Origin of the sequence: Streptomyces sp. JJ66 (genome assembly GCF_019303495.1) — a bacterium.
In the GTDB taxonomy this organism is placed as follows: Bacteria; Actinomycetota; Actinomycetes; order Streptomycetales; family Streptomycetaceae; genus Streptomyces.
The window spans coordinates 1-45,160 of record NZ_JAEVFI010000029.1 but is presented as its reverse complement, the minus strand read 5'-3'; the positions used below and the strand labels follow the sequence as shown (position 1 = coordinate 45,160).

42 protein-coding genes and 1 pseudogene are annotated in these 45,160 nt (G+C 73.8%); 9 read left to right on the top strand and 34 right to left on the bottom strand.

Features of this window, described 5'->3' with window-relative positions:
• Window positions 1-581, top strand: a pseudogene (locus tag JJV70_RS18720) (hypothetical protein); the annotation flags it as partial.
• Here JJV70_RS18720 and JJV70_RS18715 read toward each other — a convergent pair.
• The 8 genes from JJV70_RS18715 to JJV70_RS18680 form a co-directional block, all read right to left on the bottom strand.
• Window positions 545-1,366, bottom strand: a complete 822-nt coding sequence (locus tag JJV70_RS18715) for an RNA methyltransferase (protein ID WP_219049175.1) — start codon at window positions 1,364-1,366, stop codon at window positions 545-547. The pseudogene JJV70_RS18720 and the gene JJV70_RS18715 overlap by 37 nt on opposite strands.
• The gene (gene cobA, locus JJV70_RS18710; RefSeq protein ID WP_219049174.1) at window positions 1,359-2,576 is read right to left on the bottom strand and encodes a uroporphyrinogen-III C-methyltransferase; all 1,218 of its coding nucleotides are present in this window, start codon (window positions 2,574-2,576) and stop codon (window positions 1,359-1,361) included. Before cobA ends, JJV70_RS18715 begins: the two co-directional genes overlap by 8 nt.
• A 125-nt stretch (window positions 2,577-2,701) precedes the next feature.
• The gene (gene cobT / locus JJV70_RS18705; protein WP_219049173.1) at window positions 2,702-6,079 is read right to left on the bottom strand and encodes a nicotinate-nucleotide--dimethylbenzimidazole phosphoribosyltransferase; all 3,378 of its coding nucleotides are present in this window, start codon (window positions 6,077-6,079) and stop codon (window positions 2,702-2,704) included.
• Between the two features lie 247 nt (window positions 6,080-6,326).
• Window positions 6,327-7,556 (bottom strand): precorrin-6y C5,15-methyltransferase (decarboxylating) subunit CbiE, encoded by a 1,230-nt coding sequence (gene cbiE, locus JJV70_RS18700; RefSeq protein ID WP_219049172.1) that lies wholly within the window; start codon window positions 7,554-7,556, stop codon window positions 6,327-6,329.
• Window positions 7,557-7,606: 50 nt separating this feature from the next.
• Window positions 7,607-8,281, bottom strand: coding sequence for a GNAT family N-acetyltransferase (locus JJV70_RS18695; protein ID WP_219049171.1), 675 nt, complete (start codon window positions 8,279-8,281; stop codon window positions 7,607-7,609).
• A gap of 110 nt (window positions 8,282-8,391) precedes the next feature.
• Window positions 8,392-9,255, bottom strand: a complete 864-nt coding sequence (locus JJV70_RS18690; RefSeq protein WP_219049170.1) for a MetQ/NlpA family ABC transporter substrate-binding protein — start codon at window positions 9,253-9,255, stop codon at window positions 8,392-8,394.
• Between the two features lie 91 nt (window positions 9,256-9,346).
• Window positions 9,347-10,015, bottom strand: a complete 669-nt coding sequence (locus JJV70_RS18685; RefSeq protein WP_219049169.1) for a methionine ABC transporter permease — start codon at window positions 10,013-10,015, stop codon at window positions 9,347-9,349.
• The gene (locus JJV70_RS18680; RefSeq protein WP_219049168.1) at window positions 10,012-11,094 is read right to left on the bottom strand and encodes a methionine ABC transporter ATP-binding protein; all 1,083 of its coding nucleotides are present in this window, start codon (window positions 11,092-11,094) and stop codon (window positions 10,012-10,014) included. The genes JJV70_RS18685 and JJV70_RS18680 overlap by 4 nt, the downstream gene beginning before the upstream one ends.
• 573 nt (window positions 11,095-11,667) lie before the next feature.
• On the opposite strand from JJV70_RS18680, the gene JJV70_RS18675 reads away from it, so the two are divergent.
• Together JJV70_RS18675 and JJV70_RS18670 are read left to right on the top strand one after the other, a co-directional pair.
• Window positions 11,668-12,036 (top strand): hypothetical protein, encoded by a 369-nt coding sequence (locus JJV70_RS18675; RefSeq protein ID WP_219049167.1) that lies wholly within the window; start codon window positions 11,668-11,670, stop codon window positions 12,034-12,036.
• The gene (locus tag JJV70_RS18670; RefSeq protein WP_374227315.1) at window positions 12,029-12,496 is read left to right on the top strand and encodes a hypothetical protein; all 468 of its coding nucleotides are present in this window, start codon (window positions 12,029-12,031) and stop codon (window positions 12,494-12,496) included. The genes JJV70_RS18675 and JJV70_RS18670 overlap by 8 nt, the downstream gene beginning before the upstream one ends.
• An 85-nt stretch (window positions 12,497-12,581) precedes the next feature.
• On the opposite strand, the gene JJV70_RS18665 is transcribed toward JJV70_RS18670, so the two are convergent.
• Both JJV70_RS18665 and JJV70_RS18660 read right to left on the bottom strand, forming a co-directional pair.
• Window positions 12,582-13,085, bottom strand: a complete 504-nt coding sequence (locus JJV70_RS18665) for a GNAT family N-acetyltransferase (protein ID WP_219049166.1) — start codon at window positions 13,083-13,085, stop codon at window positions 12,582-12,584.
• A gap of 309 nt (window positions 13,086-13,394) precedes the next feature.
• The gene (locus tag JJV70_RS18660; RefSeq protein ID WP_219049165.1) at window positions 13,395-14,555 is read right to left on the bottom strand and encodes a glycerophosphodiester phosphodiesterase; all 1,161 of its coding nucleotides are present in this window, start codon (window positions 14,553-14,555) and stop codon (window positions 13,395-13,397) included.
• Window positions 14,556-14,801: 246 nt separating this feature from the next.
• On the opposite strand from JJV70_RS18660, the gene JJV70_RS18655 reads away from it, so the two are divergent.
• Window positions 14,802-15,488 (top strand): 1-acyl-sn-glycerol-3-phosphate acyltransferase, encoded by a 687-nt coding sequence (locus JJV70_RS18655; RefSeq protein WP_219049164.1) that lies wholly within the window; start codon window positions 14,802-14,804, stop codon window positions 15,486-15,488.
• 135 nt (window positions 15,489-15,623) lie between these two features.
• On the opposite strand, the gene JJV70_RS18650 is transcribed toward JJV70_RS18655, so the two are convergent.
• The 5 genes from JJV70_RS18650 to JJV70_RS18630 form a co-directional block, all read right to left on the bottom strand.
• Window positions 15,624-17,135 (bottom strand): MFS transporter, encoded by a 1,512-nt coding sequence (locus JJV70_RS18650; protein ID WP_219049163.1) that lies wholly within the window; start codon window positions 17,133-17,135, stop codon window positions 15,624-15,626.
• Entirely contained in the window at window positions 17,132-17,728 is a 597-nt protein-coding gene (locus JJV70_RS18645; RefSeq protein WP_219049162.1) for a TetR/AcrR family transcriptional regulator, read from the bottom strand. Before JJV70_RS18645 ends, JJV70_RS18650 begins: the two co-directional genes overlap by 4 nt.
• A gap of 124 nt (window positions 17,729-17,852) precedes the next feature.
• The gene (locus tag JJV70_RS18640) at window positions 17,853-18,824 is read right to left on the bottom strand and encodes an aldo/keto reductase (RefSeq protein WP_219049161.1); all 972 of its coding nucleotides are present in this window, start codon (window positions 18,822-18,824) and stop codon (window positions 17,853-17,855) included.
• 78 nt (window positions 18,825-18,902) lie between these two features.
• A complete protein-coding gene (gene argH / locus JJV70_RS18635) occupies window positions 18,903-20,345 on the bottom strand; it encodes an argininosuccinate lyase (protein ID WP_219049160.1) in 1,443 nt (480 codons plus the stop codon).
• 151 nt (window positions 20,346-20,496) lie between these two features.
• Window positions 20,497-21,693 carry an argininosuccinate synthase gene (locus JJV70_RS18630; protein ID WP_219049159.1) on the bottom strand — a complete coding sequence of 399 codons (1,197 nt, stop codon included), beginning with the start codon at window positions 21,691-21,693 and terminating at the stop codon, window positions 20,497-20,499.
• A 121-nt stretch (window positions 21,694-21,814) separates the two neighbouring features.
• Between JJV70_RS18630 and JJV70_RS18625 the strand changes: the two genes are divergently transcribed.
• Entirely contained in the window at window positions 21,815-22,399 is a 585-nt protein-coding gene (locus tag JJV70_RS18625) for a pyridoxamine 5'-phosphate oxidase family protein (protein ID WP_219049158.1), read from the top strand.
• A 100-nt stretch (window positions 22,400-22,499) separates the two neighbouring features.
• On the opposite strand, the gene JJV70_RS18620 is transcribed toward JJV70_RS18625, so the two are convergent.
• The 8 genes from JJV70_RS18620 to JJV70_RS18585 form a co-directional block, all read right to left on the bottom strand.
• On the bottom strand, window positions 22,500-23,027 hold the full coding sequence (locus tag JJV70_RS18620; RefSeq protein ID WP_219049157.1) for an arginine repressor: 528 nt from the start codon (window positions 23,025-23,027) through the stop codon (window positions 22,500-22,502).
• Between the two features lie 2 nt (window positions 23,028-23,029).
• Window positions 23,030-24,229 (bottom strand): acetylornithine transaminase, encoded by a 1,200-nt coding sequence (locus JJV70_RS18615; protein ID WP_219049156.1) that lies wholly within the window; start codon window positions 24,227-24,229, stop codon window positions 23,030-23,032.
• Entirely contained in the window at window positions 24,226-25,146 is a 921-nt protein-coding gene (argB, locus tag JJV70_RS18610) for an acetylglutamate kinase (RefSeq protein WP_219049155.1), read from the bottom strand. The genes JJV70_RS18615 and argB overlap by 4 nt, the downstream gene beginning before the upstream one ends.
• 22 nt (window positions 25,147-25,168) lie before the next feature.
• Window positions 25,169-26,320 (bottom strand): bifunctional glutamate N-acetyltransferase/amino-acid acetyltransferase ArgJ, encoded by a 1,152-nt coding sequence (gene argJ / locus JJV70_RS18605; RefSeq protein ID WP_219049154.1) that lies wholly within the window; start codon window positions 26,318-26,320, stop codon window positions 25,169-25,171.
• 210 nt (window positions 26,321-26,530) lie between these two features.
• Window positions 26,531-27,559 (bottom strand): N-acetyl-gamma-glutamyl-phosphate reductase, encoded by a 1,029-nt coding sequence (gene argC, locus JJV70_RS18600; protein ID WP_219049153.1) that lies wholly within the window; start codon window positions 27,557-27,559, stop codon window positions 26,531-26,533.
• Between the two features lie 172 nt (window positions 27,560-27,731).
• Window positions 27,732-27,884, bottom strand: coding sequence for a hypothetical protein (locus JJV70_RS18595; RefSeq protein ID WP_219049152.1), 153 nt, complete (start codon window positions 27,882-27,884; stop codon window positions 27,732-27,734).
• A gap of 73 nt (window positions 27,885-27,957) precedes the next feature.
• On the bottom strand, window positions 27,958-28,524 hold the full coding sequence (locus tag JJV70_RS18590) for a histidine phosphatase family protein (protein WP_219049151.1): 567 nt from the start codon (window positions 28,522-28,524) through the stop codon (window positions 27,958-27,960).
• 124 nt (window positions 28,525-28,648) lie between these two features.
• Window positions 28,649-30,100: a PLP-dependent aminotransferase family protein gene (locus JJV70_RS18585; protein ID WP_219049150.1), complete on the bottom strand. Its 1,452-nt coding sequence runs from the start codon at window positions 30,098-30,100 to the stop codon at window positions 28,649-28,651.
• On the opposite strand from JJV70_RS18585, the gene JJV70_RS18580 reads away from it, so the two are divergent.
• Complete coding sequence (locus JJV70_RS18580; protein WP_219049149.1) at window positions 30,099-31,250, top strand: DMT family transporter; 1,152 nt, start codon at window positions 30,099-30,101, stop codon at window positions 31,248-31,250. The genes JJV70_RS18585 and JJV70_RS18580 overlap by 2 nt on opposite strands.
• Window positions 31,251-31,299: 49 nt before the next feature.
• On the top strand, window positions 31,300-31,491 hold the full coding sequence (locus JJV70_RS18575; protein ID WP_219049148.1) for a DUF1918 domain-containing protein: 192 nt from the start codon (window positions 31,300-31,302) through the stop codon (window positions 31,489-31,491).
• Between the two features lie 53 nt (window positions 31,492-31,544).
• Here JJV70_RS18575 and JJV70_RS18570 read toward each other — a convergent pair whose 3' ends face one another.
• The gene (locus JJV70_RS18570; protein WP_219049147.1) at window positions 31,545-32,759 is read right to left on the bottom strand and encodes a glycoside hydrolase family 10 protein; all 1,215 of its coding nucleotides are present in this window, start codon (window positions 32,757-32,759) and stop codon (window positions 31,545-31,547) included.
• A gap of 240 nt (window positions 32,760-32,999) precedes the next feature.
• Between JJV70_RS18570 and JJV70_RS18565 the strand changes: the two genes are divergently transcribed.
• Window positions 33,000-33,860, top strand: a complete 861-nt coding sequence (locus JJV70_RS18565; RefSeq protein ID WP_219049146.1) for a 3-hydroxybutyryl-CoA dehydrogenase — start codon at window positions 33,000-33,002, stop codon at window positions 33,858-33,860.
• A gap of 58 nt (window positions 33,861-33,918) precedes the next feature.
• On the opposite strand, the gene pheT is transcribed toward JJV70_RS18565, so the two are convergent.
• The 7 genes from pheT to infC all read right to left on the bottom strand — a co-directional run bounded on the left by pheT (window position 33,919) and on the right by infC (window position 41,663).
• Complete coding sequence (gene pheT, locus JJV70_RS18560; protein ID WP_219049145.1) at window positions 33,919-36,435, bottom strand: phenylalanine--tRNA ligase subunit beta; 2,517 nt, start codon at window positions 36,433-36,435, stop codon at window positions 33,919-33,921.
• Window positions 36,435-37,592 carry a phenylalanine--tRNA ligase subunit alpha gene (pheS, locus tag JJV70_RS18555; RefSeq protein WP_219049144.1) on the bottom strand — a complete coding sequence of 386 codons (1,158 nt, stop codon included), beginning with the start codon at window positions 37,590-37,592 and terminating at the stop codon, window positions 36,435-36,437. The genes pheT and pheS overlap by 1 nt, the downstream gene beginning before the upstream one ends.
• A 268-nt stretch (window positions 37,593-37,860) precedes the next feature.
• Window positions 37,861-38,934 (bottom strand): ATP-binding protein, encoded by a 1,074-nt coding sequence (locus tag JJV70_RS18550; protein WP_219049143.1) that lies wholly within the window; start codon window positions 38,932-38,934, stop codon window positions 37,861-37,863.
• A 191-nt stretch (window positions 38,935-39,125) separates the two neighbouring features.
• On the bottom strand, window positions 39,126-39,953 hold the full coding sequence (locus JJV70_RS18545) for an RNA methyltransferase (RefSeq protein ID WP_219049142.1): 828 nt from the start codon (window positions 39,951-39,953) through the stop codon (window positions 39,126-39,128).
• 187 nt (window positions 39,954-40,140) lie between these two features.
• Window positions 40,141-40,524: a 50S ribosomal protein L20 gene (gene rplT / locus JJV70_RS18540; RefSeq protein WP_219049141.1), complete on the bottom strand. Its 384-nt coding sequence runs from the start codon at window positions 40,522-40,524 to the stop codon at window positions 40,141-40,143.
• A gap of 112 nt (window positions 40,525-40,636) precedes the next feature.
• Window positions 40,637-40,831, bottom strand: a complete 195-nt coding sequence (rpmI, locus tag JJV70_RS18535; RefSeq protein ID WP_093850868.1) for a 50S ribosomal protein L35 — start codon at window positions 40,829-40,831, stop codon at window positions 40,637-40,639.
• 121 nt (window positions 40,832-40,952) lie between these two features.
• Window positions 40,953-41,663, bottom strand: a complete 711-nt coding sequence (gene infC / locus JJV70_RS18530) for a translation initiation factor IF-3 (RefSeq protein ID WP_219049140.1) — start codon at window positions 41,661-41,663, stop codon at window positions 40,953-40,955.
• Window positions 41,664-41,996: 333 nt separating this feature from the next.
• On the opposite strand from infC, the gene JJV70_RS18525 reads away from it, so the two are divergent.
• Window positions 41,997-42,398 (top strand): DUF1844 domain-containing protein, encoded by a 402-nt coding sequence (locus JJV70_RS18525; RefSeq protein WP_219049139.1) that lies wholly within the window; start codon window positions 41,997-41,999, stop codon window positions 42,396-42,398.
• Here JJV70_RS18525 and JJV70_RS18520 read toward each other — a convergent pair.
• Genes JJV70_RS18520 through JJV70_RS18510 form a run of 3 tightly spaced genes read right to left on the bottom strand, consistent with a single transcriptional unit; the run spans window position 42,376 to window position 45,154 of the window.
• A complete protein-coding gene (locus JJV70_RS18520; protein ID WP_219049138.1) occupies window positions 42,376-43,125 on the bottom strand; it encodes an SseB family protein in 750 nt (249 codons plus the stop codon). The two genes, JJV70_RS18525 and JJV70_RS18520, sit on opposite strands and share 23 nt — an antisense overlap.
• Before the next feature lie 23 nt (window positions 43,126-43,148).
• Entirely contained in the window at window positions 43,149-44,354 is a 1,206-nt protein-coding gene (gene mycP / locus JJV70_RS18515; protein ID WP_219049137.1) for a type VII secretion-associated serine protease mycosin, read from the bottom strand.
• Entirely contained in the window at window positions 44,351-45,154 is an 804-nt protein-coding gene (locus JJV70_RS18510) for a hypothetical protein (RefSeq protein WP_257574197.1), read from the bottom strand. The genes mycP and JJV70_RS18510 overlap by 4 nt, the downstream gene beginning before the upstream one ends.
• Window positions 45,155-45,160 lie beyond the last annotated feature (6 nt).

The following is a 45,160-nucleotide window of genomic DNA, read 5'->3' as shown; positions in this document are numbered from 1 at the left end:
CCCGGGCGGCGCCGGGCCCGGTGCCCCGGCCCACGCCGCGCCCCGGCCCCGCGACGCCACGGCCCGCGTCCACCGCCTCCCGGCCGGGCGGTCCGGGTGCCACCCGCGGGCGGGCCGACGCCGAGCGGCGGGGCGCGGAACCTCTGCGGGGCCGGGCACGGCCCGCCCAGTCCCGCCCCTCGCTGCCGCGTCCAGCGGCGGGCGGTGCCCGGCCGGTGGCCCGCACGGGCGCGGGGCGGACGGATACCGGCCGGACGGGCGCAGGCCGCGCGGGGAGCGGTTCGCCGCCGCGCCCGGGTGCCCGCCGCCCGGGTGTGCCGCGCCACAACCGGCGGCTGCTGCGGCAGCGGCTGGTGGTGTTCGTGACGGTCACACTGCTGGTGGCCCTGGGCATCGCGGCGGCGCAGGGCTGCGAGGGCGGCGACAACGACGCGCTGGGCGGCGTCCCGGCGGGGGCGGCGCGGTCCGCGGCGGTCCCCGGGTCAGGCGGGGACCGGCCCGGGGGCTCAGCCCCGGCGGGGCCTGCGCCGCCTCGCCCGCCGTCTCACGTTCCGGCGGCCGGGTCCGCGCTCACCGCGTAGAAGGCGACGGCCGCGGCGGCGCCCACGTTGAGGGAGTCCACACCGTGGGCCATCGGGATGCGGGTGCGGACGTCGGCCGCTGCCAGCGCGCGCGGGGTCAGGCCGGAGCCCTCGGCGCCGAGCATCAGCGCGGCCCGGTCAAGGCGCCCGGCCACTACCTCGCCCAGGGGCACGGCGGCCGGGTCCGGGGTGAGGGCGAGCAGGGTGAATCCGGCGTCGCGCAGGGTGTGCAGGCCGTCGGGCCAGGCGTCCAGCCGGGCGTAGGGGACGGCGAAGACGGCGCCCATGGAGACCTTCACCGAGCGCCGGTAGAGCGGGTCGGCGCAGTCCGGTGAGAGCAGCACCGCGTCCATACCCAGCGCGGCGGCGCTGCGGAAGATGGCACCGATGTTGGTGTGGTCGTTGACCGACTCCAGCACCACGACGCGGTGCGCGCCCGCCAGGAGCCGGGCGGGCGCGGGCAGCGGGAGACGCCGCATCGCGGCGAGCGCGCCCCGGTGCACGTGGTACCCGGTGACCTGCTCGGCCACCCTTGGGGGGACGACGTAGACGGGGGTGGAGGTGTGCGCGATGACGTCGGCCATCGCCTCCGTCCACTTGGCGGACAGCAGCATGGACCGCATGGGGTAACCGGCGGCGAGCGCCCGGCGGATGACCTTGTCGCCCTCGGCGATGAACAGGCCCTCGGCCGGTTCCCGGCGGCGGCGCAGGGCGACGTCGGTGAGGCCGCTGTAATCCCGCAGGCGGGGGTCGTCCGGGTCCTCGACGAGGACGGGGTCAGCCACGGGCGCTGCCGACGGCAACGACGTCGCCGATGACGATGACGGCGGGCGGGCGCACACCCTCGGCCCGCACGGTGTCGGCGACGGTGGCGAGCGTGGCGTCCACCCGGCGCTGGGTGGCCATCGTGCCCTCCTGCACCACGGCGACCGGCGTGTCGGCGGCGCGGCCGTGGGCCATGAGGGCGTCAGCGATGGCGCCGACGCGTTCGACGGCCATGAGCAGCACCAGGGTGCCGCGCAGCGCGGCCAGCGCCCCCCAGTCCACCAGCGAGCGCTCATCGTCGGGCGCCACGTGCCCGCTGACCACGGTGAACTCGTGCGCCACGCCCCGGTGGGTGACGGGGATACCGGCGGCACCGGGGACGCTGATGGAGCTGGAGATGCCGGGGACGACGGTGACCGGGATGCCCGCCTCGGTCAGCGCGATGGCTTCCTCCATGCCCCGGCCGAAGACGAACGGGTCGCCGCCTTTGAGCCGGACGACGGACTTCCCGGCCTTGGCGTACTCGATCAGCGCGTGGTGGATCGCCTCCTGCGCCATGAACCGCCCGTAGGGGATCTTGGCGGCGTCGATGACCTCGACGTGCGGCGGCAACTCGTCCAGCAGGTCGCGCGGGCCGAGCCGGTCGGCGATGACGACGTCGGCCTCGGCCAGCAGGCGGCGCCCGCGCACGGTGATGAGGTCCGGGTCGCCGGGGCCGCCGCCGACGAGCGCCACCCCGGCAGCGCGGGCCCGGTGCTGGGGCGCGACCAGCGTCCCGTCGCGCAGGCCCTCGACGACGGCGTCCCGCACCGCGGCCGAGCGGCGCGGATCGCGCCCGGTGAGGACGGCGACGGTCACGCCCTCGCTGCGCCCGGTCGCCGGCGTCCAGGCGGTGGCCGCCTCGGCGTCGTCGCTGCGCACGCACCAGATACGGCGGGCCTCGGCCTCGGCGGACGCGGCGGCGTTGGCGGCGGCGTCACTGGTGGCGATGAGCACGTACCAGGCGCCCTCCAGATCGCCGTCGCGGTAGCCGCGCGACCGCCAGCGCAGTTCCCCGGCCTCGGCCATGGCCTCCACCGACGGCGTGGCGCTCGGCGCGATCAGCTCGATGTCCGCGCCCGCGGCGAGGAGTGCGGGCAGGCGGCGCTGGGCGACGGTGCCGCCGCCGAGCACGACGACGCGCCGTCCGGCGAGCCGCAGTCCGACGGGGTAGGCGGCGGTCTCGGGCATGGCGGTGCGGCTCCTCGTGCGGTGGGGCGGGGGCCGCTGCGACGGTGGAGCGGCAGGTCGCGGGGTCGGTTCGGGGCACTGCGGGGACAGAGGCATCGTAGACGCCGCCGTGCGGGCGGCGCGGGTCACGCCTTCTCGGTGACCCCCGCCGCGTCGAACGTGGCGACCTCGTGCATCGCCTTGGCCGCGCTCTGCACGATCGGCAGCGCCAGCAGGGCACCGGTGCCCTCGCCGAGCCGCAGATCGAGATCGACCAGCGGGCGCAGGCCCAGCTTGGTGAGCGCGGCGACGTGGCCGGGCTCGGCGCTGCGGTGCCCGGCGATACAGGCCGCCAGCGCCTCCGGCGTGATGGCGCGCGCCACCAGGGCGGCCGCTCCGGCGCTGACGCCGTCCAGGATCACCGGCGTGCGCAGCGAGGCGCCGCCGAGGATCAGGCCGACCATCGCCGCGTGCTCCAGACCGCCGAGGGCGGCGAGAACACCGATCGGGTCGGCCGGGTCGGGCTGGTGCAGCTCCAGCGCGCGCCGCACGACGTCCACCTTGCGGGCGTGCGTCTCGTCGTTGATGCCGGTGCCGCGCCCGGTGACCTCGGCCGGGTCGGCGCCGGTGAAGACGGCGATCAGCGCGGCCGACGCGGTGGTGTTGGCGATGCCCATCTCACCGGTCAGCAGCGCGCGGTTGCCCGCCGTCACCAGGTCGCGGGCGGTCTCGATGCCGACCTCGATCGCGCGCAGCGCCTCAGCGCGCTCCATGGCGGGGCCGGTGGTGAAGTCGGCGGTGCCGGGGCGCACCTTGCGCGGCAGCAGACCGGGCGTGCTGGGCAGTTCGGCGGCCACGCCGACGTCCACCACGCACACCTCGGCGCCCACCTGGTTCGCGAACGCGTTGCACACCGCGCCACCGGCCAGGAAGTTCGCGACCATCTGGCCCGTCACCTCCTGGGGCCAGGCGGTGACGCCCTGGGCGTGCACCCCGTGGTCCCCGGCGAAGACGGCCACGGCCGCCGGTTCCGGGACGGGCGGCGGGCACTGCCGGGCCAGGCCGCTGAGCTGGGCGGAGATGATCTCCAGCATGCCCAGCGCGCCGGAGGGCTTGGTCATGCGCTTCTGCCGCTCCCACGCCTCACCGAGCGCCTTGGCGTCCAGCGGGCGGATGTTCACCAGCGCCTCGGCGAGCAGGTCGCTGGGCTCGGCGCCGGGCAGAGCGCGGCGTCCGTAGGACTCCTCGTGCACCACCCACGCCAGCGGACGCCGCTTGGACCAGCCGGAGCGGGCCAGCTCCGGCTCCTCCGGAAAGGCGTCCACGTAGCCGACGCACAGGTAGGCGACGACTTCCACGTGCTCGGGCAGGTCGAGTTCGGCGACCATCTCGCGCTCGTCGAAGAAGCTGACCCAGCCGACGCCCAGGCCCTCGGCGCGGGCGGCCAGCCACAGGTTCTCCACCGCCAGCGCGGAGGAGTACGGCGCCATCTGCGGCTGGCTGTGCCGCCCCAGGGTGTGGCGCCCGCCGCGCGTCGGATCGGCGGTGACGACGATGTTGACCGGGGTGTCGAGGATGGCCTCGACCTTCAGCTCCTTGAACTGCTTGGCGCGGGCGCGCGGGAGCGACCTGGCGTACACCTCGCGCTGGCGCACGGCCAGTTCGTGCATCTTCTGCCGCGTCTCGGGCGAGCGGATGATGACGAAGTCCCAGGGCTGGGAGTGGCCGACGCTGGGGGCGGTGTGCGCGGCCTCCAGCACGCGCAGCAGCACCTCGTGCGGGATCGGGTCGGGACGGAAGCCGTTGCGGATGTCCCGGCGCTCGCGCATCACCCGGTGCAGGGCCGCACGCTCAGCCTCGGGGTAACCGGGCGCGGGTGGGCCGAGCGGAACCGGGGCGGGCTCGGGCGGGGCGGGGCGGGTGTCGGTCGTGGGATCAGCGTCCGGGGCGGGAGCGGCGTTCGCGGCGGGCTCAGCGTCCGGGGCGGGAGCGGCGTCCGGGGCAGGCTCGGCGTCCGGGGCAGGCTCGGCGTCCGGGGCGGGAGCGGGCTGGGCGGCTGGGACAGGTGCGGACGGCTCGGCCGGATCGGGCTGCGGGGCAGCGTCGGCGGCCGGGTGCGACCGCGGCGCCGGGTGCGGGTGCGGCACCGGGTCGGCGGCCAGCTCGGGCTGCGGCTGGACGTGCGGTTCCTGGGCCTCGGGCTTCGGCACAGGCTGGGTGTGGGCGGCTGCGGGCTTGGACTCCGGCTCGGCCGCTACGGGCTCCGGCTGGTGGGCCGTGGGCTCCGGCTGGGGCTCGGGCTGCGGCTGGTGTTCCGGTTGTACCGACGCGGGCTCGGGCCGGTGCTCTGGCTGGGGGTCGGGCTCCGGCTGGTTCGGCAGGGCCTCCGGCTGCGGCTCGGATTCCGGCTGCACCGCCGCAGGCTCCCGCTGGGGCTCCGGCTGCACCGGGGCAGGCTCAGGGAGAGCGCCAGACTCAGCCGGGCCGGTTGCATGGGGAACGCTTGCTTCCGGCTCGGTTGCCGCAGGCTCGGACGTGGCGGGCTCGGACGGGACGGGCTCGGACGTGGCGGGCTCCGGGGTGAGGGGTTCGGCGGTGGCCTCGGGCTCCTGGGGCTGCGCGGCCACGGGCTGGTGCTCCGCCGACTCGGGCGTCGGCCCCTGCGGCGGTGCGGCGCTGTCGTCCGGCGTGACGGGCTGCGGCAACGCTTCCGGGAGCGACTGTGGCGGGTCGGACGGGGGCGGGGTGTCCGCCTCCGGCTGCTGCGGTCCGGCCTCCGGCTGCTGAGGCTGGTCGGCGGCCACGGGCTGCTGGGCGGGAGGGGCCGCGTCGTCCCCGGCGGGCGATGCCGGGTCGGCCTGTGGCACCTCCACCGCCGTCTGCTCCGGTGAGAGGGGCTGCGGCGCCTCCGCCACGCCGGGGTCGGCGGAGTCGGCGTACGGCTGTGGCTCGGCCGGTCCGGGCTGCGGCTGTTCGGCGGCGAGGTGGCCGACCGTTTCTGCGACCGGCTGCGGCGCGGAGTGCCAGGCATCCGGCTGCGCAACCGGGGGCGTCTGCTCGACGGCGTATGGGTCGCCCGGGGCACTGGCCCGGGCAGCGGTGTCCTGGTACTCCACCCCGGCCTGCTGGCCTGCGGCGTGGTGCCCGGCGGGCGCGGCCTCGGCCGGAGCCTGCGAGGCGACGCCCACGGGTGCGGTGGGGGGCGTGCTGGGGCCGCGGTCGGCAAGGGAGCGCACGGCACCGGACTGGGCGGGCACCGGCGGGCCGAGGTGCAGCGGACGGCGTGGTGCGGCGCCGGGCTGCGCCGTACCGGGGTGACGCGGCGGGGCGGCCGGAGCGGGCTCGCTCCACGCGCCCTGGGCGCCAGGCATGAGCAGCATGTCGTCCTCCTCGCCGCCCGCCGGGACCTCAGTGGCCGGGTCCGCGAAGGTGTACGTGCCGGAGACCGGGGTGCCCGGCGCTTCCGGCTGCGCGCCTGCGTTCTCCGGCTGTCCCTCGCCCGGGACCTGGCCGGTGTCAGTCATGCGTACCCCTCGCCATCCTTAAGTCTTCTTCGAGCCCCGGGTGGGACTCCCCCGCCAGGGAGAACGAGCATGCGCCGTGCGCGGCACGTCTCCCCGCCGCCGTCAGCCGTACACAGCACGGACAAGCCGAACAACGCGTCACCCCTGGGTGACGGCACAACAGTCGTTCAGCCTACCGGGCTCGGAACCGCCGAAGGGACCGGTGTGTACCACCGCACCCGGTTGGCCGGGCTTGTTCCGGTGCAGATCACATTCGGTGGCCGGACAACAGGAAGACGACCGTCCGGTCGCGTTCCGACCAGTGGACGGTGTCGAGTTCGAGGGTCTGCAGCAGCGCACACTCCACCGCGTAACCGGCACCGCCGAGCACGCGTCCGACGGCTTCGGCCTCGTCGCGCGTCGCGGCGTGGGTGACGAGGCGTTCGGGGCGCCGGTCGGCGCAGGCGGTGACCGTGCGCAGTCCGCCGCCGCCCACGCGGACGACGTCGGGTTCGGGCAGATCTTCGAGCACCTGCGGTGCTCCGCCGTGCACGACGTGGAGTTGGGCTCCGGCCTGGCGGGCGGCGGCCGTGGCCCGGGCGCAGGCTTCGGCGTTGCGGTCGATGGCGATGACGGCGGCGCCGAAACGGGCGGCCTCGACGGCGAGGCTGCCGCTGCCGGTGCCGATGTCCCACACCAGGTCGCCGGGGCGCGGGCCGAGGCGGGCCAGCTGGGCGGCGCGCAGCTGGGCGGACTCCCCGGTGGTGGCGGTGGCGTGTTCCTCGCCGTAGGGCAGGGGCGGCAGCGCCCAGCCGCGCGGCCCCTCGGGGTAGCCCGGTGGCCGGCCGGCGAGCCAGCCGGTGCCCTGGACGGTGCCGGTGCCCATGCCCGTGCCGTGGCCGCCGACGGCGATGACGACGCACGGGTCGCGCCACACGTGGTCAGCGGCCTTGTCGGAGGTCAGCACCGTGGTCCGCTCGTGCGGGGTGCCCATGTCCTCACAGATGACGAATGTGCGGTGCACCTCGCCGAGGAGGAGGGCGAGTTCGGCGGGGCCCGCGCCGGGCGAGGTGAGGACGGCGACCTTGGGGTGGGCGCGGCAGACGTTGACGGCGCGGCGCAGCGTGCGGCTGCCCGCGACGACGACCTGGGCGTCGTCCCAGGGCATGCCCGCGCGGGCGAAAGCGGCGGCGACGGCGGAGATGGCCGGGACGACCTCGACCTCCAGCCCGTGCTCGGGGGCGCGCAGGGCGCGGACGACACCGAAGAAGCCGGGGTCGCCGTTGGCGAGGACGACGGCGGTGCCGCGGTGTTGGGCGATACGGCGCGCGGCCAGGGTGATGCTGCCCAGGCGGACGCGTTCGGCGGAGTGCGGCACCTCGGGCAGCGCGAGGTGGTGTCCCGCCCCGGCGACCAGGGTGGCGGCGCTGAGGGCGGCGCGGGCCGCGCCTTCCAGCGGTGAACCGTCCCAGCCGATCACGGTGACACGGTCGGCCATCGGCGGGACTCTCCTGGGGTGGGGGGAGGGAGTGCGGGGCCCCAGTGAGATTACCGGAGCGGACGGCGGCTGTCGGCGGGGGTGCGCTCGACGATGGTGAGCGGTTCCTCACCGGCGTCGTCGAGGTCTTCCGGCAGCAGGCCCCACACGATGAGGTCGGTGCGGATCTCGCTCCACTCCGCTTCCGCCGGGCCCTGCCCGGTGGTCCAGTCGTCGCTGCGGGTGCGCATGAGCCCGGCGCCCCGCAGCACGCCCTCGCTGATGCAGCCGACCTTCTGCGCCACCTGCTGGGAGGCGGTGTTGCCTGCCGCGGTGCGCAGTTCCAGGCGCTCGAAGCCCTGGTCGGTGAACAGCCAGCGGGCGACGGCGTGCAGGGCCTCGGCGGCGTATCCCTCACCACGGGCCCAGGGGGCGACGACGTATCCGGCCTCGGTGGCGCGCACCCGCCAGTCGGTGTGCTGGAGGTGCATGACGCCCACCAGGCGCTGGGTGAGCAGTTCGTGGACGGCGAAGACGATGCCGCGTCCGCTGGTGCGCTCCTCGGGGGCCGACCCGCGCACCCACTGCTCGGCGTCCGACCCGGTGTAGGGGTGGGGCACGCTGCTCCAGGTGGTGACCATCTCGTCGTTCATCATGTCGGCCAGTGCGGGGATGTCGGTTTCCCCGAACGGGCGCAGCACCAAACGTTCCGTGCTGAGGGAGATGTCCGGGAAACAGGGTGTCATGCGCCGCTCCGTGACGATGGGTTCACGTGCCCAGCATGCAGCATGGCCGCTCACGCACGCGGCGCCGGGCCCTAGCCGGGCGGCCGGCGCCGCGTGGTGCGTGGCCGGGGTCAGACGGTGGTGCCGCCGGACGCCGGGAGGACGGAGCCGTCGTACTCGTCCTTGATGAACGACCTGACCTGCTCGGAGTTCAGCAGCCGGGCGAGGGTGGCGACACGCGGGTCGTCCTCGTCGCCCTCCTTGACGGCCAGGAAGTTGGCGTAGGGGTTGCCGTCGGCCTCTTCCAGGGCGAGGGCGTCTTCGGCGGGCTTGAGGTCGGCCTCAATGGCGTAGTTGCCGTTGATCACGGCGGCGTCCACCTCGCCGAGGGCGCGCGGCAGGGTGGCGGCCTCCAGCTCCTGGAACTTCAGGCCCCTCGGGTCCGCGATGTCGGCCAGGGTGGCGTCCTGTCCGGCGCCGTCCTTCAGCTCGATGACGCCGTTCGCGTCGAGCAGTCGCAGGGCGCGGCCGCCGTTGGTGGTGTCGTTGGGCAGCGCGATGGTCTGGCCGGGGGTGAGGTCGTCCAGGCTGCGCGCGTCCTTGGCGTACAGGCCGAGCGGTTCGAGGTGGACGGTGGTGACGGGCACGATGTGGGTGCCGTTCTTGGCGTTGAAGTCGTCCAGGTAGGGCTGGTGCTGGAAGTAGTTGGCGTCCACGTCGCCGCTCTCGGTGGCGGTATTGGGCAGCACGTAGTCGTTGAAGACCTTGACGTTCAGCTCCAGGCCCTCTTCCTCCGCGAGGTGGTCGCGGACGTATTCGAGGATTTCGGCGTGCGGCGTCGCGGAGGCGGCGACGGTCAGCGGGCCGTCCTGGGTACCGGAGCCGGCGGATTGCGGGTCGGAGGCGGTGCCGCAGGCGGTGAGGCCCACGGCGAGTGCGGCGGTGGCGGCGGTGGCGGTGAGCCTGGCCTTGGTGTTCTTGCTGGGGGTGCGCACGATGAGTGCTGCCTTTCGGTGTGGTTCTGCCCGACGAAGAGTTCGGGCCTTTCGGGTGGTGCGGCGGGCGGCCGGGGAGGCCGTCTGCCGCTCAGGCGCCGCGTTCGCGGCGGGCCAGCAGCCGCACGGCGGTGTCGCCGAGCAGTTGCACGAGGGTGACCAGGGCGATGAGCACCGCGACGGTGACGAGCATCAGCGAGGTCTCGAAGCGCTGGTAGCCGTAGGTGTGGGCCAGGTCGCCCAGGCCGCCCGCGCCGACGACACCGGCCATCGCGGAGTAGCCGATGAGCACGATGACAGTGGTGGTGAGCCCGGCGACGAGAGAGGGCAGCGCCTGCGGCAGCAGTACCTTGAACACCACGGTGCCGGTGCCGCCGCCCATGGCCTGCGCGGCTTCCACCAGTCCGCGGTCCACCTCGCGGACCGCGGTCTCCACCAGGCGGGCGAAGAACGGGATGGCGCCCACCGCCAGCGGCACGATCGCCGCCGTCGGCCCGATGAAGGTGCCCACGACGAGGCTGGTGAACGGGATCAGCGCGACGAGCAGGATGACGAACGGCAGCGAGCGGCCGACGTTGACGATCGCGCCGAGGACGCGGCTCACCGGCAGGTTGCGCAGCATGCCGCCCCGGTCGGTGAGGACGAGCAGGACGCCCAGCGGCAGCCCGCCGAGCGCGGCGACGAGCGTGGACCAGCCGACCATGTACAGGGTGTCCACACCCGCCTGGAGCAGCAGTGGCTGCATCTGGGACCAGGTCATCGGGCCGTCACCTCCTCCTGCTCGCGCGCGAAACCGGGCCGCCCGGCGCCGGGCGCGGTGACGACGTCCACGGTCAGCCCCTGGGCACGCAGGAAGCCGATCGGGCCGCCGTGAGGTGGGTCGGCGGCGCGGTCTCCGGGCTCCTCGGGCAGTTCGATGCGCAGGCGCCCGGTCTGGCGTCCGCCGACGGTATCCATGGCGGCGCCGAGGATCGATATGTCGATGTCGTAGGTGCGGGCGAGCTGGGAGATGACCGGCTGTCCGGTGGCCTCGCCCTGGAAGGTGACGTCCACGACGGTGCCGTGGGTGGCGGCCGGAAGCTGCTCGCCGCCCACCGGGAAGAGGGCCGCGGCCAGCTCGGAGCCGGGCGTGGCCAGCAGCTCGGGCAGGGTGCCGGACTCCACGAGGCGTCCGCCCCGCATCAGCGACGCGGAGTCGCAGACGGACTTGACGACGTCCATCTCGTGGGTGATGAGCAGCACGGTCAGGCCCAGCTGCTGGCTCAGGTCACGCAGCAGCTGGAGCACCGAGCGGGTGGTTTCCGGGTCGAGCGCGGAGGTGGCCTCGTCCGACAGCAGCACCGTGGGGTCACCGGCCAGCGCGCGGGCGATGCCGACGCGCTGCTTCTGGCCGCCGGACAGCTGCGCCGGGTAAGCACGGGCGCGGTCGGCGAGGCCGACGACGTCGAGCAGGTCACGTGCCTTGCGCCGCCGCTCAGCCCGGGTGACGCCGAGGATCTCCAGCGGCAGTTCGACGTTCGCCTGCACGGTGCGCGAGGACAGCAGGTTGAAGTGCTGGAAGATCATGCCGATGCGGCTGCGTGCGGCGCGCAGTGCCCGGGACGGCCGGGGGCTTGACTGGGCGAGCGCGGTGAGGTCCTGGCCCGCGACGGTCACCGTGCCGGAGGTGGGCTTCTCCAGCAGGTTGACGCAGCGGATGAGGGAGGACTTCCCGGCGCCGGACTGGCCGATGACGCCGTGGATCTCGCCCTCGCGGACGTGCAGGTTGACGCCGTCCAGCGCGGTGACCTCGCGGTCCTTGGTGCGGTAGACCTTCGTCAGGTCCGTGGTGGTGATCACTGGGGTGTTCCGTCACTGTCGAGTGCGCGCGCCCGGGCGGGGCGGCACGCACGGGTGTGCTGCGGATGCGGTGCGGGGGTGGGCCGCGCCGTGGTGGGGCGGCCGGTGCGGTGAGCGGGGCCAGGCGGCAGCGTGCGTCCCCACCACAGGGGGAGCAGCTGGGCCGCGACGCCGCTACGGGGCCTCGCTTCGGGGCGCGAGGCGGCTCAGGCGGGGGCCCTCAGCGGTCACACATTCGACGCATGCAGCAGCCACCGGGCAGGGAGATCGCCTCGGTGACGTGGAACAAGCTGCGCGTCGCACTCATGGAGAACAGTGAAGCAGACGGCACTCCCCGCATCCCACCAGCAGAGACAAACGTCCGGATACTGGACGCGGTGCTCTGGTGTCGCGGTGCGCCCGCGTGGACGGGCTCTGACCTGGACTTTCGCGCCACGCGACCGCGCATGGGGCCAGGTGCGGAGGGGCGGTGCGGGAGCGCCGCTGTGGGCAAGGCCACGGCGCGCGGCCTGGTCGGCGGTGGGCGCGGACCCGAAACGGGACGAGCCGGGGCAGGGCAGTAAAGTCGCGGGCATGTTCACCCCCCTGACGGTCGCCGTCGGTGTGGCCGCGCTCGCGCTGGCCGCCTGGTGCGGTTACGCGGCGTACCGCGACCAGCCCACCAAGGACTGGCACTTCATCGGCATGGCCTCGGTCACCGTGCTCGCGCTCGTCCAGCTGGTGGTCGGCGTCGTGGCGCTCGCGGGGGGCGGGGAGCCGGACGAGGGCACGGTCGTCTTCGTCTCCTATCTGCTCGGCTGCGCGGCGGCCATCCCGGCGGTCGCCTTCCTGTCGCTGGCCGAGCGCACCCGCTGGGGCTCGGCCACCGTCGCCGCTGGCGCGTTCGTGCTCGCGGTGCTCCAGGTCCGGCTCCACGACGTCTGGAGCGGCACCGGTGCCTGAGCGAACCGACAGCGACGGAGCACCGGGCGCCCGGCCCGCCCCGGTCCGCGACGCCGGCGGCGGCACCCGCACCAGCCTGCGCACCGGCCCGGGACGGCTGCTGGTGACGCTCTACACCGTGTTCGTCATCGGTGCCACCTCCCGCTCGGCGTACCAGATCGCCACCCGGTTCGATCAGGCTCCACTGCCCTACACCCTCTCGGCGGTGGCCGCCGTGGTGTATGTGTGCATCACCGTCGCCTTGGTGCGCGGCGGCGAGGCAGCCCGGCGCACCGCGCTGGCCGGCTGCGTCGCCGAACTGCTGGGGGTGCTGGTCGTCGGCACCTGGTCGGTGCTCGACCCGGCGGCCTTCCCCGACACCACGGTGTGGTCCGCCTACGGCATGGGCTACCTGTTCATTCCACTGCTGCTGCCGGTCCTCGGCCTGTGGTGGCTGCGGTCCCGCCCGTCCGGGCGCTGACCCGGCGGGAGCCGGGCGCGCGGACCCGGGCCACAGTGTCCGCCGTCGGACGGGCTCGGCGTGGAGTGAACGGCGCGGCGTGCCCTCACGCGCTCTGGGCGTACTCCTCGGCGACGGCCGCCTTCTCCAGCGTGATGACGCTCAGCTTGGACGAGACGCGCTCGGTGCCGGCGGCGACGTAGCCGCACCGCCGGTACAGCCGCAGGTTGCCCTCGCTGCGGTGGCCGGTCAGCAGCCGGAACCGCTCGGCGCCCTGTTCCCGCGCGAGGCGCGTCTCCAGCGCGGCGAGCAGGCGTCCGCCCAGGCCGTGCCGCTGCAGGCGCGGGTGGACGATGAGCTTGTCGATGTGTCCCGTCCCGGACGCGTCCACCGTGCCGCGTACGGAGCCGACGATCTCGTCGCCGAGCCGGGCCACGAGCACGCAGCCGCCGTCGAGTTCGGCGCGCAGGGCGTCCAGCGTCTGCGTCAGCGGCTCGATGCTCCAGTCGCGGTACAGCTCCGCCTCGCTCTGGTAGCACAGGTACTGGAGCTTGAGGATCTGCTCCGTGTCCGGCCCGGTCGCCGCAGAGATGGTCACGCTCATGCCCATGTGCGCACGCCTCTTTCTGGTGTCTTATGCCCGGCGCGCCAGGGGATGAGGGACGCGCGGCCGGGCTGCCTGCCCTGGTGACGCCGGTTGTCCTTCCCCATCCTTCCCGTCCGGGCCGGGGACCAACCTCCGCCGGAAGCATTCTGCGCAGAGATCGCAGGCTACGGGAACGCGGCAGCCCCGAACTGTGCTGTGAGATTCCCAACCCGCCTGCGATTTCTCGGTGCGGGAGGGAGTCTCGCCAGCAGGTCCGGGGCTGTGCCACGGGCGGCGCGGGCCGGGCCGGGAAACCAGGCGCCGGGCCGGGGCTCAGCGGCGGCGGCGGTGGTCGGCGGCCGCGAGCAGGGCGGTGTCGGGCTGGTCGGCGAAGATCCCGTCGATGCCGGTGGCGAAGTAGGCGCGCAGCGCGCCGAAGGCGTCGCCGTAGGCGTTCGGGTCCTCGCCGCGCCGGAACCCGGCGGGCAGGAAGCTGTTCTCGTTGCGCAGGGTGTAGGGGTGCACCACCAGGTCACGGGCGTGTGCGTCGCGCACCAGGGAGGTCGGCTCGCCCAGGGTGCCGTCGGCGCGCTGGGGGATGACCAGCTCCAGCGTCGGGCCGATGCCGTGGGCGAAGGAGGCGATCCAGTCCAGCCCCTCGGGGGTGATCAGGTCGGCCACGGTGCGCGGGTCGCCGGATTCCTCGAAGTCCCACGGACGCCAGTCGGCCGTCCACAGCAGCACCACACCCGGGGTGTCCACCAGGCGGGCCATGCGCTGGATGCTGCTCGGCTCGAAGGACTGCACGAACACCGGGGCATCGCGCCGGTGCAGGCGGTGGCGGCGCAGCTGCCGGGCCAGCCGCTCTTCCAGACCCAGCCCCAGGGCGCGGAAGTAGCTGGGGTGCTTGGTCTCGACGTGCAGCCACACCGGGCGCCCGCGCCTGCGGCCCTGCTCGCGGGCCCAGTCCAGCACCTCCGCGAAAGTCGGCACGTCCCAGCGGCCGTTGTAGAGGGTGTTGTGCTGCCGCTGGCGCGGGATGCGCTCGACGGCGCGCAGCGTCTTCAGCTCCGCGAGCGTGAAGTCCTCGGTGAACCACCCGGTGACGGCCTGGCCGTCGATGGTCTTGGTGGTGCGGCGGTCGGCGAACTCGGCGTGCTCGGCGACGTCGGTGGTGCCGCCGATCTCGTTCTCGTGCCGGCACACCAGGTGGCCGTCCTTGGTCGGCACCAGGTCCTGCTCGATGACGTCGGCTCCCAGGTCCAGGGCCAGTTCGTAGGCGCCCATGGTGTGTTCGGGACGGTAGCCGCTGGCCCCCCGGTGGGCGATGACCGCCGGTACCGGCAGCCGCCCCGGCCTGCCCGGCCACCGTCCGTACCCCTCCCCCGCTGCCGCCTGCGCGGTGCCCGGCGCGCCGAGCGTCACCGCGCCCGCCGCGCCCAGCGCCGTCGCACCGAGAACCGCTCTGCGCCCGGGCCGTTGCTGATGTGCCATGGACCTCTCCCTTTCCGCCGGACGTCGCACGGGCGTCCGGTGCCTGACGGACTGACGGCCCGAAGCGTAGACGTGACCGGCTGTCCGACGGGAGACGCGGGGCGGAACACGGCGGAAACACGAGTCCGCTACGGTAGCCCACGGCCGCACGTGGTTACCCGCGCGTATCAGGGGTACCCGGGCACGGGTATCGTCGTTGGTCCGGCGCGGGCCGCGCCATTCACACACCACGGAGGCTGAATCCCAGTGAGGGGCCGTTTCCTTCTGATCAAGGCGGTTCTCGGTCCGCTGCTGCGCCTGCTGTTCCGGCCGCGGATCGAGGGCGCCGGGCGCATCCCGGCTGAAGGGCCGGTGATTCTGGCCGGGAACCACCTCACGTTCATCGACTCGATGATCCTGCCCCTGGTCACCGACCGGCAGGTGTTCTTCATCGGCAAGGACGAGTACGTCACCGGCACCAGCCTCAAAGGGCGCCTGATGGCCTGGTTCTTCACCGGCGTCGGCATGGTCCCCGTCGCCCGGGACGGTGGGCGGGGCGGGGTGGCCGCGCTGATGACCGGGCGCCGGGTGCTGGAGGAGGGGCAGGTCTTCGGCATCTACCCCGAGGGCACCCGTTCCCCCGACGGCCGCCTCTACCGTGGCCGTACCGGCATCGCCCGGCTGGCCCTGATGACCGGCGCTCCGGTGGTGCCGTTCGCGATGATCGGCACCGACCAGGTACAGCCGGGCGGCAAGGGCCTGCCCCGCCTCGGCGGTGGCCGCCGCATCACGGTGCGGTTCGGTGAGCCGCTGGACTTCTCGCGCTACGAGGGCATGGACCGCGACCGCTACGTGCTGCGCGCGGTGACCGACGAGGTGATGAGCGAGGTCATGTGCCTGTCGGGCCAGGAGTACGTGGACATGTACGCCACGAAGGCCAAGGCGGCGGCGTAGCCGTGCGCGGCGGGCGGTTTGACCCGTGGTTCCGCCGCGCCACGCGCCGTACGCGAGCCACCGGCTGGGAGCTTGTCGTGGGGGCGGAACCCGGTACCGGGAGGCCACTCACGCGGGCTCAAGGGCCGGTTCCGCTCACTCCTCCTCCGGGATGTCCGACAGGTACTGGTCGCGCAGCAGGTACCAGGCGGCAGCGGCGGCGGTGAGGAGTACGGCCGCGCCGACGGTGGCGGCCGAGCGCAGGCCGTCGGTGAAGTTGGCCTGGGCCGCCGCGAGGAGCTGGTTACCCACCTCCGCCGGGAGGTTCGACGCCGCCTCGACCGCGCCGCCCAGCGAGGCGTGCGCGGAGTCGGCCACCTCGGACGGCACGCCCCGCGGCACCGCGAAGCCTCGGTAGACGCCGGTGACGATCGATCCCAGCAGCGCGATGCCGAGCGCCGCGCCCAGCTCGTAGGCCGTCTCGGAGACCGCCGAGGCCGCACCCGCCTGCTCCTTGGGCACGCTGGAGAGAATGACGTCAGCCGTGACGGTGAAGGACAGGCCCGCACCGATGCCGACGACGAGCAGCACCGGGCCGAGCAGCCCGTACCCGGTGTTCTGGTCCAGCCACAGGCAGGCGCCCAGCGCCAGGCCGACGGCCGCGAGCCCGCCGCCGACGGCCGACCGCACCGAGGCGCGGCGGGCGACCGTACCGGCCGCCAGGCCCGCCACCACCGCACCGAGCGCGGCGGGCAGCTCCGCGAGACCGGCCTGGAGCGGGCTGCGTCCCTGCACCATCTGCAGGAACTGGGACAGGAAGAAGACCAGCCCGGACAGCCCCAGGATGGTGAGCAGGTCCGCGAGTACCGCGCCGGAGAAGCCACGGCTGCGGAAGAGCCGCATGTCCAGCAGCGGGTATTCCAGCCGCAGCTGGCGGCGGACGAACGTGGCCAGGGCGAACGCGCCCACCGCGCCGGCGAGGTAGACGTCCCAGCGCGAGCCGTACGCCGCCGCTTCCTTGACCGCGTAGACGACGCCGACGATGCCCGCCATCGACAGCACCACGCTGGGCAGGTCCCACGGTCCCGGCTGCGGGTTCCGGGACTCCGGCAGCACCTTGACGCCCACGACGACGAGCACGGCCATCACCGGCAGGTTGATCAGGAAGACCGAGCCCCACCAGAAGTGCTCCAGCAGGAAACCGCCGGCGACCGGGCCGACGGCCGCACCCGCCGAGGCCATGGCACCCCAGATGCCCACGGCCAGGCTGCGTTCGCGCGGGTCGTGGAAGAGGTTGCGGATCAGGGCGAGCGTGGCGGGCATCAGCGTCGCACCAGCGACACCGAGCAGGGCGCGCCACAGGATCATCGCCTCGGCGCTGTGCGCGTAGGCGTTCAGTACGGAGACGGCACCGAAGACGGCGGCCCCGGTCAGCAGCAGCTTCTTGCGGCCGATGCGGTCCCCGAGGCTGCCCATAGAGACCAGCAGTCCGGCGATGACGAACGAGTAGACATCGCCGATCCACAGCAGCTGGGTGCTGGAGGGGTTCAGGTCCTCGCTGAGGAACGGCATCGCCAGACCGAGCACGGTCGCGTCGATGCCGACGAGCAGCACCGCGAGGGCGAGGACAGCGAGCGCGACCCAGCGGCTCGCGCCAGGCGTGGTCACGGGGCCTTCCTTTCGGTCCTTTCAGGCTTTTCGAGCCTTCCGGGCTTTTCTGATCTTTCGAGTACCCCGCCGAGCAGCAGTTCGGCGACCATGCGCGGGGCCTCCTTCGGCGCCATGCGGCCGTCCTGGACGGACCAGCCGGAGGCGGCGACGAGGGCGTAGAGCGCGTCAGTGAGCCAGTCGGGTGACAGGTCACGGCGGAAGACGCCCTGTTCCTGACCCCGGCGGACCAGCGCGCCCACGCGCTCCTCGATCCGCGCCCATCCGGGGTCGGGCTGGCCGGGCTCGTAGAGCTGGTTCTCGCCGTAGAGGAAGGCGAGGAACCCGGCCACGGGCATCGCCTCCGCCACCAGCCGCCGCAGCGCGTCCGGCGGCGGGCCCTCCTCGATCCGGGCCGCTTCGAGCCCGTCCTCGATCTGCCGGACGCCCAGGTCACCGAGGGCGAACACCAGCGCCTCCCGGCCGGCGAAGTGCCGGTGCAGGGTGGCGCGGCTGATCCCGGCGGCGCGGGCGATCTCGTCCATCGGTGCCGTCGCCTTCCGCGACAGCAGCTCCGCTGCGGCCTTCAGCACTTGGTCCCGGTCCACAGTCATGAGACAACGGTAACTCATATGAGACATTCACGTCTCACTGCTGGGGATGTCTCACCGCGTGGGGGACCACGCGTAGGGTGCGGGCCTGGGGCACATACGCGGGAGCGGGCTAACGGCCAGCCGGTCAGCCCCAGGGCAGCTCCGCGCGGCGGGACCAGTACGCCTGCGGCTCCTCGGCCAGCTCCACGAGCGTGGCCAGGTGCTCGTCGGTGAGGTCCACCGTCACGGCGTGCAGGTTGCTGAACAGCTGCTCCGCCGTCACGCAGCCGGACAGCGCCACGAACGACCAGGGCTGCCGCAGCACCGCGGCCAGGGCGACCGCGTCGCAGCCCGCGCCCACCGCGTCGGCAATCCCGCGCACCACCTCGGGGGCGGCGTCCGGCGCGAGACGGCCGTTGGCCATCGCCTCCTTGACGATCACCGTCAGCCCCGCGTCGTGCGCCTCGGCCAGCGCGGGCGCGGCCGACGGCTCCAGCACGTTGTACGTCGCCTGCACCGAACGGAACAGGGGCTCGCCGCCGACGCGCACCTCCAGCGCGGCGCGGATCGCGTCGGCCTGGCCGGGACCGGAGGTGGAGAAGCCGACGGACACGCCCTCGTCCGCGAGCCGGGCCAGTCGCTCGTGCAGCGCGGTGTCCCGCAGGGCCGGGCTGTCGGGGGTGAGGGAGTGGATCTGGTAGAGGTCCAGGTGGCGGCCGAGCAGCGCGTCGGTCTCGGCGCGCTGGCTTTCGAACATGGCGAGGCTGTGCTCCTTGACCTCGTGCACGTCGGCCTCGGTGCGCCAGTTCGCGGTGTAGGTGTAGCCCCACTTGCTGCCGATCACCAGGTCGTCGGCCTCGGGGTGGGCGTCCAGCCAGGCGCCGAGGAATTCCTCGGCGCGCCCGTAGGAGCGGGCGGCGTCGATGTAGCGGACGCCTTGCGCGTAGGCGGCGTCCAGCAGTTCGTGGGTGCGCTCGCGCAGGGCGTCCACCGTGCGCTCGGCCGGGAGATCACGGTCCCGGCCGAGGGTGAGGTAACCGGGACGGCCCACGGCGGCCAGGCCGAGCCCGATGTGGGCGGTGGGGGTGGTCGCGGCGGCCAGGCGGGCGAACGGCATCACAGGCTCCCCTGAGCGGTCAGCGGTGGGCGGTCTGGTGGCGGTCGGACGCCCACCGTACCCAGCGCGCCGCGCGGTTCACCCCTTCGCGTTCGCCCACTCGCGCTGCTTCACCAGATCGGCCTTCACCTCGGCGAGCTGGTCGGCCACCGCGCTCGGTGCCGTGCCGCCCCGGCCGCTGCGGGCGGCGAGCGCGCCGGGCACGTTCAGCACGCCGCGCACCTCGGGTGTCAGGTGCGCGGAGATCGCGGCGAACTGCTCGTCGCTCAGCTCGTCCAGCTCGACGCCGGTGCGTTCGCACTCCTTGACGCACTCCCCCGCCACCTCGTGCGCGACGCGGAACGGTACGCCCTGCTTGACCAGCCACTCGGCCACGTCGGTGGCGAGCGAGAACCCGGCCGGGGCCAGCTCGGCCATGCGCTCGCGGTGGACGGTGAGCGTGGCCATCATGCCGGTGAAGGCGGGGAGCAGGATCTCCAGCTGGTCGCAGGAGTCGAAGACGGGCTCCTTGTCCTCCTGCAGATCGCGGTTGTAGGCCAGCGGCAGGGCCTTGAGCGTGGCCAGCAGCCCCGTCAGGTTGCCGATGAGCCGCCCGGACTTGCCGCGCGCCAGCTCCGCGATGTCCGGGTTCTTCTTCTGCGGCATGATCGAGGAGCCGGTGGAGAAGGCGTCGTGCAGGGTGACGAAGGAGAACTCCTTCGTGTTCCAGATGATGACCTCCTCGGCGATGCGGGAGAGATCGACGCCGATCATGGCGGTGACGAAGGCGAACTCGGCGACGAAGTCGCGGGAGGCGGTGCCGTCGATGGAGTTGGCCGCCGAGCCGCGCTCGAACCCGAGATCGGCGGCGACGGCGCGGGGGTCCAGGCCGAGCGAGGACCCGGCCAGCGCGCCGGAGCCGTAGGGCGAGACGGCGGTGCGCTCGTCCCACTGCCGCAGCCGCTCCGCGTTGCGGCCGAGCGCCTGCACGTGTGCGAGCACGTGGTGGGCGAACAGCACCGGCTGGGCGTGCTGGAGGTGGGTGCGGCCGGGCATCGCGACGTCCGGGTGGGCCTCGGCGAGCCCGGTCAGCGCCTCCTGGAGGTCGGTGAGCAGGCCGCCGATGATCCGGGCGTGGTCGCGCAGGTACATGCGGAACAGGGTGGCCACCTGGTCGTTGCGCGAGCGTCCGGCGCGCAGCTTGCCGCCCAGGTCCGGGCCGATCCGCTCCAGCAGGCCGCGCTCCAGCGCGGTGTGCACGTCCTCGTCGGCGAGGGTGCCGGTGAAGCCGCCGTCGGCGACGTCGGCCTCCAGCCGGTCGAGCCCGGCGAGCATGCGCTCCAGCTCGTCGGCGGTCAGCAGCCCGGCGCCGTGCAGCACGCGGGCGTGGGCGCGGGACCCGGCGATGTCGTAGGGGGCGAGACGCCAGTCGAAGTGGACGGAGGCGCTGAGTTTGGCCAGCGCCTCGGACGGCCCGTCGGCGAACCGGCCGCCCCACAGCCGCAGGTCGCCGCTTTCGCCCTGTGCCGCGCCGTTGCTCATCGCTCTCTTCGCTCCTTGCGTGCGTACCTGCTCGAACGGGCCTGCCGCTGGCGGACGGTGGTGTCCGGCCGTGGGGTGTGACGCCGCCGTCCCGCCCACGGCAGCGGGGCGGGACGGCGGTGGTGTGCCCGGGCGGGGCCCGGAGCGCAGGTTACTGCGCCAGGTCCCGCTTGGCGGCGATCTTGCTGGACATGCCGAAGATCTCGATGAAGCCCTTGGACAGCGACTGGTCGAAAGTGTCGCCGCTGTCGTAGGTGGCCAGGTTGAAGTCGTACAGCGACGCCTCCGAGCGCCGCCCGGTGACGACGGCCCGGCCCCCGTGCAGCGTCATCCGGATGTCGCCGCTCACGTGGGCGTTGGCCTCGTTGATGAAGCCGTCCAGCGCGCGCTTGAGCGGGGAGAACCACAGGCCGTCGTAGACCAGCTCGCCCCACCGCTGCTCGACCTGGCGCTTGTAACGCGCCAGCTCCCGCTCGACGGTGACGTTCTCCAGCTCCTGGTGGGCGGTGATCAGCGCGATGGCACCGGGCGCCTCGTACACCTCACGCGACTTGATGCCCACCAGCCGGTCCTCGACCATGTCGATCCGGCCCACGCCCTGCACCCCGGCCCGCTCGTTGAGCTGCTGGATCGCCTGCAGGACGGTGACGGGCTTACCGTCGATCGCGACCGGCACGCCCTCCTTGAAGGTGATGACCACCTCGTCGGCCGCACGCTGGGTGGCCGGGTTCTCGGTGTACTCGTAGACGTCCTCGATGGGCGCGTTCCAGATGTCCTCCAGGAACCCGGTCTCCACGGCCCGTCCGAAGACGTTCTGGTCGATCGAGTACGGGGACTTCTTCGTCGTCGCGATCGGGAGGTTCTTCTCCTCGCAGAACGCGATCGCCTTGTCCCGCGTCATGGCGTAGTCCCGTACCGGGGCGATGCAGGTCAGCTCGGGGGCCAGCGAGGAGATCCCGGCCTCGAACCGGACCTGGTCGTTGCCCTTGCCCGTGCAGCCGTGCGCCACGGTCGTCGCGCCGTGCTTCTTGGCGGCGGCCACCAGGTGCTTGACGATCACCGGCCGGGAGAGCGCGGAGACCAGCGGGTACCGGTCCATGTAGAGGGCGTTGGCCTTCAGGGCGGGGAGGCAGTACTCGTCGGCGAACTCCTCCCTGGCGTCGGCGACCTCGGCCTCGACGGCCCCGCAGTCGAGCGCGCGCTTGCGGATGACGTCCAGGTCCTCTCCGCCCTGACCGACATCCACGGCGACGGCGACGACCTCGGCCTCGGTCTCCTCGGCGATCCAGCCGATGCAGACGGAGGTGTCCAGGCCGCCGGAGTAGGCGAGTACGACGCGCTCGGTCACGGGATTCTCCTTACGATCCATACGGCGACAGGTATAAGTATGCATCCCTCCGTATGGTTCGTCAACGCGGACCCGTCACCCCGCCGCGGCCCGTCCGTTCGCCTGCGGTCATGCTGGCCCCATGGGGAAAACACACGACCGCATATCCGAACGGCTGCGGACCTTCATCGAGGAGCAGCCGGTCTTCTTCACCGCGACGGCCCCGCTGGCCTGTGACGGCACGGTCAACCTGTCGCCCAAGGGCCTGCGCGGCTCGCTCGCCGTGCTGGACGAGCTGACGGTGGCCTACCTCGACTTCGCGGGCAGCAACGCGGAAACCGTCGCCCACCTGCGCGAGAACGGGCGCATCACCCTGATGTGGTGCGCGTTCTCCGGGCCGCCGAACATCGTGCGCGTGCACGGGCGGGGCGAGCCGGTGTTTCGCGACGACCCGCGCTTCCCCCAGCTGCTGGAACGCTTCCCCGGCATCGACGCCACCCAGCACGGGCTGCGAGCGATCATCGTCGTCCACGCGGAGCTCATCCGCGACACCTGCGGCTACGCGGTGCCGTTCATGACCTACGACGAGGACCGGACGCTGCACGGGTCGCGCTTCGCGCGCGAGACGGACGCCACGCTGGACGCGTACTTCGCGAAGAAGGAGCACGTCGCCACCAGCCTCGACGGCCTCCCGGGCCTGCCGCTGCCGCTCCCGCCGAGCCCCTGAGCCGGGCCGGAGACGACGCACCCGCGCGGCGGGACAGCGACCAGGGGCCGGGGTCACCACCCGGTTTCGGGGAACCGGTTTCGGGGAAAGGGGCTGGGGCTCAGCGGTTGCGCTGGGCCAGGCGCAGCAGGTGGTCGGCCAGGGCCTGGCCCCCGTCCGGGGAACGGCTGATCAGCAGCAGCGTGTCGTCACCCGCGATCGTGCCGATGATCTCGTGCACCCCGGCCTGGTCGATCGCGGAGGCGAAGAACTGCGCCGCGCCCGGCGGGGTCCGCAGTACGACCAGGTTCGCGGACGCCTCCGCGGAGATCATCAGCTCCCCGGCCAGCCGCGCCATGCGCGCCTCGCTCGCCGACTCCCCCAGCGGCGCACGCGGCGTGCGGTCGCCGCCCTCGCCGGGGACGGCGTAGATCAGCTCGCCCCCGGTGTTGCGGATCTTCACCGCGCCCAGCTCGTCGAGGTCGCGGGAGAGCGTGGCCTGGGTGACGGACAGGCCGTCGTCGGCGAGGAGCTTGGCCAGCTGGCTCTGCGAACGCACCGGCTGCCGGCCGAGGATGTCCACGATCCGCCGGTGCCGGGCCGTCCGCGTCTGCGGAACGGACTGGCCGTTCACCTGCTCCTCGCTCATCGTCACTCTCCGGCTCGTCGGGACGGTGCTGGATCGGCCGCGTCAAGGATCGCGGGGAGCGCGCGGATCAGGGCGTCCGCCTCGCCGTCGCTGACGATGAGCGGCGGCGCCAGCCGGATGACGTCCGGGGCGACGGCGTTCACCAGGAAACCCGCGTCCTGAGCCGCCCGCTGGACACCGGCGGCGGCCGGTTCGGTGAGCACGATACCCAGCAGTAGCCCGGCGCCGCGTACCCGGTCGATCAGCGGGTGGCGCACCGACCCGATCCCCTCGCGCAGTCGGGCGCCGACGCGCGTCACGTGACCGAGCAGACCGTCGGCGGCGAGGGTGTCCAGGACGGCGAGGCCCGCCGCGCACGCCACCGGGTTGCCGCCGAAGGTGGAGCCGTGCTGACCGGGTGTCAGCAGCCGGGCCGCCGCACCGAAGGCGAGCGTCGCGCCGATCGGCAGGCCGCCGCCGAGGCCCTTGGCGAGGGTGATGACATCCGGTTCGACGCCCTGCGCCTGGCTGGCGAACCAGTGGCCGGTACGGCCGATGCCGGTCTGGATCTCGTCCACGACGAGCAGGGTGCCCGTCGCGCGGGTGATCTCGCGGGCCGCGGCGAGGTAACCCACGGGCGGGACGACGACACCGTTCTCCCCCTGTACGGGTTCGACGACGAACAACGCGGTCTCCTTGGTCACCGCCGCGCGCAGCGCCTCGACGTCACCGTACGGGACGTGGGTGACCTCCCCGGCCAGCGGGCGGAACGGCTCTCGCTTCTGCGGCTGCCCGGTGAGCGCGAGCGCGCCCATGGTGCGGCCGTGGAAGCCTCCCTCGGTGGCCACCATGTGCGGGCGTCCGGTGCGCCGGCCGATCTTGACGGCGGCCTCGACCGCCTCCGCGCCAGAGTTGCAGAAGTACACCGCGCCCGGCCGTCCGGCCAGTTCCAGCAGCCGTTCGGCCAGCGCCACGGGCGGCTCGGCCACGAAGAGGTTGGAGACGTGGGAGAGGGTGGCCACCTGATCGGATACGGCGCGGACGACGGCCGGGTGCCCGGTGCCCAGCGCGTTGACGGCGATGCCGCCGACGAAGTCCAGGTACTCCTTGCCGTCGGCGTCCCACAGCTTCGTGCCCTCGCCTCGGGTGAGCGGGATGCGGGGCGTGCCGTAAGTGTCCATCAGGACGCCCTGCCACCGCTGGGTGAGTGCGGCGTTGCTCATGCCAGTTCCCCCTCCGCGTCCCCGGCGGATGCGCCGTCGGGGACGACCATCGTGCCGATTCCCTCGTCTGTGAAGATCTCCAGCAGGATCGCGTGCTGCACCCGGCCGTCGATGACGCGCGCGGTACGCACGCCACCGCGCACGGCGTGCAGGCAGCCCTCCATCTTGGGCACCATGCCGCTGGCCAGGCCGGGCAGCAGCTTCTCCAGCTCGCTGACGGTGAGCTTGCTGATCACGTCGTCGCTGTGCGGCCAGTCCGCGTACAGGCCCTCGACGTCGGTGAGGACCATCAGCGTCTCCGCCTTCAGCGCGGCGGCGAGCGCGGCGGCGGCGGTGTCGGCGTTGACGTTGTACACGTGGTGGTCGTCGGCGCTGCGGGCGATGGAAGAGATGACCGGGATGCGCCCGTCGTCCAGCAGGGCGCGCACGGCACCGGTCTCGATGGCGGTGACGTCACCGACGCGGCCGATGTCCACGCGCTCGCCGTCCACGTCGGCCCAGCGCTTGGTGGCCGTCATCAGGTGGGCGTCCTCACCCGTCATGCCGACGGCGAGCGCGCCGTGCCGGTTGAGCAGGCCGACGAGTTCGCGCTGCACCTGCCCGGCCAGCACCATGCGCACCACGTCCATCGTCTCCGGCGTGGTCACGCGCAGACCGGCCCTGAACTCGGAGGTCAGGCCCAGCTTCTCCAGCTGGGCGCTGATCTGCGGGCCGCCGCCGTGCACGACCACGGGGCGCAGCCCGGCGTGCCGCAGGAAGACCACGTCCTGGGCGAACGCGGCTTTGAGTTCCTCGTCCACCATGGCGTTGCCGCCGAACTTGATGACGACCGTCTTGCCGTGGTGGCGGGTGAGCCAGGGCAGCGCCTCGATGAGGGTGCGGGCCTTGGGCAGGGCGGTGTGTTTGCGAGTGCTCATGACCTCAGCGATTCGAAGCGGTTCAGGTGGAGTAGGCGCTGTTCTCGTGGACGTAGTCGGCGGTGAGGTCGTTGGTCCAGATCACGGCCGCGTGCGGACCGGCCGCGAGGTCGGCGGTGACGCGCACCTCGCGGTAGCGCATGTCCACCAGCTCGCGGTCCTCGCCGGCGGAGCCGTTCTTGCACACCCACACGCCGTTGATGGCGACGTTCAGCTGGTCTGGCTCGAAGGTGGCGTCGGTGGTGCCGATGGCGGAGAGCACCCGGCCCCAGTTGGGGTCCTCGCCGTGCAGGGCGCACTTGAGCAGGTTGCTGCGGGCGATGGTGCGGCCGACGGTGACGGCCTCGTCCTCGCTGGCGGCGTTCACCACCTCGATCCGGATGTCCTTGGAGGCGCCCTCGGCGTCCCGGATCAGCTGCTGGCCCAGGTCGTCGCAGACGGTACGGACGGCCTCGGCGAACTCGTCGGCCTCCGGAATCACCCCGGAGGCGCCGGAGGCGAGCAACAGCACGGTGTCGTTGGTGGACATGCAGCCGTCGGAGTCCACGCGGTCGAACGTGGTGCGGGTGGCGGCCCGCAGGGCGGCGTCCAGCTGCCCGGCGGGCACGTCGGCGTCGGTGGTGAGGACGACGAGCATGGTGGCCAGGCCCGGCGCCAGCATGCCCGCGCCCTTGGCCATACCGCCCACGACGTAGCCGCTGCCCTCGGCGACGGCGGTCTTGTGCACGGTGTCGGTGGTCTTGATGGCGATAGCCGCCTTCTCCCCGCCGTGCGCGGACAGCGCGTCGGCGGCCGTGCGCACGCCGGGCAGCAGCTTGTCCATGGGCAGCCGGACGCCGATCAGCCCGGTGGAGGCGACGGCGACCTCGCCCGCGCTGTGCCCGAGCACCCCGGCGACCTCCTCGGCCGTCGCGTGCGTGTCCTGGAACCCCAGCGGGCCGGTGCAGGCGTTGGCGCCGCCGGAGTTCAGCACGACGGCGGAGACCCGGCCGCCGGAGACCACCTGCCGCGTCCACAGCACCGGCGCGGCCTGCACGCGGTTGCTGGTGAAGACCCCCGCAGCGGCCTGGCTCGGCCCCGTGTTCACGACTAGCGCGAGGTCCGGGCCACCGCTCTCCTTGATCCCGGCCGCGACACCCGCCGCCGTGAACCCCTTCGCCGCCGTCACGCTCACAGCTTCTCTCCGTTCGCTTCTCCGCCCGCGCAACTCAGCGGCGCGGCCATCGTCTCCGGCTGCGGCCCGGCGGTTGCGCGTGCGACGCTCACAGCTTCTCTCCGTTCGCTTCTCCGCCCGCTGGGCCGCTCCTGCCCGTGGGCGGGCAAGGAGGGATCAACGGCGCGGCCATCGTCTCCGGCTGCGGCCCGGCGGTCGCGCGTGCGACGCTCATGGGGCCACCCCGATCGTGGAAAGGCCCAGCTCCTCGGTCAGCCCGAGGGCGATGTTCATGCTCTGCACCGCGCCGCCAGCGGTGCCCTTGGTGAGGTTGTCGATAGCGCTGACGGCGATGACGCGGCCCGCGTCCGCGTCGAACGCGACCTGCACGTGCGCGGCGTTGGCACCCACGACGTGGGCGGTGGCGGGCCACTGGCCGGCTGGCAGCAGCCGCACGAACGGCTCGTCGGCGAACGCCTTGGCGTACGCCTCGCGCAGCGCTTCCGCGGTGACGCCGGGCCGGGCCTTCGCCGAGCAGGTGGCCAGGATGCCGCGCGGCATCGGCGCGAGCGTGGGCGTGAAGGAGACGCTGACCGGCTCCCCCGCCACCGCGCTGAGGTTCTGCGCCATCTCCGGGGTGTGCCGGTGCCCGCCCCCCACGCCGTAGGGGCTCATCGAGCCCATGACTTCGCTGCCCAGCAGATGCGGCTTGAGCGCCTTGCCTGCCCCGGAGGTTCCGGTGGCGGCCACGATCACGGCCTCGGGCTCGGCGAGCGAGGCCGCGTAGGCGGGGAACAGCGCGAGCGAGACGGCCGTCGGGTAGCAGCCGGGGACCGCGATACGCCGGGTCCCTCGCAGCGCGTCCCGGGCCCCGGGCAGCTCGGGCAGGCCGTAGGGCCAGGTACCGGCGTGCGGGGTGCCGTAGAAGCGGTTCCAGGCGTCGGCCTCGGCCAGGCGGAAGTCAGCGCCGCAGTCCACGATGAGCACGTCCTCGCCCAGTTGCTCGGCCACCGCGGCGGACTGCCCGTGCGGCAGCGCGAGGAACACCACGTCGTGCCCGGCCAGCGTCTCGACGTCGGTGGCTCGCAGTACCCGGTCAGCCAGCGGCGTGAGCTGCGGCTGCACCTCACCGAGCGGCCGCCCGGCGTTGGAGTTCGCCGTCAGCGCCCCGAGGCGCACCTCGGGGTGCCCGGCCAGCAGCCTGAGCAGCTCACCGCCCGCGTACCCACTGGCTCCCGCCACCGCAACGCTTACCGCCATCGCTCCTCCTTCTCGATAGCATGACCATACGGAGCAAGGCAGTTTTATGCAATGCTTTCCAGTACGGTACTTCCGCGCCGGGTGGCCGTGCCGCAGGCGGGGGACGGCCACCCGGCGCGGGTGGGGACGGGAGCGGAAGTGGGCCAGGTGGCACCGCCTCCGCGGCGTGGGGTCAGTCCGTGGGCTCGGTGGATTCGCCCTCGCTGTCGTAGTCCTCGGCCTCGCGGCGTTCCTTCTCCTCGGCCAGTCGCTGTGCCTCGGCGAGGTCGGGCGCCTCGGTCTGCGGCGGCAGGTCAGGCGTCAGGGGTTCTTCCTGTTCACTCATGGCGGGGCGTGTACCCGGTTGGCCCGGGTTCAGACGGTCGCGACCGACGCGCACACCGTGAGCAGGGCTGGGGTCAGGTCATCGTCAGGGACCAGTCTCCGGCGCGGCCGGTGAGGGTGGTGACGGAGAGGGGCTGGATGTCGAGGTGCCAGTACGGCGCCGGAGTGGCCGTCAGCGCATGGCAGAGTACGGCGCGCACGACGTCTGGCTCGGCGACGGCGACGATCCAGCCGTCCTCCTCCCACGGCCGCGTGTCCAGCCACATCCCCACCCGGGAGACGAACGCGGCCAGCGACTCGCCGCCGTGCGGCGCCGCGTGCGGATCACCGAGCCACGTGGCGACGGCATCCGGCTCACCGGCGGTGACCTCACGCAGGGTGCGGCCGTGCCAGCGGCCCATGTCGCAGTCGCGCAGGGCGGGTTGGGCGAGCGGGGTCAGGCCGAGCGCGCGGCCGGTCTCACGGCAGCCCAGCGACGGCGAGCAGTAGCGCAGTTCGGCTCCGGCCAGGGAGACCAGCGCGGGAGCGGCACGCTGGACGGCGCGCCACCCCGTGGGGTCCAGCGGCCGGTCGTCGTCGAACCGGGCGTCGAGCAGGGGGGCGCTCCGGGCGGCGGCGAGCAGCGACAGACGAGCGCGCATTGCGTGATGGTAGAACCACAGGCGCGTTTGTTCGACACCCAGCATTCCTGAGTGACAAACGTGCGCCCTACGCGACGCCCAGGGCACGGCGGGTGGCGTGCTCGGGGTCGCGCGGCGGGCTGACTTACGGCGCTGGTGGTGGGCAGGCGGTGCGCAACCGGGCCACGCCCTCGGCCAGTTCGGCCGTGCTGGCCGGGGAGGCGATCGACAACCGCAGGTAGGGCGCGGGCGGTTCGGCGGCGAAGTAGGCACGTCCGGGCGCGACGGCGACGCCCGCCCGCAGTGCGGCGGCTGTCACGGCGGTCTCGTCGCTGCCCGGTGGCAGCCGCAGCCACAGGTGGAAGCCGCCTCGCGGCACCTGCTCCGGGACGAGGTGCGGCAGCTGCTCGGCGAGCGCGCGGAGCGCGGCGGTGCGGCGGGCACGCAGCTCGGCGCCGATGGTGCGCAGGTGGCGCGGCCAGGCCGGGGCGCCGACGAGCTCCAGCGCCGCTTCCTGTAGCGGCCGGGGCACGAAGAAGCTGTCCACGATCTGAATGGCGCGCAGGCGTTCCAGCACGGGGCCGCGCGCGGCGATGGCGCCGACGCGCAGGCTGGGTGAGGTCGCCTTCGTCAGGGAGCGGATATGGACGACAACGCCGTCCGGGTCCTCGGCGGCCAGGGTCGGCGGCAGCGGCCCGGCGTCCTCGTGGGCGAGGTGGCGGGCGTAGTCGTCCTCGATGATGAACGCCCCGGCCGCACGGGCGGCGGCGAGCACGTCGGCCCGCCGGCCGGGGGCGAGGACCGCGCCCGTGGGGTTGTGGAACAGCGGTTGACACACGAACACCCGGGCTCCGCTGGCGCGCAGCGCGTCGGCCAGCAGTTCGGGGCGCACCCCGTCGGTGTCGGCCGGGACGGGCACGGGGCGCAGGCCGGACGCGCGGGCGACGGCCAGCAGCCCGGGGTAGGTCGGCGACTCCACGAGCACGGGCGCCCCGGGTGGCGCCAGCGCGCGCAGGGCGGTGGTGATGGCGCTCTGGCCCCCGCCGGTGACCAGCACGTCGGCGCCGGTACGGGTACCGCCGGGGCCGCTGATCTCGCGGGCGAACCAGGTGCGCAGCTCGGGCAGCCCCTCCAGGGGCGGCAGCTGCCACGCGTCGGGCCGCCGCCCGGCGCGGGCAAGCGCCGCGGCCAGGGGGCGTTCCGGGCGGAGCGCGGCGGGCAGGTAGCCGCCGTGCAGCGCGAGGACGCCGGGTCCTGGGGCGGTGAGCGTGGTCAGCAGCCCGGTGGCGTCCACCGTGCGCGGCACCTGGTCGGCGGCGGGCTCGGCGCTCAGCGCGACCTCCTGCCACGAGGTGTCCCCGGGCGCCGGGGCCGGGGAAGCGGTGGCGAGGTCGGCGCGGAAGGCACCGGCGCCCGGACGGGTGACGACCAGCCCTTCCGCCGCCAGCTGGCCCAGCGCGCGGCTGACGGTGACCGGGCTGACGCGGAAGCGCTCCGTCAGCGCCCGGCTGGAGGGCAGACGCGCGCCGACCGGGTAGCGCTCCACCTCCGCGCGGAGCGCACTGGCCAGTTCCGCGATACTGCTACTGTGACTCATGAGAGCACAGGATAGCGCTACTGCCGAAGCCGCGATAGCGGTCCCCGCGCACCCACCGGCGGACGGCCCTGTTCCCGCCAGCGTTCCCGCCAGTGGTGCCGCCACCGCAGCCAGCACCGCACCCACCGCTGACCCAGCCCACACCGAAAGCATCCCGGTGGACGGCAACGCGGCCGCTGGGGGCGGCGACGGGGCACCCGGCGGCGGCACAACTCGCGGCCGGGGCGCGGCACGGGTCAGCACGCGTGGCGCCGTCTTCGCCGGGCTGGGCGTCACGGCCTTCTCGCTGACGTTCCCGGGCACCGCCTGGGCGCTGGAGGGCCTGGGTCCGTGGTCGGTGACCGCCTGCCGCACCGCGCTGGCCGGTCTGCTGGCCCTCGGCTGCCTGCTCGCCTGGCGTGCGCCGCTGCCCAGGCGGCGCCACTGGCCGGGCCTGGCGGTCGTGGCCGCAGGCGTCGTCGTCGGCTTCCCGCTGCTGACGACGCTGGCCCTGGGCACGACGAGCACCGCGCACGCCGCCGTCGTGGTGGGCCTGCTGCCGCTGACGACGGCCGCGTACAGCACCTGGAGGCAGCGCACCCGGCACCGGTGGCCCTTCTGGGCGGCGGCGGTCGCCGGGGCCGTGGTCGTCGTCGGATTCGCCCTGCGGGACGGCGGCGGTGGCCTCACCGGGGCCGACGGCTTCCTGTTCGCCGCTCTGCTCGTCTGCGCCGCCGGGTACGGCGAGGGTGGGCGGCTGGCCCGCGAACTGCCCGGCGCCCACGTCATCGGCTGGGCCCTGGTGCTGTGCCTGCCCCTGGCCGTGCCCGCGGCAGTGCTGACGCTGGCCGTGGAGCCGGTGCAGCTCAGCGCCCGGTCCGTGGCGGGCCTGCTGTGGCTGGTGGCCGGGTCCCAGTGGTTCGGGCTGGCCGCCTGGTACCGGGGCATGGGCATGATCGGCGTGGGCCGGGCCAGCCAGCTCCAGCTGGCGCAGCCGCTGCTGACGCTGGTGTGGGCGGTGCTCCTGCTGGGCGAGGAACCGGGCGCGCTGGCCCCCGTCGCGGCGGTGGCCGTCCTGGCGTGCATCGCCGTCACGCAACGCACAGCCCCCGTCGGCGCTGCCGGGCCGACGCGGGCCGCACGCCGCGCCCGGGGCCGCGATCGGACCTAGACTGGCAGCCGGAGGAAGCGGGACGAGTCAGGCACGCGGAGGGTATGCCATGCACGCGGAAAAGGGCGACAAATTGCTGGTGCACGGTCGGGTCGTCGGTCAGCACGATCGCACCGCGGAGATCGTGGAGGTCCTGGGCACCAAGGGCGAACCGCCGTATCGGGTGCGGTTCGAGGACGGCCACGAGACGCTGATCTCCCCTGGCCCCGACTCGGTGGTGCGGCACCCGAAGGGCGACTGACGGCGTTCACCTGAAGCGGGGCCCGGCCACCACCTTGGCCGGGCCCCGCCGCGTCAGCGGTAGTGGTCGTCCACCACGCGCGTCATGGCGCCGAGCGGATCGGCGCTGACGTGCCGGGCCGAGTAGAAGATGTGGCCCGCGACCTGGGCGTAGTCGGCGGCGAACGTCAGGTGGCGGGAGAGTTCGGCCGGGTCGTGCCAGGCGGCGGGCTGGCCCTTGGCGCCCACCTTGTACAGCGCCTCGCCGAGGTACAGGTCCACGCCCGCGCCCCGGCAGACGGCGTTCCACCACGGCACCAGCTTGGCGTAGTCGGCGGCGGCGAAGCCCAGGTGCCAGTAGACCTGCGGGGCGATGTAATCCAGCCAGCCTTCGCGGACCCAGCGCCGGGTGTCGGCGTAGAGGTCGTCGTAGGTCTCGACGCCGCCACGGGTCTCGGAGCCCGCCGGGTCGGTGGAGGCGTTGCGCCAGATGCCGAACGGGCTCACGCCGAAGCGCGCGTTGGGCCGCACCCGGCGCAGCCGCTCGCCCGCCTCGCGCACCAGCAGGTTGACGTTGTGCCGCCGCCAGTCGCCGCGGTCGGCGAAGCCGCCGCCGTGTGCGCGGTACGCGGCGTCGTCGTCGAACCTCTGCCCGGCGACGGGGTAGGGGTAGAAGTAGTCGTCCCAGTGGACGCCGTCCACGGCGTAGCGCTCGACGGCGTCGAACATGGCGTCCTGGACGAACCGGCGCACCGCGGGCAGCCCGGGGTTGTAGTACAGCTTGCCGCCGTAGGGCACCAGCCAGCCGCGGTTCCGGCGCGCGGGGTGGTCGGCGACGAGCCGGGAGACCTCACCGTGGTTGGCCACCCGGTAGGGGTTGAACCAGGCGTGCAGGGCGAGACCGCGCCGGTGTGCCTCGTGGACGGCGAAGCCCAGCGGGTCCCAGCCCGGGTCGCGGCCCTGGACGCCGGTGAGCCAGGCGGACCAGGGCTCGTGGGGTGAGGGCCACAGCGCGTCGGCGGTGGGCCGCACCTGGAAGAACACCGCGTTCAGCCGCCGCCGGACGGCCACGTCGAGCAGGGCGGTCAGCTCGCGCTGCTGGGCGTCGGGGTTGACGCCCCGCGTGCGCGGCCAGTCGATCGTCTCCACCGTGGCGATCCACATGCCGCGCAGGCCGGTACCGCGCCATCCGCCGCCGGGGGTGCCGCTGGCGGCGTCGGCGGTGGCCAGCGCGCTGGAGAGCGCACCGGCGGCCACCGCGGCGAAGGCCCGTCGGGTCAGGTGTCCCATGGTGCTCCCTTGCCTCGCAGGAGCGTGACGCGCGCGCCACACCGTGTGATCGGCCCCAGCATGCACGCCGGGCCCGGGCCGGTGCGGCACAGACACGGATTCCGGGCCGGGCGCGGCGAAGTGGACGCCCGGCGGTCACCACAATGGCGGACGGCGGTAACGTCAGCGGCACAGGCGCCGCGGCCCCCACCCACGCGGCCCGTGCGCCGCGACCGGGACGAGAACAGCGAAAGGCACGATGTGACCGACATCGAACGCGTCGGAGTGGTCGGCTGTGGCCAGATGGGCGCCGGAATCGCCGAGGTGTGCGCACGGGCCGGGCTTGAGGTGACGGTCGCCGAGACCACCGGGGAGGCGCTGGAGCTGGGCCGTACCCGGCTGGTGAACTCCCTGGACCGGGCGGCCGGACGCGGCAAGATCACCGAGGCGGAGCGGGACGCCACGCTGGACCGCCTCGCCTTCACCACGGACCTGGGCGAGTTCGCCGACCGCGATCTGGTGATCGAGGCCGTGGTGGAAAGCGAGCAGGTCAAGACGGAGATCTTCCAGGTGCTCGACCAGGTCGTGACCCGGCCGGACGCCATCTTGGCCTCCAACACCTCCTCGATCCCGCTGGTGAAGCTGGCCGTGGCCACCTCGCGCCCGGACCAGGTCATCGGTATCCACTTCTTCAACCCCGCGCCCGTCCAGCAGCTGGTGGAGCTGATCCCCGCGCTGACGACGAGCGAGGAGACCGTCACCCGGGCCGAGTCCGTGGTGGGCAAGGTGCTGGGCAAGCACGCGATCCGCGCGCAGGACCGCTCGGGCTTCGTCGTCAACGCCCTGCTGATCCCCTACCTGCTGTCGGCGATCCGGATGTTCGAGTCCGGCACCGCGAGCCGGGAGGACATCGACAACGGCATGGAGATGGGCTGCGCCCACCCGATGGGCCCGCTCAAGCTCGCCGACCTCATCGGTCTGGACACGGTGTCCTCCGTAGCCGACTCGATGTACGAGGAGTTCAAGGAGCCGCTGTACGCCGCTCCCCCGCTGCTCCAGCGCATGGTGGACGCCGGGCGGCTGGGCCGTAAGACCGGCGCCGGGTTCTACCCGTACAGCTGAGGCCGCACACGCCGAAGGGGGCGGCTCCCGCACCGGGAGCCGCCCCCTTCGGGCTGTCTCAGCCGCGCAGTTCCGCACCGGTGCGCGTCACCGCGGCGGCCACCGCGGCGTCGCGGGCGGCGGACGCCTCCTCGGCGGTCAGCGTGCGGTCACTCGCGCGGAACCGCAGGGCGTAGGCGAGCGACTTGCGGCCCGCGCCCAGCTGCTCACCGGTGAAGACGTCGAACAGGCGCAGCGACTCCAGCAGTTCGCCCGCCCCCTCGCGCAGCGCCGCCTCGACGTCGGCGGCCGGGACGCCACTGTCCACCACCAAAGCCACATCCCGGGTGGCGACGGGGAACGTGGACACGTGCGGCGCCCGCACGGCCCCGGTCGCGGCCCGCTCCAGCACGTCAAGATCCAGCTCCATGGCGCAGGTGCGCGGCGGCAGCTGGAGCGCCTTCGTCACCCGGGGGTGCAGCTCACCGGCGTGGCCGACGAGCGTGCGCTCCCCGGCGACGTCGGCATACAGCGCGGCGCAGCGGCCCGGGTGCCAGGGCGCGTGCTGGTCGGCGACGGCCTCCAGGCGCACCCCGGCCTCGCGGGCGACCAGCCGGGCCGCCTCGACCGCGTCGGCCCAGATGGCCGGGCGGGCCGGACCCCACCAGCCGGCCCGCTCGCACGCACCGGCGAGGACGGCGGCGGCGTGGCGCGGCTGCCGGGGCAGCGAGGCGTCCTGGGCGGCCAGCTCCGCGTCGGTGGGCCGGGCGTCCACCCCGAGCCGGATGGCGGGCTGCTCCTGGCCGGTCGGCCGGAACACCAGGCCGGTCTCGAACAGCGCCAGGTCGTGGCTGCCGCGGCCGTCGTTGCGGCGCAGCGTGGCCAGCAGGCCCGGCAGCAGCGTGGTGCGCAGCGCCGGTTCCTCGTCGGAGAGCGGGTTCAGCAGCCGGGTGGTGCGGCGGCGGGCGTCGTCGGCGGGCAGGCCCAGCTTGTCGAAGACGGCCTCGCCGAGGAACGGGTAGTTCGGCGCCTCGACGTAACCGGCTCCGGCCAGCGCGCGGCCCACGCGGCGGTGCAGCCGCTGGCGGTCGGTCAGGCCGCGTCCGGCGGGGGGCCGGGGCAGGGTGGAGGGCAGGTTCTCGTAGCCCTCCAGCCGGATGACCTCCTCGGCGAGGTCGTTGGGATCGGTGAGGTCGGGCCGCCAGCTGGGGACCGTGACGGTCAGCTCGTCGGTGCCCGCCACGTCGCAGCCCACCTGCTGGAGGCGGCGCACCACGGTCTCCCAGCCGTAGGTCACGCCCGCCACCTGGTCGGGGTGGTCGGCGGCGAGGGTGATAGCGCGGGGCTCGGTGGCGTGGCGCACCTCGGTCACTCCGGCCTCGGCGGTGGCGCCCGCGAGCAGCACCAGCAGGTCGGCGGCGCGCTGGGCGGCCGCGGCGGCGGCCTGCGGGTCCACGCCGCGCTCGAAGCGCCGGGACGCCTCGGAAGACAGCTTGTGCCGCCGCGCGGTGCGGGCGATGGTGACCGCGTCGAAATGGGCGGCCTCGATGACGATCTCGCGGGTGCCCTCGCCGTCGCCGGTGCCCGGTCCGGCGTCGGCGATCTCGGTGCTGGCGCCGCCCATCACCCCGGCCAGGCCGATGGGCCCGGCGTCGTCGGCGATGATCAGGTCCTCGGCGTCCAGCACCCGCTTGACGCCGTCGAGCGTGACGATCTTCTCGCCCGGCTCGGCCCGGCGCACGGCGATCGCGCCCTCGATGCGGGAGCGGTCGTAGGCGTGCAGCGGCTGGCCGAGTTCGAGCATCACGTAGTTGGTGATGTCCACGGCGAGGGAAATCGGCCGCATCCCGGCCTTTTGCAGGCGCCGCCGCAGCCAGATCGGCGAGCGGGCCTCGGGGCGGACGCCAGTGACGGCGCGGGCGGTGAACCGGTCGCACACGGCGGGGTCGGCGACCTCGACGGCGGGGCCGTACTCGCCCGGCGCGGTGACGTCCAGCAGCGCCGGGTCACGCAGCGGCAGACCGTAGGCGGTGGCCGCCTCACGCGCGATACCGCGCAGGGACAGGCAATAGCCGCGGTCGGGGGTGACGGCGATGTCCAGCACCTCGTCCACCAGCTGGAGCAGTTCGATCGCGTCGGTGCCCGGCTCGTACTCGGGCGGGAGCACGATGATGCCGTCGTGGTCCTCGCCCATGCCGAGTTCGGCGGCGGAGCAGATCATGCCCTCGGAGAGCTTGCCGTAGGTACGGCGCGCGGAGATCGCGAAGTTGCCGGGCAGCACCGCGCCGGGCAGCACGACGACGACCTTGTCGCCGACGGCGAAGTTGCGGGCGCCGCAGACGAGGTTCTGTGGCTCGCCGGTGCCGTTGGCCTGGCCGACATCGACCTGGCAGTAGCGGATCGGCTTCTTGAACTCCGTCAGCTCCTCGATGGCGAGGACCTTGCCGACCACGAGCGGCCCGGACAGGCCGGTGCCGAGCTGATCGACGGTCTCGACCTCCAGGCCAGCCGCGATGAGCTTGGCGGCGACGTCCCGGCCGGTCTCACCGGCCGGGAGGTCGACGTACTCCCGCAGCCAGGAAAGCGGGGCGCGCATCAGATCTCCGTTCCGAAGGGCCGGGTGAAGCGCACGTCACCTTCGACCATGTCTCGCATGTCCTCGACGTTGTGGCGGAACATCAGCATCCGCTCGATGCCGAACCCGAAGGCGAAGCCGCTGTACTGGTCCGGGTCAACGCCGCAGGCGCGCAGCACCCGGGGGTTGACCATGCCGCAGCCGCCCAGCTCGATCCAGCCCTCGGAGGAGCAGGTGCGGCAGGGCCGCTGCGGGTCGCCCACCGACGCGCCCCGGCAGACGTAGCAGACCATGTCCATCTCGGCGGACGGCTCGGTGAAGGGGAAGTAGCTCGGGCGCAGCCGCGTGCTCATGTCCGCGCCGAACAGCTCGCGCACCATGTGGTCGAGCGTGCCCTTGAGGTCGGCCATCGTCAGGCCCTCGTCGATGGCGATGAGCTCCACCTGGTGGAAGACCGGGGTGTGGGTGGCGTCCAGCTCGTCGGTGCGGAACACGCGGCCGGGGCAGATCACGTACACCGGCAGCTCGCGGCTGAGCAGCGCACGGGCCTGCACCGGGGAGGTGTGCGTGCGCAGGACGACGCCGGACTCCTCGGCGGCGTCCTTACCAGCGTTCTTGGCGCCGTCCGCCTGGGGACTGGCGCCCGCGACGAAGAAGGTGTCCTGGGTGGTGCGCGCCGGGTGGTCCGGGCCGATGTTGAGCGCGTCGAAGTTGAACCACTCGGTCTCGGCCTCGGTGCCCTCGGCGACCTCGTAGCCCATCGCGACGAAGACGTCCTCGATGCGCTCCATGAGCGTGGTGAGGGGGTGGCGGGCGCCCGCGGGCTGCCGGTCGTGGGGCAGCGTGACGTCCACGGCCTCCTCGACCAGGACGCGCTCGTCGCGCTCGGCCTCCAGCTCCTCCTGGCGCTGCCCCAGGGCCTTGCCGACCGCGCCGCGCGCGGCGCCGACGCGCTTGCCCGCGTCCGCCTTGGCGTGCGGCGGCAGGGCGCCGATCTCGCGGTTGGCCAGCGCGAGCGGGGAGCGGTCACCGCTGTGGGCGACCTTCACCTCGCGGAGCGCGTCAAGGCTGTCGGCCGCGGCGATCGCGGCCAGTGCCTCATCCCGCGCGCGGTCGATCGCTTCCGGTTTCAGTGCCTCGACCTCGACAGGGTCGTACGACTTGTTGGGTGCCGACATCTCTTCCCGTGCTTCCGATTGGCTGCCGCCTGTGCGCTGGGCGCGACGTGCCCCTATCTGCTGTCTGCGGCTGTCCGCTTCTTTGCCTGCGACGGCGTGTCTGCGACGGCGTGCCGCTGTCTGCGCCCTGGCACCGCCGCGACACCGCGCGGAGCAGGCGTCAAGGGTGCCAGGCACGAGTCTACGGGGCGGGGCATCGTGGCATGGACGCGGAGCAGCCCGTGGTGATCTTTCACGGCTTCCTCCTGGCCTGACGCGGTGTGCCGGGTCAGGCCAGGACGGCCGGGACCCCCACGGGCAGGGTAAAGCGGAACTCGGCCCCGCCCGCCCGCGAGCGGCCCACCGTGATCGTCCCGCCGTGCGCCTCGACGATGCCCTTGACGATGTACAGGCCCAGCCCCGTGCCGCCCCGGCGGCTGCCCCGCCAGAAGCGGGTGAACACGCGGCTCATCGACTCCTCCGGGATGCCCGGGCCTTCGTCGCTCACGGTGACGGTCACTCCTTCGGGGACGGCCCGCGTGGGTTCGGCGGGGCCGACTTCGATGGTGACGGTTCCCTCGCCGTGGCGCACCGCGTTTTCCAGCAGGTTGCCCAGCACCTGGTCGATCTTGTCGGCGTCCGCCCACAGCGGCGGCAGCGGCTCGCTGACCAGGTAGGCGAACCGCCGTGCCAGCTCTCCCGTGCACAGGTGGCTCTCGATGTGGTGGGAGATGGCGGCAGCCAGGTCCACGGGCTCCTTGCGCAGCTCCAGGCGGCCGGAGTCGATGCGCGAGATGTCCAGCAGCTCGGCGATGAGCCGGTGGATGCGGTCGGCGTCGGCATCGACGGTCTCCAGCATCAGCCGCTTCTGGTCGTCGGTGAAACGTTCCCACTTGTCCAGCAGCGTCTTGGTGAAACCCTTCACCGAGGTCAGCGGCGACCGCAGCTCGTGCGCGACGACGGCGATCAGTTCGGCGTGCTGCCGCTCGCCGCGCCGACGCGCCTCGGTGCCGCGCAGCGTCACGACCAGGCGCCGCAGTGGCCCGCCGGGGGTGGCGCGGACGTAGTTCGCGGACACCAGCACCTCGCCTCCGGGCAGCAACAGGTTCCGCTCCGGCTGCCCGCGCCGGATGGCGGGACCGCCGTAGGGGTCGGTGAGCTGCCACCACATGCGGCCGTTCGTGTCCTGCAACGGCAGCACGCGCTCGATCCGGCGGCCCAGCGCCGCACTGGCGCGCTGCGCGGTGATGCGGGCGGCGGCGGCGTTGAAGACGACGACGCGGCCGTGCTCGTCGGCGACGACGAGCCCGTCGGGCAGGTCGTCCGGGGCCAGCCCCAGCCAGGCCGGGTCCCACCCGTCCATCCCGCTCACCCCCTGCTCGGCGCTCCGCTCTCCGGGCGAACCCTACGCGCGTTGCGCCGCCCGAGCTAGCCGAACGTGGTCACTTGGACACAGCGACACCACGGCGGTGCCGGGCGGGGAGCATCGCGCCACGGCGGCGAGGGTCTGGCCGGACGCGGCGGCAGGCACCACGGCGTACGGCCGAGGGCGCGCTACGCACGCTGGGCGCGGGCGCTGGCGTAGAGGCAGACGGCGGCGGCCGTGGCGAGGTTCAGCGACTCGGCGCGGCCGTGGATGGGGACACGGACGACCGCGTCGCACCGCTCCCGCGTCGGCTCCGGCAGGCCCCACGCCTCGTTGCCGAAGACCCAGGCCGTCGGCCCGCTCATCGCGCCCCGGTCGAGCTCGTCGTCCAGGTCCTCCTCCCCCGCCCCGTCCGCCGCCAGGACGCGCAGGCCATGGGCGCGCAGCCCGGTGACGGCCTCCTCGACGGGGACGCCGACGGCCACCGGCAGGTGGAACAGCGAGCCCGCCGAGGCGCGCACCGACTTGGGGTTGTAGAGGTCCACGGAGGCGTCGGTGAGGACGACGGCGTCGGCGCCGGCGGCGTCCGCGCAGCGCAGCACCGTACCGGCGTTGCCGGGGTCGCGGACGTGGGCGAGGACGGCGACGAGGCGGGGCCGGGCGGCGAGCACGGTCTCGAACGGCGTGTGCAGGAAGTGGCAGACGCCGATGAGGCCCTGCGGGGTGACGGTCTGGGCGATGTCGGCCATCGTCGCGTCGGAGGCCAGGAGCACGCGCGCACCGGCCGCCCGCGCGGCGGCGACGATGCCGGCATAGCGCCGGGCGGCGTCCTCGGTGGCGAACAGGTCCGTGAGCGTGGGAGCCCCGTCGGCGCCCCGGTGCGCGGCGGCCTCCCGGACCGCCTGCGGGCCCTCGGCGAGGAACCGCCGCTCCTTGCCGCGCGTGGCGCGCCGCGTCAGACGGCGGGCGAAGGCGACACGGGGGTTGCGCGGGGAGATCAGCTCGGCGGTGCCCATGGCTGCGGTGGTCTCGCTTCGGTCGTCAGTGGTCGGCGCGGTGGTACGTCATCTTGGCGGCCGGGCGGCGCGGACGGCGGGCCGGGTACGCCCGGCGGCCCGGACCCGGCGTCCGGTCCCGCAGGCCCGGACAAGCGGCGGACCCGCAGGCCCGGGCGGCCTGCGGGTCCGGCTGACGCGGGCGGGCTCAGGCGGCCTTCGGCGCGTTGACGTCGCTCGGCAGCGCCTTCTGGGCCACCTCGACGAGCGCGGCGAACGCGTTCGGGTCGTTGACCGCGAGGTCGGCGAGGATCTTGCGGTCCACGTCCACCTGGGCGGCCTTCAGGCCCTGGATGAAGCGGTTGTAGGTCATGCCGTTGGCGCGGGCAGCGGCGTTGATGCGCTGAATCCACAGCTGACGGAAGTCGCCCTTGCGCTTCTTGCGGTCGTTGTAGTTGTAGACGAAGGAGTGGGTGACCTGCTCCTTCGCCTTGCGGTACAGGCGCGAGCGCTGGCCGCGGTAGCCGCTGGCCTGCTCCAGGATCGCCCGGCGCTTCTTGTGGGCGTTGACTGCCCGCTTGACGCGTGCCACGTGTTAACTCCTTGTAGCGGGGCCGCGTTTCACGCGCGCGGCCCGGACATTCGATGGGGTACCGGTCGGGACCCGGCCCGTTCGCGCCCGGGGCGCGGCACGGGACGGCGGCTCACTTGCCGAGAAGCTTCTTGATCTTCTTGGCGTCGGCCGGGGCCATCTCGGTCTTGCCCGCAAGACGGCGCGTCAGCGTCGACGGCTTGTGCTCGAGAAGGTGGCGGCGACCCGCGCGCTGGCGCATCACCTTGCCGGAGCCGGTGATCTTGAAGCGCTTGCTCGCACCGCTGTGCGTCTTGTTCTTCGGCATGTCGCCGTGTCACTCCTCGTGATGGCGTTCCCGTCGTCCGCGCTCCGGGGCGGTGACGCGGGCAGGCGGGAACGTCAGCTGGTTCGGTTGGACTGCGCCGGAGCGGTACTCCGGGTGAGGCTCACGCCTCGGCGGTCTCTTCGGCGGTCTCCTCGGCAGGCGCCTCGGCCACCTGGCCGCCGCCGCGCAGGGCCTCCTTGCGGGCGGCCTGCGCCTGGCGGGCTTCCGCCATGGCCTCGGTCTTCTTCTTGTGCGGGCCGAGCACCATGATCATGTTGCGGCCGTCCTGCTTGGGGTTGGACTCCACGAAGCCCAGGTCCTGGACGTCCTCGGCGAGCCGCTGGAGCAGTCGGAAGCCCAGCTCGGGGCGGGACTGCTCGCGACCACGGAACATAATCGTGATCTTGACCTTGTCACCCTGCTTGAGGAACCGGACGACGTGACCCTTCTTGGTGTCGTAGTCGTGCGGATCGATCTTCGGCCGGAGCTTCATCTCCTTGATGACCGTGTGCGCCTGGTTCTTGCGCGCCTCACGGGCCTTCATGGCCGACTCGTACTTGAACTTCCCGTAGTCCATGAGCTTGCACACCGGAGGCCGCGCGTTCGCGGCCACCTCGACGAGGTCGAGGTCGTACTCCTGAGCGAGCTCCAGGGCCTTGGCGAGCGGCACAATGCCGACCTGCTCGCCACTGGGACCGACGAGTCGCACCTCGGGGACGCGAATCCGGTCGTTGATGCGGGGCTCGGCGCTGATGGGGCCTCCTAGGTAGCACCTCGCAGCTGCCTGGCGGACAGCCGCGTCACGTGTCAATGGGTGAGACCGCCCCGTCATGAGCGCGACGTGAGAAACGCCCCGGACGGGACACAAGACGGGGCTCCGCACAGACCGGGAGCACCGCCACGGACACCGCGGGGCGCGACCTGACCTTTGACCCGCCAGCCCTCGGGGCCGGTACGGGTGGGAGTTCGGAGCCTCCACTTGCGGGCCGGGCATCGTCACCACTGCGTCACTGCTGAGAGCGGGGAGACGTCCGGCCGGTCGCCGTCCATGTTACACGAGTGCGGCGCCCCTTGTCCCGGGCTGCTCACCCCTGCTCCCGGGCGCCCACGGCGGCCCGCCTAGGCTGGTCATCGCCCCGCAGCTGACAGCAGAAAGCGAACCACGATGACCGACGCCGCCGCCTCCCCGCTCCCGGACGAGCCCGCCTCCGGCCAGCAGTCCGCCGCCCCGGGGCCCGACTTCGACACCGTGACCCGGGACATCGCCGACGTCCCGGCGGTGGAGGTCATCACCACGGTCGCCGTCCACCTGATGAGCGCCGCCGCGGTGAATCTGGGGCTGGCCGAGGAGGGCGAGCAGCACAAGGACCTGGACGAGGCGCGCAAGCTGATCCAGGCGCTGGCCGGACTGGTCACCGCGAGCGCCACCGAGATCGGCTCCTACCACGCGGCTCCGCTGCGGGACGGGCTGAAGTCGCTGCAGCTCGCCTTCCGGGAGGCTTCGGCCGTCCCGGACGAGCCGGGTCAGGGCCCGGGCGAGAAGTTCACCGGCCCGGTGTACGGCTGAACAGCGGCTCGCCCGGCAGCGCGGTGCCGGGCGGCAGCAGGGCCAGCTCCAGGCCGCGCACCAGGTGCTCGCGCAGCACCGGGTCGGCGGCCAGAGCGCGGGCGATGCGAGCGGCCACCGCGCGCGGCTGGGCACCGTCCGTCAGCCGCAGCGCGAGGGTGCCGTCCGCGCTGCCGCCCGGCGTCAGGTGAGCGCTGAGCACGCCTTCGTCGGCGGCGACCACCGCGCGCACCGCGCCGGTGACGGCGGCCCGGGCCAGCGGCTCCCCCGGGCGGGAGTGACCGGCGGCCAGGGCCCGCAGCGCGGAGCCGGTGAGCTGATAGGTGACGGGACCGGCCATATCGAGGACCAGGGTGTCGGCCTGCTCGTGTGCGGCGGCCTGGAGCGCCCGCGCGAAGGGCACGGCGACCGGACGGGCGTCCGCCTGCCAGCGGGCGAGAGTCTGGGTGGAGCTGAACACCGGCAGCGCGCGGCGTCCGCCGGGGGCGGTGAGCGTGGGCACCGCCATGTCGCTGGTCTTCTCGCGCCGCAGCCCGTCCGGGCCACTCTCGGCCTCCCCCAGCACCGCGACGACCGGGACGAGCAGCCGGGCACCGGGCAGGGCGTCGAGCACCTGGGGTTCGGCGCCACGGTCGGCCGCGTAGGCGGCGAGCGCGCGGGCGAGCGCGGGATCGGCCGAGCCGTCGTCGTCGGCGAAACCGGGGTCCGGGATGTTCTTGAGCGCCACGCGACGAGGGTAGCCCGCGCCCCTCAGCTCCGGCGGGGCGGGCGGCCCCTCAGGTAGAGGCCCACGGCGGCGGCGGTGAACAGCACGCCCAGCACACCCGCCCCGACGGCGGGCCAGAGTCCGGGCGGCCCCCCGGCCGGGCCGGGACCGCTGCCGAAGTACTCGGCGGCGTACGCCGGGCTCGGCGGACGGTGGGGCTGCGGGTCGAGCGTCCCGGCCAGCTCCAGGGCGGCCGCCGCGTTCACCACGCCGGTGCCCAGCGCGTCGCTGCGCCCGCCGGCCGGGGTGTGGGCGGCGGTGTCCGCGAGGACCTGCTTGAGCTGCGCGGGGCTCAGCTCGGGGTGAGCAGAGCGCACCAGGGCCACGACGCCGGAGACGGCGGCAGCCGCCGCGCTGGTGCCCCACCCCTGGTAGTAGCGCCGGTCGGGGTCCGCTATCACCACGTCCTGGCCCGGGGCGGCGACGGTGGCGTACCAGCGGCGGGTGGAGAAGGGGGTACGCACGCCGTAGCGGTCCACGGCGGTGACGGCGATGACACCCGGGTAGGCGGCCGGGTAGGACACCGGGTCGCCCTCCTCACCGCCGTTGCCCGCCGAGGCCACCACCACGGCGCCCTTGCTCAGGGCGTAGCGGACGGCGGCGTCCTCGGCCGGGTCGGGGTGGGCGGAGGCGCTGTCGTCGCCGAGGGAGAGGTTGATGACGTCGGCGCCGTGGTCCACGGCCCAGCGGATGCCTTCGGCGAGCGCGCTGGGGCCGGATGCCTCGCGGGCCTGGTCGCGCGCGGGGTCGGCCTCTTCCAGCAGGACGCGCACCGGCAGGACGCGCGCCTGTGGTGCGATGCCGATGACGCCCTCCGCGCGGTCCGCGCCGTGGCCGCGGGCCGCGATGATCCCGGCCATGGCGGTGCCGTGCCGGGCCCACGCCTCGTCACCGGGCTCAGCGCCGAAGCCGACGATGTCCTTGCCCTCCAGCACGGCGCCCTGGAGATCGGGGTGACCGGCGTCCACTCCGGTGTCCAGCACCGCCACGGTCACCCCCGCGCCCCGCGTGGTCTCCCACGCCTCCCGGGCGCTGAGCGTCTCCAGGCTCCACTGGCGGTCGCGGATGCCGTCGGCGTACGCGGCCGGTCCGGTGACCGGGGAGAGCAGGGCCAGCAGGACGGCGCTGACCAGGGCCAGCGCCCGGGCGAGCGCACGGGGGAAGGTGGCGGGCGTCGGCGGCCGGGTCATCGGTCCTCCCGCGCGGCGCGGGCGGCGGCGTCCCGCAGGCCGTCCTCGGTCAGGTCGGCGACGGACTGGGCGGCGTGCCCCAGACCAGCCTGGGCGGCGGCCGAGGTCTCACCGTCGCGGACGGCTTCGGTGGCGGGCTGCGGCGCGGTGGCCGGGCGTCCGTCGCCGAAACCGGTGACGGCGTAGACGACGACCGGCAGGTCCGTGCGCACCCGCACGGTCCACGTGACGCGCTGCGCGTCCCCGAAGCCGGCGCTGGGGGTGCCGCGCACGGCGTAGGTGCGGGGCATGAGGTCGGTACGCGCGCCGAGGTCCTCCTCGGTGAACCGCTGCCGCAGCTCCGTCATGCCCGCGCGGTCGGCCTTGGTGAAGACGGCACCGACGGTGGTCACGCTGGAGGAGGTCTCGTCCACGTACGTGGCGCGCAGCAGCCGCTCGCACCCGACCGGCGCCAGGGCCTTGGCGAGCAGTTCGTCGAACGCCTCGGCGCACCCGCTGTCCGGGGCGACGGCGACTCGTATCCATACCCGGTCGGCGCCGCCGGGCCCGGCGTTCGCACCGTCCAGGGTGCGCGGGAACAGCTCGTCCACGGGGACGGTGTGCCACAGGTCGCGGGCGCTGGTGAACGTCTCGGCCGCGCTGGGCGGGCCGCTGGTGCCGCTGGTCAGCCAGGCCCCGGTAGCGGCGCCGCCGAGCAGGCCGACGCCGAGCACGAGGCACAGGGCGGCGGCGGCCGTGCGGACGCGGCTGCGGCGCGGCCGGGCGGCGGGCGGCAGCGGGGCCGCCGGTTCCGGCGGCAGCGACCG

Coding starts and splice junctions, on each gene's coding strand:
- cobA (WP_219049174.1), bottom strand. CDS start 2,576: ATGCCCGAGACCGCCGCCTACCCCGTCGGACTGCGGCTCGCCGGACGG.
- cobT (WP_219049173.1), bottom strand. CDS start 6,079: ATGACTGACACCGGCCAGGTCCCGGGCGAGGGACAGCCGGAGAACGCA.
- cbiE (WP_219049172.1), bottom strand. CDS start 7,556: ATGGCCGACCGTGTCACCGTGATCGGCTGGGACGGTTCACCGCTGGAA.
- JJV70_RS18695 (WP_219049171.1), bottom strand. CDS start 8,281: ATGACACCCTGTTTCCCGGACATCTCCCTCAGCACGGAACGTTTGGTG.
- JJV70_RS18685 (WP_219049169.1), bottom strand. CDS start 10,015: ATGACCTGGTCCCAGATGCAGCCACTGCTGCTCCAGGCGGGTGTGGAC.
- JJV70_RS18675 (WP_219049167.1), top strand. CDS start 11,668: ATGTTCACCCCCCTGACGGTCGCCGTCGGTGTGGCCGCGCTCGCGCTG.
- JJV70_RS18665 (WP_219049166.1), bottom strand. CDS start 13,085: ATGGGCATGAGCGTGACCATCTCTGCGGCGACCGGGCCGGACACGGAG.
- JJV70_RS18660 (WP_219049165.1), bottom strand. CDS start 14,555: ATGGCACATCAGCAACGGCCCGGGCGCAGAGCGGTTCTCGGTGCGACG.
- JJV70_RS18645 (WP_219049162.1), bottom strand. CDS start 17,728: ATGACTGTGGACCGGGACCAAGTGCTGAAGGCCGCAGCGGAGCTGCTG.
- JJV70_RS18640 (WP_219049161.1), bottom strand. CDS start 18,824: ATGCCGTTCGCCCGCCTGGCCGCCGCGACCACCCCCACCGCCCACATC.
- argH (WP_219049160.1), bottom strand. CDS start 20,345: ATGAGCAACGGCGCGGCACAGGGCGAAAGCGGCGACCTGCGGCTGTGG.
- JJV70_RS18625 (WP_219049158.1), top strand. CDS start 21,815: ATGGGGAAAACACACGACCGCATATCCGAACGGCTGCGGACCTTCATC.
- JJV70_RS18620 (WP_219049157.1), bottom strand. CDS start 23,027: ATGAGCGAGGAGCAGGTGAACGGCCAGTCCGTTCCGCAGACGCGGACG.
- JJV70_RS18615 (WP_219049156.1), bottom strand. CDS start 24,229: ATGAGCAACGCCGCACTCACCCAGCGGTGGCAGGGCGTCCTGATGGAC.
- argB (WP_219049155.1), bottom strand. CDS start 25,146: ATGAGCACTCGCAAACACACCGCCCTGCCCAAGGCCCGCACCCTCATC.
- argC (WP_219049153.1), bottom strand. CDS start 27,559: ATGGCGGTAAGCGTTGCGGTGGCGGGAGCCAGTGGGTACGCGGGCGGT.
- JJV70_RS18595 (WP_219049152.1), bottom strand. CDS start 27,884: ATGAGTGAACAGGAAGAACCCCTGACGCCTGACCTGCCGCCGCAGACC.
- JJV70_RS18590 (WP_219049151.1), bottom strand. CDS start 28,524: ATGCGCGCTCGTCTGTCGCTGCTCGCCGCCGCCCGGAGCGCCCCCCTG.
- JJV70_RS18580 (WP_219049149.1), top strand. CDS start 30,099: ATGAGAGCACAGGATAGCGCTACTGCCGAAGCCGCGATAGCGGTCCCC.
- JJV70_RS18585 (WP_219049150.1), bottom strand. CDS start 30,100: ATGAGTCACAGTAGCAGTATCGCGGAACTGGCCAGTGCGCTCCGCGCG.
- JJV70_RS18575 (WP_219049148.1), top strand. CDS start 31,300: ATGCACGCGGAAAAGGGCGACAAATTGCTGGTGCACGGTCGGGTCGTC.
- JJV70_RS18570 (WP_219049147.1), bottom strand. CDS start 32,759: ATGGGACACCTGACCCGACGGGCCTTCGCCGCGGTGGCCGCCGGTGCG.
- pheT (WP_219049145.1), bottom strand. CDS start 36,435: ATGCGCGCCCCGCTTTCCTGGCTGCGGGAGTACGTCGACCTCCCGGCC.
- pheS (WP_219049144.1), bottom strand. CDS start 37,592: ATGTCGGCACCCAACAAGTCGTACGACCCTGTCGAGGTCGAGGCACTG.
- JJV70_RS18550 (WP_219049143.1), bottom strand. CDS start 38,934: ATGGACGGGTGGGACCCGGCCTGGCTGGGGCTGGCCCCGGACGACCTG.
- JJV70_RS18545 (WP_219049142.1), bottom strand. CDS start 39,953: ATGGGCACCGCCGAGCTGATCTCCCCGCGCAACCCCCGTGTCGCCTTC.
- rpmI (WP_093850868.1), bottom strand. CDS start 40,831: ATGCCGAAGAACAAGACGCACAGCGGTGCGAGCAAGCGCTTCAAGATC.
- infC (WP_219049140.1), bottom strand. CDS start 41,663: ATGACGGGGCGGTCTCACCCATTGACACGTGACGCGGCTGTCCGCCAG.
- JJV70_RS18525 (WP_219049139.1), top strand. CDS start 41,997: ATGACCGACGCCGCCGCCTCCCCGCTCCCGGACGAGCCCGCCTCCGGC.
- mycP (WP_219049137.1), bottom strand. CDS start 44,354: ATGACCCGGCCGCCGACGCCCGCCACCTTCCCCCGTGCGCTCGCCCGG.